This window comes from Streptomyces sp. ICC4 (assembly GCF_003287915.1).
Taxonomy (GTDB): Bacteria; Actinomycetota; Actinomycetes; order Streptomycetales; family Streptomycetaceae; genus Streptomyces; species Streptomyces tritrimontium.
This window is the reverse complement of the sequence record NZ_CP030286.1, coordinates 7,033,382-7,089,374: the sequence shown is the minus strand read 5'-3', so window position 1 is coordinate 7,089,374 and position 55,993 is coordinate 7,033,382. Positions and strand designations below refer to the sequence as shown.

The 55,993-nt window shown below is 71.8% G+C and carries 52 protein-coding genes and 6 pseudogenes (2 of these 58 cut by a window edge); 17 read left to right on the top strand and 41 right to left on the bottom strand.

Annotated elements, in window-relative coordinates:
* Window positions 1–19 carry the 5' end (the start) of an HAD family phosphatase gene (locus tag DRB89_RS33310; RefSeq protein WP_112452373.1) on the bottom strand. It extends 683 nt beyond the left edge of the window, so 19 of the gene's 702 nt are visible here — the first part of the coding sequence; it begins with the start codon at window positions 17–19; the stop codon falls past the left edge of the window.
* A gap of 121 nt (window positions 20–140) precedes the next feature.
* Window positions 141–1,211, bottom strand: a pseudogene (locus DRB89_RS33305) (vitamin B12 dependent-methionine synthase activation domain-containing protein); the annotation flags it as partial.
* A gap of 14 nt (window positions 1,212–1,225) precedes the next feature.
* Between DRB89_RS33305 and DRB89_RS33300 the strand changes: the two are divergent.
* On the top strand, window positions 1,226–1,648 hold the full coding sequence (locus DRB89_RS33300; RefSeq protein ID WP_162688828.1) for an endonuclease/exonuclease/phosphatase family protein: 423 nt from the start codon (window positions 1,226–1,228) through the stop codon (window positions 1,646–1,648).
* A gap of 506 nt (window positions 1,649–2,154) precedes the next feature.
* On the opposite strand, the gene DRB89_RS33295 is transcribed toward DRB89_RS33300, so the two are convergent.
* Window positions 2,155–2,649, bottom strand: a complete 495-nt coding sequence (locus DRB89_RS33295) for a GNAT family N-acetyltransferase (RefSeq protein ID WP_112451895.1) — start codon at window positions 2,647–2,649, stop codon at window positions 2,155–2,157.
* Between the two features lie 155 nt (window positions 2,650–2,804).
* On the opposite strand from DRB89_RS33295, the gene DRB89_RS33290 reads away from it, so the two are divergent.
* Window positions 2,805–3,398 (top strand): hypothetical protein, encoded by a 594-nt coding sequence (locus DRB89_RS33290; RefSeq protein WP_162688827.1) that lies wholly within the window; start codon window positions 2,805–2,807, stop codon window positions 3,396–3,398.
* A 121-nt stretch (window positions 3,399–3,519) separates the two neighbouring features.
* Here the strand turns inward: DRB89_RS33290 and DRB89_RS33285 are convergent.
* The 3 genes and pseudogenes from DRB89_RS33285 to DRB89_RS33275 all read right to left on the bottom strand — a co-directional run bounded on the left by DRB89_RS33285 (window position 3,520) and on the right by DRB89_RS33275 (window position 5,507).
* Window positions 3,520–4,390: pseudogene (locus DRB89_RS33285) on the bottom strand (hypothetical protein).
* Between the two features lie 95 nt (window positions 4,391–4,485).
* Window positions 4,486–4,923: a DUF4267 domain-containing protein gene (locus tag DRB89_RS33280; RefSeq protein WP_112451897.1), complete on the bottom strand. Its 438-nt coding sequence runs from the start codon at window positions 4,921–4,923 to the stop codon at window positions 4,486–4,488.
* Window positions 4,924–5,060: 137 nt separating this feature from the next.
* Entirely contained in the window at window positions 5,061–5,507 is a 447-nt protein-coding gene (locus DRB89_RS33275; protein ID WP_112451898.1) for a DUF1772 domain-containing protein, read from the bottom strand.
* 90 nt (window positions 5,508–5,597) lie between these two features.
* Between DRB89_RS33275 and DRB89_RS33270 the strand changes: the two genes are divergently transcribed.
* Window positions 5,598–6,176 (top strand): TetR/AcrR family transcriptional regulator, encoded by a 579-nt coding sequence (locus DRB89_RS33270; protein WP_112451899.1) that lies wholly within the window; start codon window positions 5,598–5,600, stop codon window positions 6,174–6,176.
* A 222-nt stretch (window positions 6,177–6,398) separates the two neighbouring features.
* Here DRB89_RS33270 and DRB89_RS33265 read toward each other — a convergent pair whose 3' ends face one another.
* Complete coding sequence (locus DRB89_RS33265) at window positions 6,399–7,061, bottom strand: MSMEG_1061 family FMN-dependent PPOX-type flavoprotein (RefSeq protein WP_112451900.1); 663 nt, start codon at window positions 7,059–7,061, stop codon at window positions 6,399–6,401.
* Between the two features lie 246 nt (window positions 7,062–7,307).
* Here DRB89_RS33265 and DRB89_RS45200 point away from each other — a divergent pair.
* Window positions 7,308–7,562: pseudogene (locus DRB89_RS45200) on the top strand (UDP-N-acetylglucosamine--N-acetylmuramyl-(pentapeptide) pyrophosphoryl-undecaprenol N-acetylglucosamine transferase); the annotation flags it as partial.
* 461 nt (window positions 7,563–8,023) lie between these two features.
* Here DRB89_RS45200 and DRB89_RS33255 read toward each other — a convergent pair.
* The 3 genes from DRB89_RS33255 to DRB89_RS33245 form a co-directional block, all read right to left on the bottom strand.
* Complete coding sequence (locus DRB89_RS33255; RefSeq protein WP_162688826.1) at window positions 8,024–9,049, bottom strand: hypothetical protein; 1,026 nt, start codon at window positions 9,047–9,049, stop codon at window positions 8,024–8,026.
* A gap of 703 nt (window positions 9,050–9,752) precedes the next feature.
* Window positions 9,753–10,766 (bottom strand): ATP-binding protein, encoded by a 1,014-nt coding sequence (locus DRB89_RS33250; protein ID WP_112451903.1) that lies wholly within the window; start codon window positions 10,764–10,766, stop codon window positions 9,753–9,755.
* Window positions 10,763–11,209 (bottom strand): hypothetical protein, encoded by a 447-nt coding sequence (locus DRB89_RS33245; protein WP_112451904.1) that lies wholly within the window; start codon window positions 11,207–11,209, stop codon window positions 10,763–10,765. The genes DRB89_RS33250 and DRB89_RS33245 overlap by 4 nt, the downstream gene beginning before the upstream one ends.
* 183 nt (window positions 11,210–11,392) lie before the next feature.
* Between DRB89_RS33245 and DRB89_RS33240 the strand changes: the two genes are divergently transcribed.
* Entirely contained in the window at window positions 11,393–11,842 is a 450-nt protein-coding gene (locus tag DRB89_RS33240; protein ID WP_112452100.1) for a DUF2267 domain-containing protein, read from the top strand.
* Between the two features lie 140 nt (window positions 11,843–11,982).
* On the opposite strand, the gene DRB89_RS43310 is transcribed toward DRB89_RS33240, so the two are convergent.
* Both DRB89_RS43310 and DRB89_RS33230 read right to left on the bottom strand, forming a co-directional pair.
* Window positions 11,983–12,384, bottom strand: coding sequence for an ATP-binding protein (locus DRB89_RS43310; protein ID WP_162688825.1), 402 nt, complete (start codon window positions 12,382–12,384; stop codon window positions 11,983–11,985).
* Between the two features lie 193 nt (window positions 12,385–12,577).
* Window positions 12,578–13,831: a PP2C family protein-serine/threonine phosphatase gene (locus DRB89_RS33230; protein ID WP_112452102.1), complete on the bottom strand. Its 1,254-nt coding sequence runs from the start codon at window positions 13,829–13,831 to the stop codon at window positions 12,578–12,580.
* 1,669 nt (window positions 13,832–15,500) lie between these two features.
* Here DRB89_RS33230 and DRB89_RS33220 point away from each other — a divergent pair.
* Window positions 15,501–16,034, top strand: coding sequence for a hypothetical protein (locus DRB89_RS33220; protein WP_112452104.1), 534 nt, complete (start codon window positions 15,501–15,503; stop codon window positions 16,032–16,034).
* 208 nt (window positions 16,035–16,242) lie between these two features.
* On the opposite strand, the gene DRB89_RS45195 is transcribed toward DRB89_RS33220, so the two are convergent.
* A complete protein-coding gene (locus tag DRB89_RS45195; RefSeq protein ID WP_239516454.1) occupies window positions 16,243–16,407 on the bottom strand; it encodes a hypothetical protein in 165 nt (54 codons plus the stop codon).
* 671 nt (window positions 16,408–17,078) lie between these two features.
* Here DRB89_RS45195 and DRB89_RS33210 point away from each other — a divergent pair.
* From DRB89_RS33210 to DRB89_RS45190, 3 genes and pseudogenes are all read left to right on the top strand, one after another.
* On the top strand, window positions 17,079–17,282 hold the full coding sequence (locus DRB89_RS33210; RefSeq protein ID WP_112452105.1) for a cold-shock protein: 204 nt from the start codon (window positions 17,079–17,081) through the stop codon (window positions 17,280–17,282).
* A gap of 307 nt (window positions 17,283–17,589) precedes the next feature.
* Window positions 17,590–19,038: pseudogene (locus tag DRB89_RS33205) on the top strand (DEAD/DEAH box helicase); the annotation flags it as partial.
* Between the two features lie 66 nt (window positions 19,039–19,104).
* A pseudogene (locus DRB89_RS45190) lies at window positions 19,105–19,477 on the top strand (CBS domain-containing protein); the annotation flags it as partial.
* A gap of 266 nt (window positions 19,478–19,743) precedes the next feature.
* Here the strand turns inward: DRB89_RS45190 and DRB89_RS33195 are convergent.
* From DRB89_RS33195 to DRB89_RS33180, 3 genes are all read right to left on the bottom strand, one after another.
* Window positions 19,744–20,157, bottom strand: coding sequence for an ATP-binding protein (locus tag DRB89_RS33195; RefSeq protein ID WP_112463906.1), 414 nt, complete (start codon window positions 20,155–20,157; stop codon window positions 19,744–19,746).
* A 1,506-nt stretch (window positions 20,158–21,663) separates the two neighbouring features.
* Window positions 21,664–22,314 (bottom strand): response regulator transcription factor, encoded by a 651-nt coding sequence (locus DRB89_RS33185; protein WP_112463533.1) that lies wholly within the window; start codon window positions 22,312–22,314, stop codon window positions 21,664–21,666.
* 256 nt (window positions 22,315–22,570) lie between these two features.
* Window positions 22,571–23,344, bottom strand: coding sequence for a serine protease (locus DRB89_RS33180; protein WP_112451876.1), 774 nt, complete (start codon window positions 23,342–23,344; stop codon window positions 22,571–22,573).
* A gap of 131 nt (window positions 23,345–23,475) precedes the next feature.
* Here DRB89_RS33180 and DRB89_RS33175 point away from each other — a divergent pair, with 131 nt between their 5' ends.
* Window positions 23,476–24,375, top strand: coding sequence for a zinc ribbon domain-containing protein (locus DRB89_RS33175; RefSeq protein WP_112451875.1), 900 nt, complete (start codon window positions 23,476–23,478; stop codon window positions 24,373–24,375).
* A gap of 103 nt (window positions 24,376–24,478) precedes the next feature.
* Here the strand turns inward: DRB89_RS33175 and DRB89_RS33170 are convergent, their stop codons facing one another.
* From DRB89_RS33170 to hsaA, 5 genes are read right to left on the bottom strand one after another with little or no spacing between them, the layout of a single operon-like run.
* On the bottom strand, window positions 24,479–26,137 hold the full coding sequence (locus DRB89_RS33170; RefSeq protein WP_112451874.1) for an FAD-dependent oxidoreductase: 1,659 nt from the start codon (window positions 26,135–26,137) through the stop codon (window positions 24,479–24,481).
* Entirely contained in the window at window positions 26,134–26,637 is a 504-nt protein-coding gene (locus tag DRB89_RS33165; RefSeq protein ID WP_239516453.1) for a flavin reductase family protein, read from the bottom strand. The genes DRB89_RS33170 and DRB89_RS33165 overlap by 4 nt, the downstream gene beginning before the upstream one ends.
* The gene (locus tag DRB89_RS33160) at window positions 26,625–27,557 is read right to left on the bottom strand and encodes a VOC family protein (protein WP_112451873.1); all 933 of its coding nucleotides are present in this window, start codon (window positions 27,555–27,557) and stop codon (window positions 26,625–26,627) included. Before DRB89_RS33160 ends, DRB89_RS33165 begins: the two co-directional genes overlap by 13 nt.
* An 18-nt stretch (window positions 27,558–27,575) precedes the next feature.
* A complete protein-coding gene (gene hsaD / locus DRB89_RS33155) occupies window positions 27,576–28,445 on the bottom strand; it encodes a 4,5:9,10-diseco-3-hydroxy-5,9,17-trioxoandrosta-1(10),2-diene-4-oate hydrolase (protein ID WP_112451872.1) in 870 nt (289 codons plus the stop codon).
* Window positions 28,442–29,611 (bottom strand): 3-hydroxy-9,10-secoandrosta-1,3,5(10)-triene-9,17-dione monooxygenase oxygenase subunit, encoded by a 1,170-nt coding sequence (hsaA, locus tag DRB89_RS33150; RefSeq protein WP_112451871.1) that lies wholly within the window; start codon window positions 29,609–29,611, stop codon window positions 28,442–28,444. The genes hsaD and hsaA overlap by 4 nt, the downstream gene beginning before the upstream one ends.
* A gap of 222 nt (window positions 29,612–29,833) precedes the next feature.
* Between hsaA and DRB89_RS33145 the strand changes: the two genes are divergently transcribed.
* Window positions 29,834–30,706, top strand: coding sequence for an IclR family transcriptional regulator (locus DRB89_RS33145; protein ID WP_239516452.1), 873 nt, complete (start codon window positions 29,834–29,836; stop codon window positions 30,704–30,706).
* A gap of 91 nt (window positions 30,707–30,797) precedes the next feature.
* Here the strand turns inward: DRB89_RS33145 and DRB89_RS33140 are convergent, their stop codons facing one another.
* The 7 genes from DRB89_RS33140 to bldG all read right to left on the bottom strand — a co-directional run bounded on the left by DRB89_RS33140 (window position 30,798) and on the right by bldG (window position 38,910).
* Window positions 30,798–31,763 (bottom strand): ferredoxin--NADP reductase, encoded by a 966-nt coding sequence (locus DRB89_RS33140; RefSeq protein WP_275432090.1) that lies wholly within the window; start codon window positions 31,761–31,763, stop codon window positions 30,798–30,800.
* 190 nt (window positions 31,764–31,953) lie between these two features.
* On the bottom strand, window positions 31,954–32,151 hold the full coding sequence (locus tag DRB89_RS33135) for a hypothetical protein (RefSeq protein ID WP_112451869.1): 198 nt from the start codon (window positions 32,149–32,151) through the stop codon (window positions 31,954–31,956).
* Between the two features lie 124 nt (window positions 32,152–32,275).
* The gene (locus DRB89_RS33130) at window positions 32,276–33,814 is read right to left on the bottom strand and encodes a methyltransferase (RefSeq protein WP_204357877.1); all 1,539 of its coding nucleotides are present in this window, start codon (window positions 33,812–33,814) and stop codon (window positions 32,276–32,278) included.
* 360 nt (window positions 33,815–34,174) lie between these two features.
* On the bottom strand, window positions 34,175–34,741 hold the full coding sequence (locus DRB89_RS33125) for a small secreted protein (RefSeq protein WP_112451868.1): 567 nt from the start codon (window positions 34,739–34,741) through the stop codon (window positions 34,175–34,177).
* A 239-nt stretch (window positions 34,742–34,980) separates the two neighbouring features.
* The gene (locus DRB89_RS33120) at window positions 34,981–37,401 is read right to left on the bottom strand and encodes a sodium-translocating pyrophosphatase (RefSeq protein ID WP_112451867.1); all 2,421 of its coding nucleotides are present in this window, start codon (window positions 37,399–37,401) and stop codon (window positions 34,981–34,983) included.
* Between the two features lie 626 nt (window positions 37,402–38,027).
* Window positions 38,028–38,468 carry an ATP-binding protein gene (locus DRB89_RS33115; protein ID WP_112451866.1) on the bottom strand — a complete coding sequence of 147 codons (441 nt, stop codon included), beginning with the start codon at window positions 38,466–38,468 and terminating at the stop codon, window positions 38,028–38,030.
* Window positions 38,469–38,568: 100 nt separating this feature from the next.
* Window positions 38,569–38,910 (bottom strand): anti-sigma factor antagonist BldG, encoded by a 342-nt coding sequence (gene bldG, locus DRB89_RS33110; protein WP_112451865.1) that lies wholly within the window; start codon window positions 38,908–38,910, stop codon window positions 38,569–38,571.
* 81 nt (window positions 38,911–38,991) lie between these two features.
* Between bldG and DRB89_RS33105 the strand changes: the two genes are divergently transcribed.
* A complete protein-coding gene (locus tag DRB89_RS33105; protein ID WP_239516450.1) occupies window positions 38,992–41,547 on the top strand; it encodes a DEAD/DEAH box helicase in 2,556 nt (851 codons plus the stop codon).
* A 156-nt stretch (window positions 41,548–41,703) separates the two neighbouring features.
* On the opposite strand, the gene DRB89_RS33100 is transcribed toward DRB89_RS33105, so the two are convergent.
* From DRB89_RS33100 to DRB89_RS33065, 8 genes and pseudogenes are all read right to left on the bottom strand, one after another.
* Entirely contained in the window at window positions 41,704–42,093 is a 390-nt protein-coding gene (locus DRB89_RS33100) for an Rv3654c family TadE-like protein (RefSeq protein ID WP_112451863.1), read from the bottom strand.
* A 148-nt stretch (window positions 42,094–42,241) separates the two neighbouring features.
* Window positions 42,242–42,829, bottom strand: a pseudogene (locus tag DRB89_RS33095) (DJ-1/PfpI family protein); the annotation flags it as partial.
* On the bottom strand, window positions 42,822–44,438 hold the full coding sequence (locus DRB89_RS33090; protein ID WP_112448564.1) for a GMC oxidoreductase: 1,617 nt from the start codon (window positions 44,436–44,438) through the stop codon (window positions 42,822–42,824). The pseudogene DRB89_RS33095 and the gene DRB89_RS33090, both read right to left, overlap by 8 nt.
* A gap of 12 nt (window positions 44,439–44,450) precedes the next feature.
* Window positions 44,451–44,831, bottom strand: a complete 381-nt coding sequence (locus DRB89_RS33085) for a nuclear transport factor 2 family protein (RefSeq protein ID WP_343234516.1) — start codon at window positions 44,829–44,831, stop codon at window positions 44,451–44,453.
* A 5-nt stretch (window positions 44,832–44,836) separates the two neighbouring features.
* The gene (locus DRB89_RS33080) at window positions 44,837–45,292 is read right to left on the bottom strand and encodes a nuclear transport factor 2 family protein (RefSeq protein ID WP_112448563.1); all 456 of its coding nucleotides are present in this window, start codon (window positions 45,290–45,292) and stop codon (window positions 44,837–44,839) included.
* 20 nt (window positions 45,293–45,312) lie between these two features.
* Window positions 45,313–45,744, bottom strand: coding sequence for a nuclear transport factor 2 family protein (locus DRB89_RS33075; RefSeq protein ID WP_112448562.1), 432 nt, complete (start codon window positions 45,742–45,744; stop codon window positions 45,313–45,315).
* Between the two features lie 87 nt (window positions 45,745–45,831).
* Window positions 45,832–47,481, bottom strand: a complete 1,650-nt coding sequence (locus tag DRB89_RS33070) for a thiamine pyrophosphate-binding protein (protein WP_112448561.1) — start codon at window positions 47,479–47,481, stop codon at window positions 45,832–45,834.
* Window positions 47,482–47,526: 45 nt separating this feature from the next.
* Window positions 47,527–48,351, bottom strand: a complete 825-nt coding sequence (locus DRB89_RS33065; RefSeq protein WP_112453380.1) for a type 1 glutamine amidotransferase domain-containing protein — start codon at window positions 48,349–48,351, stop codon at window positions 47,527–47,529.
* A gap of 264 nt (window positions 48,352–48,615) precedes the next feature.
* On the opposite strand from DRB89_RS33065, the gene DRB89_RS33060 reads away from it, so the two are divergent.
* The 5 genes from DRB89_RS33060 to DRB89_RS46420 all read left to right on the top strand — a co-directional run bounded on the left by DRB89_RS33060 (window position 48,616) and on the right by DRB89_RS46420 (window position 52,134).
* Complete coding sequence (locus DRB89_RS33060) at window positions 48,616–48,888, top strand: UBP-type zinc finger domain-containing protein (RefSeq protein ID WP_112448560.1); 273 nt, start codon at window positions 48,616–48,618, stop codon at window positions 48,886–48,888.
* A gap of 134 nt (window positions 48,889–49,022) precedes the next feature.
* Window positions 49,023–50,666, top strand: a complete 1,644-nt coding sequence (locus tag DRB89_RS33055; RefSeq protein WP_204358020.1) for an FAD-dependent oxidoreductase — start codon at window positions 49,023–49,025, stop codon at window positions 50,664–50,666.
* Between the two features lie 60 nt (window positions 50,667–50,726).
* The gene (locus DRB89_RS33050) at window positions 50,727–51,224 is read left to right on the top strand and encodes a hypothetical protein (protein ID WP_112448558.1); all 498 of its coding nucleotides are present in this window, start codon (window positions 50,727–50,729) and stop codon (window positions 51,222–51,224) included.
* Between the two features lie 92 nt (window positions 51,225–51,316).
* Window positions 51,317–51,646 carry an antibiotic biosynthesis monooxygenase family protein gene (locus tag DRB89_RS46425; protein WP_112448557.1) on the top strand — a complete coding sequence of 110 codons (330 nt, stop codon included), beginning with the start codon at window positions 51,317–51,319 and terminating at the stop codon, window positions 51,644–51,646.
* Window positions 51,643–52,134, top strand: coding sequence for a group II truncated hemoglobin (locus tag DRB89_RS46420; protein ID WP_112448556.1), 492 nt, complete (start codon window positions 51,643–51,645; stop codon window positions 52,132–52,134). The genes DRB89_RS46425 and DRB89_RS46420 overlap by 4 nt, the downstream gene beginning before the upstream one ends.
* Before the next feature lie 94 nt (window positions 52,135–52,228).
* Here the strand turns inward: DRB89_RS46420 and DRB89_RS33035 are convergent, their stop codons facing one another.
* The 5 genes from DRB89_RS33035 to DRB89_RS46115 form a co-directional block, all read right to left on the bottom strand.
* Window positions 52,229–53,560 (bottom strand): DNA polymerase IV, encoded by a 1,332-nt coding sequence (locus DRB89_RS33035; protein WP_239516449.1) that lies wholly within the window; start codon window positions 53,558–53,560, stop codon window positions 52,229–52,231.
* Window positions 53,561–53,706: 146 nt separating this feature from the next.
* Window positions 53,707–54,378: a MerR family transcriptional regulator gene (locus DRB89_RS33030; RefSeq protein ID WP_239516448.1), complete on the bottom strand. Its 672-nt coding sequence runs from the start codon at window positions 54,376–54,378 to the stop codon at window positions 53,707–53,709.
* A 180-nt stretch (window positions 54,379–54,558) separates the two neighbouring features.
* A complete protein-coding gene (locus DRB89_RS33025; RefSeq protein WP_030009777.1) occupies window positions 54,559–55,032 on the bottom strand; it encodes a bifunctional nuclease family protein in 474 nt (157 codons plus the stop codon).
* Between the two features lie 86 nt (window positions 55,033–55,118).
* Entirely contained in the window at window positions 55,119–55,892 is a 774-nt protein-coding gene (locus tag DRB89_RS33020) for a MerR family transcriptional regulator (RefSeq protein WP_204357854.1), read from the bottom strand.
* 19 nt (window positions 55,893–55,911) lie between these two features.
* Window positions 55,912–55,993, bottom strand: partial view of an FHA domain-containing protein gene (locus DRB89_RS46115; RefSeq protein ID WP_275432032.1) — the 3' end only. 461 nt of this gene lie beyond the right edge of the window; 82 of the gene's 543 nt are visible here — the last part of the coding sequence; its start codon lies off the right edge, out of view — the gene reads right to left on this strand; its stop codon occupies window positions 55,912–55,914.

The following is a 55,993-nucleotide window of genomic DNA, read 5'->3' as shown; positions in this document are numbered from 1 at the left end:
CGGGAACTGTGCTCGTCATGCGCGCACCTCTCTGAAGGTCCTCGGGGGACGACGAGGCCGGTCACCTCAGCCCTCGGGGCGTGCCCGGGGGTGACAGGTGACCGGCCTGTATGGGACCGACTAGTGTACGCCGGTCCGCCTCAGCGTGCGTTGAAATACTTCGCCTGGGGGTGGTGGATGACGATCGCGTCGGTGGACTGCTCCGGGTGGAGCTGGAACTCCTCGGAGAGGTGGACGCCGATCCGCTCGGGCTGGAGGAGGTCGGCGATCTTGGCGCGGTCTTCGAGGTCGGGGCAGGCGCCGTAGCCGAGGGAGAAGCGGGCGCCGCGGTACTTCAGGTCGAACATGTCCTGGACCTGTGCCGGGTCCTCGCCGCCGAAGCCGAGCTCGGCGCGGACGCGGGCGTGCCAGTACTCGGCCATGGCCTCCGCGAGCTGGACGGACAGTCCGTGCAGCTCGAGGTAGTCGCGGTAGGAGTCGGACGCGAAGAGCTTGGCCGTGGCCTCGCCGATCTTCGAGCCGACGGTGACGACCTGGAGGCCGACGACGTCGATCTCGCCGGACTCCTCGGGCCGGAAGAAGTCGGCCAGGCAGAGGCGGCGGCCGCGGCGCTGGCGCGGGAAGGTGAAACGGGTCCGCTCGTTGCCGGCCTCGTCGAGGATGATCAGGTCCTCGCCCTTGGAGACGCAGGGGAAGTACCCGTAGACCACGGCCGCTTCGAGCAGGTTCTCGGTGTGCAGCTTGTCCAGGAGGCCGCGCAGGCGGGGCCGGCCCTCCGACTCGACCAGTTCCTCGTACGTGGCTCCGCCGGCGCGGGCCTGCTTGAGGCCCCACTGGCCCTTGAACAGGGCGCCTTCGTCCAGCCAGGAGGCGTAGTCCTTGAGCGGGATGCCCTTGACGACACGGGTGCCCCAGAACGGCGGGGCGGGGATCGGGTTGTCGGTGGAGGTGTCGGAACGGCCGCCGGGCTCCTCCGCCTCCTCGACGGGGACGGGCGTGTCCCGCTTGGCGACGCGGCGCTGCTTGAGCTCGGGCAGGCTGGCGCCCGGAACTCCGCGCTTCACGGCGATCAGGGCGTCCATGAGGCGCAGGCCTTCGAAGGCGTCGCGGGCGTAGCGGACTTCGCCTTCGTAGATTTCGTGGAGGTCTTGTTCGACGTAGGCGCGGGTCAGGGCGGCGCCGCCGAGGATGACGGGGTACGCTGCGAGGCCGTACCACCCGAGTGGTGACCACCCATCTCGAACCCGCCGCCCCCGCCGTCCAGGAAGCACAGACCGGTGAACTCCTCGCAGGCCCGCTGAACACCACGCTCGCCACCGTGCTGCTCGGCGACCTCAACTCGGCGGCCGGCGGAGTCGGCGCGACACCGGGAACCAACACGCAGAGCCACAACCGCCTCCTGGCCGCCGGATTCACCGACGCCTGGACCGCCACCCGCCACCGCAACCCCGGCTTCACCTGCTGCCAGGCCCCCGACCTGCGCAATCCCACCTCCAACCTCACCCAGCGCATCGACTACGTGCTCTTCCGCGGCAAGGTCACCGCACTGGCGGCCGACCGGGTGGGCGACGCGCAGGGCGACCGCACTCCGTCAGGACTGTGGCCCTCCGACCACGCCGGCGTCAGCGGCGTGCTCCGGCTGCGTTGAGTGAGCCCCACGCAGGAGTAGGGGCCCCCGCGAGCGGAAGTACGGGCCCCGCCCCTTGGCGAGCCGGTCCGCGATTGAGGTCGGGGTGTGCTGCCCTGGCGGGTCGGCTAGGCGCTGATCCGTCTCGGCGTAGTCCTCGCGTCGGCCGGTGTAGCGCTGGAGCGGACGCCACTGCCGCAGTTCGGCGTGAGCGTGCTCGACACAAATCCGAGCCGAGGACTGTCGGCGGCGGTGCTCACGCCAGGCGTACTCCTCGCTGAGCGAGTCACCCCGCTCCGGCTTCTTCGGCGGGGCGCTGACCTGCTCGGGGAAGTCGTCGGCCAGGGTGCGCAGCCGCAGGCCGGGGCTGTCGGGGACGGCGAAGCCGCGGCCGGCCAGGAGCGGGCGGATCTCGCCGATGGCCCGGGAGATGGTGGAACGGGCCGCGCTCTACAGCTCGGCCAGCGCGGCGTGGGGGAGGCCTGGTGCGCAGGTGCACCAGGGTGACCAGCATCCGCCTTTCAAGTTCAGAGGGTGCCCGCACCCGGCCGTCGCACCATGTAGACGTCGATCGGGTCCTGGACCTCCACGGTGAACCCGTGGCGCTCGTACAGCCGCCGGGCGGCGCTGCCCTGCAGGACATTCAGGCGAACGGGCACGCCGCCGGCATCGATCCGTTCCAGCAGTGTTCGCAGCACAGCCGATCCGAGCCCCCGGCCCTGGAGGGCCGGAGTGAGATAGAAATTCTCCAGCCACCGCCCGTCCTCGGCGGGGCGCACAGTGACGCAGCCCGCGAAGGCGCCATCGGCCACGATGACCGACGTGTGCTGGGGGGAGAAGGAATCCCGCAGCCGTTGCCGGACCCGATGCTCGTCGAACCGTCCCAGCCGCTCCAGGTCCGGGCGCATCACCGTTGCCCGCAGCTCTGCGATCGCCTCGACATCCGTCGGCTCTGCGGAACGCAGCGCCCATTCCACGGGACGGCCCGGCCGTATCCCGTCCGCCCCCGCACTCGTATCCATGGGCCGAAGTATCTCAATGGCCCGCTGCGACCACGCGCACAGCAGGACCGGTTACCGGCCGGGCACCCTATCGCGCACCACGTCGTAAGGGCTGCTGGGCGCCGAGCAGTATGTGTGAGACTCCCTCTGAATGATCACTCGGGGGGAGTTTCGCGTTGAACGCAATGTTGAAGAGCGTGTGGATCGGGCTGGCCACGGCCTTGATCGTGAGTCTGGCCGCCTTGGCCCTGCCGGACCACATCCAGATAGTCGACGGGCGCATCCACCTGGGCGCGCCCGCACCCACGCCGTCCCCATCCACGCCGTTCCCATCCACGGCGGCGCCCACACCGGAGTCCACGTCGCCGCCCCTCACACGGGACGCCGTGGACGAGGTGATCCGGACCGCGGTCAGCGCGGCGGGCCTCGACCCGGCGCAGGGCCGCCCGACCGTCGCGGCCGGCGCCGACTCGGACAGGACGGGCTGGATGGCCGTCCGCGAGAAGGCCGCCGCACAGTCGGAGATGAACGCGATCTGCGTCGACCTGGAGCGTCAGGGCTGGACGCTGAACCCGAACGGCGACCGTCCCGACGACTCCCGCAGCTACAAGCGCGGGGGCTGGTACCTGCTGGTGAGCACGCGCGGGAAGACCCAGGCGCCGTCCACCACTTCCACCTTGACCGACTCGCAGACCTACCTGACCCTGACCGGGCTCCAGCTGAACCTTTCCGACATACCGCTCCCCGAGATCACCGTCAGCATCGGCTGACGTCGTGCTCGCGGGCCAGGGCTGCGATGGACCGGCCGTCCGGGTACGCGGCGCGCGCATCGGCGATCGGCTTGCCCGTGAGGGCCGGGCGGCGGCGGCCCTTGTTGGCAATGGCAATGGCCTATTGGATCAGATCGGTATGCGTGTAGCACGTCGGGCAGGAGTAGAGCTGCAGATTGTTCGCGTCGGAAACCTGGATCCCGGGCGGGTTCGCCACGTTGTCGCTGTCAATCACGGCGATGGCCTGGTCCTCGTACGGGACCCAGCCCCTTCTGTAGTCGCGAGATTCGTTCGAGGCGATGGTCAGCAGCGGGTTCATCGCCGCGCCACAGTTGATGCAGAACCGGGCGATGGGATCGGTGAGGCCCCACGGCGGCCAGCCGCCGACCTTCCAGCCGGGGGCAACGGACAGCTCGTCCATGTAGAACTCCTGCGGGGCGGGCTCGTAGGAATCGTCCATCGCGACGCCGGCCGCCTGCCACGCGCTCCAGTCGCTCAGCTGCCGCTGCAACTCCTCGTCCAACTCAAGGAAGTTGGGGTACTCGGTGACTTGCTCCGGTGCGAGCACGCACGGCTCCGGCGCGTAGCCGTACTGCGCCTCGGACGGTGTGGTCGGCGAGGCGAGGACATGGGTGACGTCGGCGGCGGTTCGCCAGAACAGTTCGGTCGGAGGCTTGTGTTCCGGCGGGTGCTCCGAGGGGCACCACAGCACCTGGAGCAGGTCTGTCCGTCCGGGCGGCCGTAGCTGGGGAACGTCGCGCACGTACAGCTGGGCCACCGGCAGGAGGGGGGAGACCGGACCCTCGTGCGTCGCAGTACAGCCATGGCTGCTCACTGGGCCACAGCAGCGGCCCACCGGCCGAGCTGTCGTACGGCGAAGGAGAACCGGGGCGGGGATGCAGCCGGGTCGTCGTGCGTGCCAGCGGGGCCAGCCGGGGGAAGGCCGCGGCCACGTCGAACGGCCGTGGTGGGGTGGTACGGATGACGTTCACGACGCAGATCCTGCCAACAGCCTCTGACAATCGGCGTACGGCGGGATCACCCGTGGCCCCGCCCTTCGCGAGCACCGACGCGGGCCGCGGTGGCGTCAGGCGGGCTGCGTGGCGGGCGTTGCCGGAGCGGCCGCGGCCACGGTCACGGCCTTGCGGGTCTCTCGCATGATGAGCAGGCCGTTGACCACCATCAGCGTCGCGGTCAGGCCGTGGACGCCGAGCGCGGTGGCCGCGGAGCCGTGGTGGGCCAGCACATTGGTCATGTCGCCGTACGCGGCGAGGGCCTCCACCAGCAGCACCCAGCCCAGCGCCCGGCGGTGACCCGTCGCCAGCAGGATGCCCAGGACCAGGGCCAGGACGATGTCGCGGATTCCCTTGACGATCAGGAAGCCGTCGCCGTCGCCGGACGGCCAGCTCGGGAGGCCGTAGCCCGGTGCCATCGTCTCCGGGCTCAGGATGTACTCCGTCCCGAACCAGAGGATGAAGAGGATGAAGGTGGCGGCCAGGACGGTGTTGATCTTCTTCAGCGACACTGTTCTTCTCCTTGCGAGTCTCGTCAGAGTGGTGAGCTTGGTGAGCGTGGAGCTTGCCGAGTCGTGTGGGGCCTGATCAGGCCGCGCGGAGGCGGCCGACATGGCCGGCGCGGCCCGCGCGGTGTCGGCCCGCGAGATCAGGCGAGGGCGGCGACGAGCAGGGTGAAGGCGGCGACGATGACGGCGACGCGGGCGTAGTGGAAGCGTTCCCAGCGGTGTACCTGCTTCTTCCAGTCCGCGGGCCGGTTCTCGGGGGTCCACGTCTTGTTCCGGTTGTTGATCGGGACGAGCAGCAGGAGCGACATGACCACGCTGAGGAGCAGCAGCGCGCCGGCGGTGACGACGAGGCCCGTGCCGTGGTGGTGCCATCCGGCTATGGCCCAGGCCGCGACGAGGGCGAGCGAGCCGATGTACCAGACCGGCATCACGGCGCCGAGCATCCGGCCCCCGTGGGCGTGGCCGAGTTGGCCGCTGTCCTCCGGGAGGGCGTTGAGAATCGGGTTCATGACGAAGGCGACGGAGAACTCCACCCCCACCATCACTCCGACGACCACGGTGGTGACGACCTCGAGTGCGTTGAGCATGATGACCCTCTCGATATCTAGCGTTGCTAGGTGATGGGGCAACGCTAGTACTACTGCCGCTTGATTGTCTAGCGGTGCTAGGATCGAATCATGTCGGTACAGGAACGCAAGCAGCGCGAACGGGCGGAGCGCGAACGCCTCATCGTGGCGACGGCCCGCGAACTCGCCGAGCAGCAGGGCTGGGACGCGGTCACCACCCGTCGGCTCGCCGAGCGCATCGAGTACAGCCAGCCCGTCCTCTACAGCCACTTCCGCGGCAAACGGGAGATCATCGGTGCCGTCGCCCTGGAGGGCGCCGCCGAGCTGGCCGCGGCGGTGCGCGCCGCGACCGCCGCGGCGGACGGCCCGCGCGAGCGGGTGTACGCCCTGGCCCGCGCCTACCTCGACTTCGCCGCACGCAACCCGGCGGTCTACGACGCCATCTTCCAGCTCGACGGCGGTCTCCCGTATGCACGGGAGGACACCCCGGAACCCCTCAAGGACGCGTTCGCCGCGCTGCTGGGGTGCCTCGGCGAGGTCGCCGGGGACGGCGTCGACCCGGGGCTGTTCACCGAGACGTTCTGGGCGGCCCTGCACGGGCTGGCCACTTTGACCAGGTCCGGACGACTGCCGCCGGAGCACACCGGGCAGCGGGTGGAACTGCTGGTGGACCGGCTCTCCATGGTCTGACGCACCGTTCCGGCGGGCACGGGGCCGGGGTTTTCGGGCCCGGCTGCCCCTGCCCGCCCGCGGCATAGCGTCCGGTCGCTCGCGCCCACACGGCACGGCCGGCCCTCGCGGCCTGACATCCGCAGGAGGTCGTACGCGCGGACCTGTCCGGTCACCAGAGACCCGGTGAGCCGGTGAGCCGGTGAGCGGGTGACCCGCAGCATGTCAGGCCCGTGCAGCCCGTTACTCGTACCGGTACTTCAGCGAGTCCGCCTCCGCCTGCTCGATGTCGGCGAGCGTCAGTTCCGGCATCCGCAGCTGGGCCAGCGTCACCTCGGCCGAGGCCGGCTGGGCGTCCGCCGGCAGCCACTGCTCCGGCTTCCAGGCCCCGCTGCGCAGGAGCGACTTGGGGCAGTGCGGGTAGACCTCCTCGACCCCCACCACCAGCGCACTGGCCGGCGGCTTGCCCACGGCGGTCAGCTGCGACAGCAGCTCCGGGCGGGTGGAGACGCAGGCCCGGCCGTTCACCCGGAGCGTCGTGGTGCGTCCCGGGATGACGAAGAGCAGCCCGGCCCGTCCGGTGGCGATGACGTTCTGCAGGGTGTCCAGACGCTTGTTGCCGGTCGCGTCCGGTATCGCCACGGTCCGTGCGTCCAAGACGGCGACGAACCCGGCGGGGCCGCCGCGCGGGGAGACGTCGCAGTTGCCCTCGGCGTCCGCGCTGGCGACCAGGACCAGGGACGAGCAGGCGATCAGCCGCTGGGTCTGCTCGGTGAGTTCGGTCATCTGCTTGCGCACGGCCGCGTCGCCGGGGAGTGCGTAGGCCCGGCGCAGCGCCTCCTGGTCGGATACGGCGTCGAGGCGGAGCGAGTCGAAGGCACTGCCGGCAAGGGGTGGTGGCGTCATGTCTCCGACCCTAGTGCGCCGACTTGCGATTGATCTTCATCGCGCTCGGACCGAGCGGAGTCGGGCGGGGGAGCGGGCGCGATCCGCGCCACCGGCCGCTGCCGAGCGGGACGCTGACGGGTCCTCGGACCGAGCGGCCACGGAGACGGCGGGCGCCCTCGCCTTACACCGGGCAAGTTATGTGCAACAGACTGCAGCCCACCCACTCGCCCGAGGGCGCAAGGCCCACGGGGAAGATCCGTCGCTCGTCGAACGCTGGTCCTGCACGAGCAGACGGTCCGGCTGGGCCTGGCCAACCGCAGGCTCGCGAGTTCCGCGACGCGTATCGCGGTGTCCTCCCAGTCCTCGCTGGCGCTGCTGCCCGCCGAGGTGCGCGGGCGCACGGTCGTCACCGGGAACCCCGGGCGGCCCGAAGTGCTCGCCCGGCACCCCGGCAAGGCCGTCGAAGCGCTGAACCCGTACGGGTTCGACCGGCGGCTGCCGACCGTCTACGTCACTGGCGCCTGCGAGCCGTTGACGGCGACGCCGAGCTCTACATCGAGGTCGAGTCCGGCGACGCGCGGTGGCCGGCACGGTGCCCGGCCATCGCCTCCCATCAGGTCGAGGAAGCCGGCTTCCTGGTGGAACCGGCGCGGGGGTACGACGCGAACGACGTGCTCCGGTCCGCGATCGAGCACGGCCGCGTGCGCCACATGCGGTGGCGCCGCCCCACCGGCAGCCGATTGCCACCCCGGACCCGGGACTCTCAACCGCCTGGTCGAGGCGGCTCCCTGGTACCGGTCCCGGCTCGGGACCGACGGGGTCCCGGCCATGGGGCTCCGTCCGGAGGTCCGTCCCCGGGACGTTCCCTTCCTTCCGGCCGGGGCTGCGGCGCCTCTCGTTCCCGGCCGACGCCGGCGCCTTCGCCCGCGCGCCTTCGTCCCTGGCGCCTTCGCCCTGGCGTCGGCCCGCTGCCGGGCTTCTCAGGGGGCTCCGCGGCGCGTCGGGCGGACGAGCCACCGCCAGGGTGGGCGGTGTCGGCGGATCTCCCGGCGCACCGCGCTCGCCCTCTCCGCCACACCCGTCTCCTCGTGGAACCGCGCCAGGAGCCCGAGGGTGCGGACCACGTCCTCGCGGTACGAGCCGGGGTCGTCATCCGCCGCCATGAGGTCCGCCCGGGGCACGTCGCTCACGTCGCTCACGTCGGGCGGTGGTCGCATGCGGCTGCGCAGCTCGTCGGCCTCGGCGCGGACCGCACGTGCCTCCGCGGCGCGGCCCTTCGCTTCCAGGGCGCCGGCGTGGGTCCGCAGGGACTGTTCCAGCGAGGGGGCCAGCGCGTCCGGGTTCGCCCCGGCACGATGCCGGTTGATCTTGACCGCCCGGGTGCTCGCGTCGAGGGCCCGGCTGCGCCAGTCGGTACCGACGGGGAGGGCGTGGCGCCAGGTGAGCAGGAGGCCGGAGAGGTTGGACAGGGCCAGTGCGTAAGTCCCGGGATGGTCGGGATCGTTGGGATCGTTGGGCGGGTCGCCGACGGCCGTCCGGGGCCCGAGGAGGTGCACCGCTCCCTCCGTCGCCGCGACCGCGGCGCCTCCGCGCCCTGAAGCGGAGAGGTCGGCGCCGATGTTGAGGAGGGTCGCGCCGAGGTCGTTGCGGTGCCGCTCGGTGTCCTGCTCGGCGAGCAGGACGAGCACGTCGAGCGCCGTGGCATGGGCGCGGAACCCGTCCGCCCACCGCCCGGCGGTGGCGAGGGCCTGCCCGTGGTCGCAGAGGGCGAGGGCGTACCGGGCCTGTCGGCCGTCGGGGCCGAGTCCGGCGGACCGGCCCTGCGGGTCGGAATCGGCCAGGAGGCGCTCGAAGTGCACGGCCCGCCCCGCCGCTTCGACGGCCGCCTGCGGCCGGCCCAGACTCGTGTGGCTGGTGAACAGGTTGGCGTACGCCACGCCCAGGTGCGCGGTCTGCGAGCCGGGCCGCTCGGCCTCCAATCGCTCCAGGAGCGCGACGACCCGCACCGTCGAGTGGTGAGCTCCTCGTACCGCCCGGCGCCGCGCAGGGCGTTCGCCAGCTGGACGTGGACGAAGGCGTGCCGGTCCGGGTCGTCCGTGGCCGCCAGCCAGTGCCGGGCGAGCCGTTCCACCAGGACCGCGCGGGCCGGGTCGAGGTCGGGGTGCTCGCGTTCGGGCAGACGGGCCTCGATCGCCTCGAGGAGCCCCATGTCGATGTCGTCGAGCGCGGCGACCGCGCCGAGTGCCCGTCCGCCGGCGGCGACGGCGAGCCACGGTGCCCGCCGCAGCAGCGGGTACAGGTGGTCGTGGCGCATGTGCCGCCAGCGTTCGGCGGACGCGGCCAGGAAGATCAGCGCGCGGGGCGTCCACGACGCCGGCCGCCCGTCGCCGCCGGGCAGCAGGAGGCGGCCGAGCGCCTCCGGGGCCCAGGAGGACGGCGGGTAGACGCTCTGCGCGCGGTGGCCGGGAAGGGTGAGGGCGAGGAAGTCCTCGGCGAGCCGGTCGGGCAGCAAGGGTTCGAGGACGGCAGCGGGCCCGGATCCGGAGGGCCCGGATCCGGAGGGCGGGTAGCAGACGCCGTGGTCGGCGAGGACGCGCTCGGCGGGGTGCGGTGCGGCGGGCGGGCTTCCGGTCACCCGGTCGACGACGCTGCGGCCGGTCGCCCGGTGCACGGTCCCCGTCAGAGCGGCCGCGAACACGGCGCGGTTCATCACCTGCGGCGGGGTCGTGTACGTGCGCCCCGCGGCGGCCGCCGCGCGGCCCGCGTCCTGGGTGTGGATCCGGGCCCAGTGGGCCTGTTCGCGGTTGAGGAGGTACGTGACCAGGCCGACGGCGTCGGTGGGCGCGGGCGGCCGTGGAGGTGGGCGTCCACGGCGACCAGGGCGGCCATGTGGACGGCCAGCGTCAGCCCGAACTCCGGCCCGTCCAGGGAAACCGGCGGGGCAACCCGTAACGGCGCGGGCACCCGTAACGGCGGGGGAACCCGTGAACCGTCCGGCGCGCCCGGGGCGGCTCCGAGGCAGGCCGCGAAGGTGTCAAGGGCGGCCTCGAACATCCCGGCCCGTTCGCCGCCGCGCTCCGGCAGGGGCTCCAGGGCCTGGACGGAGGTGGCCGCCTGGGAGTCGTGCAGGGCGGCCTGCACGGCCGGCCACTGGTCCGTGCCCCGGGCCACCAGCAGCACCCGGGTCGGCCGGTCGAGGCGGTGGAGCAGCCGGTTGCTCAGCAGCCAGGTGAGGTGGGGGAGCGGCCAGTGGTCGGCGTAGTCGACGACCAGCAGCACCCCGGCGGCGCCCACGGCCCGCAGGTCGCCGCCGGCGCCGCCCGGGAGCACGTTGCCGGGGGCGTGCACGGTCCTGACGACCTTCCACCCTTCGGCGACGCTGTCCCGGGCGAACGCCGCCGCGAGGCGGCTCTTGCCCTGGCCGCCGGGCCCGTGCAGCCAGCGGACGGCGAGCCGTCGGCCGGTGGCGCCGCGCCACGCGCGGAGCTCGGCGAGCTCGTCGGCGCGGCCGGTGAAGGGGACGATCTCGTGCCGGGCGCTGAGCAGGCGGCTGGGCAGCTCCCGCAGCCATTCCGGGTCCGACTCGGGCGGGGGGAGCCACTCCTCCAGGACGTAGGAGGGCAGCCCGTCCGCGTACACGTGGAGGTCGGCCCCGACCACGCCGTACGCGAAGCCCCCTTCCGCGGTGACGTGCTGACGCGCCGACGGGTCGGGCTCGCTCATGCGGGGGCGGGGTATTCGCCGGCGGCCGGCCGGTGATGGTGCACGTGCACGCTGCTGCCGGGTCCCTGGGCGCCGAAGGCGGCGCCGCCGGCGTGCGCGGTGATGTGCTGCGACCACTGTTGGGCGGCCGGGGGCACGGAGACCTCCTCGATCAGGGCGCGCAGCTCGTCCGCGGCCTCCGGGTGTTCGCGGAGCAGGGCGCCGATCCGGCGCGCCCAGGGGCGTACGAGGTCTTCGCGTACGCCGTCGGTGTCCTCGCCCTCGCCCGCGATCAGTTCCGCATCGCCGTCCAACTGGGCCGCCAGCGCGGTGGACCGCTCGTCGCCACGGCGGCGGAAGAGCTCGACGACGCGCTCCCGGGTGCCGTCCCAGGCGCTGGTGGCCATGGCCGCCACGACGGTCGTCGCCCCCGTCATGGCCAGCACGGTCATCGGATCCGACACGGAACCCCTTTCCGGGCGTCGTCGGGTGACGTCATGCCGGGGAGGGTACCGACGCCGTCGCGTTCCCGTCTGATGTGACCGGGGGACGCAGCCCGAACGGGTGGCGCGGACCGCTCGGCCTCATCGGCCTCGCCGGTCTTCTACGTGGCGGGGGGCCGGGGCCAGAAAGGACAGCGCCCCGTCATGTACGACCAGACCCGACCGGAACGCTCCATCGCGGCGGCCATGACGTACGACCAGCTGCTCGAACGCGTCCGCTACGAGGGCGCCTACCCCACCCGCGAACGCGCCGAGGAAGCCGTCCGAACCGTTATCGCCGCTCTCGGACGGCAGATCACAGGCGACGAACGCGTCGACCTCGCCCGCCGCCTGCCCGTCGAAGCCGCGCTCACCCTGACCGCGCAGATCCCCGACACCGAGCAGCTCACCGGATGGGGGTTCATCAAGGACCTGGCCGCCCGTACCGGCGCCACACCGGCCACCACCCGCTGGGACACCGGCGCCGTCCTCGCCCCCGTCTCCGCCCTCGCCGGCCCCGACCTCCTCGCCCGCATCCTGCGCCGGCTCCCCGACGGCTACGCCCTCCTCTTCGGCCAGCCACAACTGCTCCAGCCCCAGCCGGCAACCGCCTGACCAACCTGCTCGCTGTCCCCAGCGCCGACCAGTAAGGCCATCGCCAGGTACCCGATACCCGATACCCGATACCCGCGCCGCGGAGCTGCGCTCGGCCGGCCATGGCGAAGTGGCGACGCCGTGCTTGTAGGCCGGGGCTGCTACCAGGGGGCGTGGGCGCAGATGGTCTTTCCGCCGTCGGGGGTGGGTTCGGTGTGGGTGTGGGTGGTGAGGCGTTCGATGAGGTGACATCCGTAGCCGCCGCTGCCGTCGGTCTGGGGCCGGCGGGGCTCAGCCGGGTGAGGGCTGGTGTCGGTGACGCGGATCTCGATGTGGTCGTCGTGGAGTTCGAGGTGGAGGGCGGCGGGTCCCTCGGTGTGACGGATCGCGTTGGTGACGAGTTCGGTGATGACCAGGAGGACCGCGTCGGGGTATTCGGGCTGGGCGGGGGCCCGGACCTGTGCGGCGCGGTGGAGGAAGTCGCGAGCGGCGCCCCGTACTGTCGTCGTCGGCTGGCCGGCACGTGGCACGGGCTGATCGAGGACGAGCAGGGGCAAAACCACGGGTCTCCCTCCACACGGTGGGCTTCCACGGCGTCTGCCCCCTCTGCGGGTGCCCACCCTATGGCGCCCCTCCCCAATCGGCCTTGCCTGCCCGGGTGAGCGACGGGGATTCCGGTGCGCCGGGGATCTGCCGGTCCGACCTCGCCGACCTGCCCGGCGTTGCGGGCCGCATGCGGGCGGATCTGCTGCCGCTTTACTGCCGCTGAGGAGCGGGCCATCGTGTCGTTGACGGTGGTGAGGCGTCGGTGAGGTCGGCACCGTTGGCGGCATCACGTTCGGAGTTGTGGACGCCGCGCCAGTCCAGGCACATGACGGTGGCGTCGTCGTCGAGGTGGCCGTCGCCGGCGTCGACGATCGCTTTGATGAGGGTGCGGGCGGCTTCGCGGGGGTGCAGTTCGCGGGTGCGAATGATCAGGTCCGACAGGTCGAGGCTCTCGGCGTCGCGCTCCAGCATGCCGTCGGTCAGCATGATCAGCCGGTCGCCGGGCCGAAGGTCCAAGGTCTGCACCCGGTAGGTGTTGGGCTGTGAGGGTTCGATATTGAGGCCGAACGCCCGGTCGACTTTCGGAACGATCTCCTCGACCTTGCCGTCTCGCATCCGCAGTGGCCAGGGGTGCCCGGCGTTGACGAACTCGGTCCGGCCGTCGAGGAGGCTGATGCGCAGCAGCTGGCCGGTGACGAAGCCGCTGCGGCCGTGGTCACGCATGGCCTGGTCGGCTTGGCGGGCCTGCTCAGCGAGGTCGGCACCTTCCCGTCGGGCCCGTCGCAGGGCGCCCACGACCAGGGTGGCGAGCAGCGCGGCGTCAACGTCGTGGCCCATGGCGTCGGTCACCGACAGCTGGACGGTGTCCCGGTCGATGACGTAGTCGAAGGTGTCGCCCCCGACATGCTCGGCGGGTTCCAGGGCCCCGGCGACCGCGAACTGCGCCGCCTCGCACGCCAGTGACGCGGGGAGCAGCCGGTGCTGGATCTCGGCTGCCAGGCTCAGCGGCTTGGTGCGCCGGCCCCACTGGTACACGTCGGTGTGGGACCGGTTCGCGATGACGATGTACGCAAGCGCGTGCGCGGTTTCGCCGATCTCCCGCATCACCTCCGCGTCCGGTACCGCGGGCAGGAACAGTTCCAGGAGTCCGATGGCGTCCCCGCGGTTGGTCACTGGAGCGACGACCCGCACCAGCCGGCTCTCGCCTCTGTGTTCCACCTTCGGCTGCTGGCTGCGGATCACGTCGTCGTACAGGGTGCCGCGCAGCGGGATCCGCTGGGCCGGCTCATCGGTCTCGACGCGGTCCGCCGCTCCCAGCCGTACGACCGAATTGCCGGTGAAGTCAGTGATCAGGAACGACACCGACGCCGCCCCGATGTGCTCCCTGAGCATCCGTGCCACCACGTCGAGCGACTCCACCGGCGCCGCGGCCTCCGACGCCTCCAGTATCCCCGCCAGAGTCATCGCCCTGCCGTGGCGGCCTCCGCCGGCGTCGGACCGAGACGCCCGCCCGCTGTCCGGCTCTCCTGCGGTCACAGCGGACCCCTTGCTGCTCGATGCCACCCGGGAACTGCGCCCCGTACGCGAACGATCCGCGCCGGAGCGGCATCGGACAGGCCCCATTGCACCACGAGAGCCCTCGGACCCGGCTGCCTGGCTGGCTGGCCCGCCCCTCTGGAACCACGTACGGCCAAGGACTGAACGGGTCGTACGAACCCCGTGTCGCGGGGCGCCCGCGTGGAATGGGGCGGGCCGTTGATTCGGGGAGCGGTGATCGTCGCCGTCGCGGTGCGCTGCGTAGCGCCTGCGTGCGCTTGTGCCCCGGCCTGCGCGGCGTGACCCGGCGACGACCGTCTTGCGCCCGCGCCCCACTGCCTCTCCGCCCGTGGTCGATTACCTCTCCGACATGCGAACGAAAATCTGTGATGGCCGGAGTAGACATTGCGAGGTGGTGTGGTTATGGTTTCTCTCGTAGCCCAGAGAGACAGCAGGGCCTGGCAGAGACGAACTGCCGGGCAGCAGTACATGCAGAACCCGTAGTTGCAGTGCGCAGGACGGTGCGGTGGTGGAGTTTCGAAGCCAGAGCGGTTGCAGGACGGCGACGGGACTGGCGACCGGACCGGGTGGCCCGCAGTGATCAGGGGTCGCCGAGAGCAGTACCGCAGTTGACGCAGTGGCAGTACCCGCAGTTCGCAGTACCCGGCAGTGAAGTCAGTGAGTGGTACCTCGGTGAGCGTGTCGAAGTGCGGGCGCGTACACCGGGAGGTTCGGCAGTGGGGTTCTAAGCCAGAGCAGACGCAAGACAGGCGACGGGGCTGGCTGCCGAAACGTGGCGCTCGGTCAGGTCACGAGCAGTACAAAGCGGTTCGCGGTACAGCGGTAAGAGCAGTACCCAGCAGTGAAGTGAGTGGAGCAGTACCTCGGTGAAGGCGTCGGCTGCTGGCGCGCGCATCGGGAAGTTCGGTAGTGGGGTTCCAAGCCAGAGCAGTTGCAGGAACGGCGACGGGGCTGGCTGCCGGAGAGTGGCGCTCAGCCAGGCCACGGAGCAGTTCGCAATATCAGCAGTACCCGCAGTAGAGCAGTACCCGCAGTACGCAGTCCCCCGCAGGTAGGTAGTTGATCACCGAGGGAAGAACGGAGGAGCCGAGCGCCATCAGGATCGCCCGGGCGTCAGTGTGAGTCCGGGTACCGCAGGACATCGTGAGTGAGGTGGTCTCCGGTCAAGCAACCGCGATCCCCGCGCCTCCGGCAGCAGTCAGGCCGCGCACGCGGAAACAAAAGGCCGGCGCAGTACTAGGGCCGGCAGATGGTGTAGCAGTTCCTTCGGGGCCCTGGTGCCATAGGCACCAGGGCCCCTCCGTGCGCTCGGTGAGAGAGGTGCAGCGACCGCAGACGACTCGATTGGCCGTCTCGGCGCTGACGACTACCCCGCCTTAACGATGGGCCACCGCGACTGCGGCCCGGCCACGGCGACGAGGGCGATGCTCCGTCGTCGAAGACCTTGCCGGTCAGCGTGATTACCGCGGCCCCTCCCGCTCATGGCACGGCCCAACGGCCGAATTCCTTCTGCTGAGTGCGAGATTCCACTGCGAGGCTACGGGCGTCCATCCGGATCGCACCAGACGGAGTTCCCATGAACCGAATACGCTTTCGCCCCTTCTTATTGACCGCCGCCGCGGTGCTTGCCCTGGTCCCAGCCGGGCTTGGCGCCACGGCGGCGCAGGCTTCGCCCGCCACTTCGGCTGTTGCCCCGGCCGCCCTGGGCAGCAGTGACACCGAGACCGTCATCACGGGCACGACCGGCCTGAACCGGGGCGAGGCCTGGTATTCGCCCGACCGCCGGACCATGCTGATCCAGCAGTACGACGGCCACGTGGTGCTCTACCGCGACAACGTTGCCATCTGGACGGCCGTGGGCAGCTACGGCTACGGGAATACCTTCTACATGCAGGCCGACGGGAACCTCGTCTCCTACGACGCGGCGATGCGCCCGCTGTGGAACAGTGCCACCGACCATCACTGGGGTGCGCATCTGGCGATCCAGAACGGCGGGAACCTCGTGGTCTATTACGGGTCCACCCCGCTGTGGTGGTCCAATTTCCGGCCGGGCGGCCCTGTGGATCCGGGCGACGACTGCACCCCGAGGCCTGGCAGGCTCTGCCCGTAGGGCGAGCACACTGAGTGGCCCCCTTGCTGCTGACTGAGGGGGCCGTTGTCGGCGAACACGGCCGCCCGCTCGGCGCCGCGTCCAGGACCGGGCCGGGCGGGGGTCGGGGCCTGGCCGACAGCGGGGTGTCACCCACGCAGCCGCGGCTGACACCCCGCACGGGCATGTGATCCCGGCGCCCGGTCCGCTCCGCCCCCCCGGGAGGACGTCAGGTGACGTGGACCCGCAGAACGTACGTCTCACCGCTGCTGATCGCCGGAGCCTGCTCCCACAGATCCGCGGACCAGAACCCAAGCGGCGCCCGGTCCGCGGCACGGGCCAGCGGCGGCAGGATCTCGCCGGCGGGACGGCCTTGGTGCGTACGTACGGGCAAGCTCCGCGAAAGCGTGCCGGCAGGGGGCACGGTAGGCGCCGGAGCTGTCGGCGAGCAGCCAGCCGGTCCAGGTGCTCCGTGCTCACGCTGATCTCGCCCATCGCCTCGCCCCTTCCCGCTCGGGCCGGCCGCTCCAGCCCGTTCGTCTTCGACGCTACGGACCAGGTCTGACAGGCAGACCCCGGCGGGCTACTGCTGCGCAGACCTGCCCGGCAGCCGGCCCGGCAGCGCAGTGCGTGCACACCAGGGTCTCGAACCTCACCTCAGCCATCACCCTCACCATCCTGCCCCGCCCACTACGCTCGGGGAGGAGTAGGACGCTCCGATGGGCCTGCTACGTCGTAGCCGGCGAATACCCCAACTTTGGAAACGCTGCACTGGGCATGAATCAATACCTGTCCCCGCGGCCAGAGAGTTTGGCGGGCAACGCGAGGAGAGTTTTTGCTGCAGCACAAGGGGTATATACATTCGACCCATGCAATCCGCTGCGGCATGCTACTGTCCATCTCCGTTGCAGTTTTGGTACCCAAAAACTTAGAGCACCTCCAGTCGGCCTCCGCGCCGCCTGGTGGTGCTTCATATTTCCGGTCAATTTCCGGGCGGGGCATCATCGCGGCGACACGGTCTCCGCACAGTGCGGACTCCGGTGTACTGCCCCAAGGAGATATGACATGGCTGCTGGCACCGTGAAGTGGTTCAACGCGGCAAAGGGCTTCGGCTTCATCGAGCAGGACGGTGGCGGCCCTGACGTGTTCGCCCACTTCTCGAACATCGCCGCCCAGGACTTCCGCGAGCTGCTCGAAGGCCAGAAGGTCACCTTCGACATCGCGCCGGGCCAGAAGGGCCCGACGGCGGAGAACATCGTTCCCGCCTGACGCTGACGCGCATTCTGCAGCTGGGGCCCGCACCCCTCGGGGTGCGGGCCCCAGCTGCACACATCTCCCGCGGTGGTTCCACCTGCGGGTTCAGGCATGGGCTGCCGCCTCCTCGGAGACGCACCGGAGCTCATTTCTCCGGTTTTCGCGTCCGTATGACGCCACCCCATGGCAAGCGCCCGTACCCGCACACATTTCTCGCGGAACGGATCCGCTCCACATTCCATTCGGCCGTTCTCGCAATTACCCGCGCCGCTCTTCCGCTGCGCGAACTCCTTGATGAGTTCCGCATCAAGGAAGGTTTCGCATGAACTCCACACGCAAGAACGAGCGCTCTTCCCGCAGTCGCACCGGCGTCCCGCTTTCGGCACTGGTTCCGAGCGGGGCAGCCGATTCGGTTCCTCGACTCGCCGGAGCCGTTCCGCAGGTCCGAGCTGCTCGGGCGGTTCCGGCGTCGGGCCCGCCTCGACTCAGGGCGAGTTCCGCCACCGAAGGCGATCACGCCCGCGCTGGCTCCCGTCGAAGCCTTCGCCGATCTCGACATGCCGGGCGCCCTCGGCGCGCAAACGTGAGCGTGCCCTTCCCGATCCAGGGCGCCACCCTGCCCAACGCCCCCGCGGGCCGGGACGTCCTGGGCCGCGGCCGCACGGGCTCCGGAAAGACCCTGGCATTCGGCCTCGCGCTGCTGGCCCGTACGGCCGGCCAGAGCGCCGAGTCGGGGCAGCCGCTCGCGCTGATCCTCGTACCCACCCGTGAACTGGCCCAGCAGGTGACCGATGCCCTCACCCCGTACGCCCGCTCGGTGAAGCTCCGCCTGACCAACGTCGTCGGCGGCATGCCCATCGGCCGCCAGGCTGGCGCCCTGCGCGGCGGCGCCGAAGTCGTGGTTGCCACCCCCGGCCCGGCTGAAGGACCTCATCGACCGTGGTGATTGCCGGCTGAACCAGGTCGGGATCACCGTCCTGGACGAGGCCGACCAGATGGCTGACATGGGCTTCATGCCTCCGGGTCACCGAGCTCCTCGACCAGGTGCGTCCCGAAGGTCAGCGGATGCTGTTCTCCGCCACCCTGGACCGCAACGTCGACCTGCTGGTGCGCCGCTATCTGACCGACCCCGTCGTGCACTCCGTCGACCCCTCGCAGGGCGCGGTCACCACGATGGAGCACCACGTCCTGCACGTCCACGGCGCCGACAAGCAGCGGACGACGACGGAGATCGCCGCCCGCGAAGGCCGCGTGATCATGTTTCTCGACACCAAGCACGCCGTGGACCGCCTCACCCAGGAGCTCCTCAACAGCGGGGTCCGTGCCGCCGCCGGCCCAGTTCAAGACCGGACACGTCAGCGTCCTGGTCGCCACGAACGTCGCCGCTCGCGGGATCCACGTCGACAACCTCGACCTGGTCGTCAACGTGGACCCGCCGACCGACCTGAAGGACTACCTGCACCGCGGCGGCCGTACCGCGCGCGCCGGCGAGTCCGGCAGCGTCGTCACCCTGGTCACCCCCAACCAGTGCCGCGACATGCCCCGTCTCATGCAGGCCGCCGGGATCGTCGCGCAGACCACCCAGGTCCGCTCCGGCGACGAGGCCCTCAACCGGATCACGGGCGCCCCCGCAACCTCCGGAATCCCCGTCACCATCACCGCGCCGGTCGTCGAACGCGTCAAGCGCGGTGCGGCCTCCCGCGTCAGGCGGGGGCCCGTTTCGGCCGCCCAGCGCGCGAGTGTGCGTCAGTCCGCCTTCGATGCGGCGGCCTCAGAACCACGTGATCAGACGACTGACCCCCGTTTCTGCAGGAGGCACGTTGTGAGGCTGGTCCGGATGCAGCCCCGCTCAGCCAGCGCCGACCCGGCGCCCCCTACGTTGGACGACACCATGGATGCGGCGGGCCCGCAGGTCGGTGACGACATGACGTTCGAGGTGGCCCTGTCCGTCATGGCGAGTGCCCGCGCGGTTCGTCTGCTGGTCTGTGACGAGGACGGCCTGTGCCCCGGGCTGGTCACACGAACCCGGGCCCAACTCGCCGCGATCCGCAACGGCAGCGCGTGTACGCGATGTTCTCGGCGATCGCGGGCCGTTCACCTCGCCCATGACCACCATGGCCAGGGCGGAACACGCGATGAGCTACCGCCGCCTCGACGCCCTGCCCGTCGTCGGCGAACAAGGCAGCGCTCTGGGCGTCCTCGCCCTTGCCCCGGCGCATGCCGCCACCCGAACACCGAAGAGGGCCCGACCGGCACGGGCCGCTCGGGCCCTTCCGCGTACCCACAGGGAAGCGCGGATGGGTGGGCCGCCCCTCCCGGGGTGTCGTGGCTACGGTGCGTCCCGGTTCGGCGGCTGTCCGTCTCGGGGGAGGGCGGCGTGCGCTGTGTCCAAGGCCTCGCCCGGATGGTCCGCGCCTTGTACGCACGACTGGACCGGCTGGTCGGGCCCGTGGCCGGCAGGCCGTAGGGCCCGGGTTCAGCGGGGGAGGGTGGCGGTGATCGCTTTGCCCGTGCCGGTCCGGGCCTGGGCGATGGTGACGTCGTGGGCAAGGCGTTGGATCATGGGCCAGCCGAATCCGCCGGTCCGGCCCGTGGGGTCGGGGGTGCGGTCCTGGGGGGGGGCCGGGCTGGGGTCTTCGACGATCACCTGGATGTGGTGGCGGTTCGCGCGGAGCTCCATGCAGGTGACCGTGCCGACGTGCCGGAGCGCGTTGGTCACCAGTTCCGATACCAGCAGCACCACGTTCTGGACAGTCGGTTCGGGCGGTGGCGGGTTGAGGCGGGCCAGGAAGTCGGATGCGGCCTCGCGGGCCTGCGCCGTCCGCACGGGCTGGCAGGCGGACTCCAGCGGGTGGGCAGCATGGCTGTCGGTCGTGCTCGGGTGGCGCATGTCCTTCACACCGTCCTGCGGCGTCCTCGTGTGGGATCAGTGCCGCCTTGTCCCGCTTACCCCGGGTAGGCAGGGGCACGCAGGGCTTTGACGGTGAGCCCGGGATCGCGTCACGCCGGTGCCGTCAGGACGTGATCGGCGTGGGGAAGCTCGGAGATATGGGCGGCCGCCCCTTCCAGGGGCAGGAGAGGCCGCAAGGGGCAGGAGACCGGGGTGCGGTCGTGATCGACTTCCCAGGTCGGCAAGGGAGCCGAATGGACGCAGGTGGTGGAAACGGCGTAGAGGGTGCCGGAACAGCCCCGGCACACCAGCGAGCCGTGGATCACGCGAGTACCTCCCCTCGAACCGACGCGGCTGCGCCGTCATCAGGATGGGCGTCCCCTGCCAGATACAGCTGCCGCAGCGTCCTTTCCGTTTCGCGCCGGAAGTGCTCGGCAGAGACCAGACGCTGCCACAGCGGGTCAAGGCGGCAGGGGACGGTGGCGCCGCGGGCCGTCCACTCCTCGGCCAGCCGCGCGTACAGGGGGTGCGCTCTCGTCCGGGACCTCTCCACCGGCCTGCCCACCGGCGTGCGCCGGACTACGGGAAGGCCGCCGGCGCAGTTGTTCCGGAAGACGGGCAGCGGCTCAGCGCTTGCCGCTGCCGGCCTGAGCACTGCGGTCGAGGCATGCCCCATGATCATCCGTCACGTGCGTCAAAACGATTCTTCCACCCCGTTGGACACCGTTTCCGGTTGGCCGCAACAGCCCCTGCCCCTCCTCCGCTCCCCTGGAGCGGCCGGGATCGGCAACCGCTCGCCGCAGTGGCGTCGCGAACTCGGCGGCGCGTCCGGTGTCCAGGTCCAGCTCGGCAGCCTCAGGGAGCAGTCGTGTTCGAGCCCGATTACCTCCTGACCAGCCAGGAGCAAATCTATCTCGGCTGGAGTAGACATTGGGCAGTGACGTGGCTATGGTTTCTCTCGTAGCCCAGCGAGACAGCAGGGCCTGGCAGAGACGAACTGCCGGCAGTAGTACACGCAGTACCCGTAGTACCCGTAGATGCAGTGCGCAGGACGGTGCGGTGGTGGAGTGTCGAAGCCAGGGCTGGTGCAGGACGGCGACGGGACTGACGACCGGACCGGGTGGCCCGCAGGCATCAGGGGCCACCACGAGCAGAACCCAGCAGTGAAGTGAGTGAGAGCGGTACCTCGGTGAAGGCGTCGACTGCGGGCGCGCGCATCGGGAGGTTCGGCAGTGGGGTTCTAAGCCAGAGCAGACGCAGGACAGGCGACGGGGCTGGCTGCCGAAACGTGGCGCTAGATCAGGCCACGAGCAGTACAAGCGGTTCGCAGTACAGCAGTACGTATCACCACCCGTAGTACCCGTAGATGCAGTGCGCAGGACGGTGCGGTGGTGGAGTTCCGAAGCCAGGGCTGGTGCAGGACGGCGACGGGACTGACGACCGGACCGGGTGGCCAGCAGTGATCAGGGGCCACCATTCGTCGGCAGCGTCAGAGGTGTGTAAGAGTCAGGTGCCTGCCAGGCCGCTCTCCCAGGCCCAGGCGGCGATTTCGACGCGGTTGCGGGCGTCCAGTTTTGCCTGGACGTTGGCGAGGTGGGTCTTGACGGTGGAGAGGGAGACGAAGAGTTCGCCGGCGATCTCGGCGTTGGTCAGGCCGCGCGCGAGGCAGCGTACGACTTCGCGTTCCCGGTCGGTCAGCGGCTCGGCCGGGCGGCGGGCGGCCTGGGCCGCCGGGATGCGGGGGGCCATTTCGCGCAGCAGCCGTACGGTGATCGCGGGTGAGACGAGGGAATCGCCGACGGCGGCGGCCCGGACGGCTTCAACCAGCATGGCCGGACTCGCGTCTTTGAGGAGGAAGCCGGACGCTCCGCCGTGGAGTGCGGCGTGGACGTACTCGTCGAGGTCGAAGGTGGTGACGATGACGATGCGGGGGCTGTCGGTGCCGGAGAGGCGGCGGGTGACTTCGAGCCCGTCGAGTTTGGGCATGCGGATGTCGAGGAGGAGGACGTCGGGCCGGTGTGCGGCGACGGCCTCGAGGGCGGCTTCGCCGTCGACGACGTCCGCGACGACCTCGATGTCCGGCTGGCTCTCGAGGATCATCCGGAATCCGGTCCTGACCATTTCCTGGTCGTCCGCGATGACCACTCTGATCGCCATGCGTTGCCTGCCCCACTGTCGCCCGCTGCCTGTGCCGTCCCACCCGGTGGGTTCTTCCCATGGGACCTGCGGGCGGCCGGGCCCGCAACCGCGCGTCGGGCCGCCGGGAGCATGCCGCGGGGCCGGAACGGCACTGTTCCGGCCCTGCGGTACTGCGGTCGACTTTACGTACATTCGGGGCATTGCGCCTCGTTCTTCCGGCCCGTGCGAGCCGGGCCGGAAGGACGAAGGAGGGCGCGGGGGTGTGTGCCGGGCCTCAGAGGGCCGCGGCCGCGCTCTTGATCGCCGCCGCGAAGGTGGAGACCTCGGTGTAGACGCCGGGGTAGTCGGGGCGGGCGCAGCCCTCGCCCCAGCTGACTATGCCGACCTGGATCCAGGCGTTCGCGTTGTCGCGGCGGAACATGGGGCCGCCGGAGTCGCCCTGACAGGTGTCGACGCCGCCCTGTGCGAATCCGGCGCAGATCTCCTCGGCGGGCACGATCGAGCCGCCGTAGGAGGCCTGGCAGGAGGTGTCGGAGACGAAGGGGACGGTGGCCTTCATGAGGTAGCGCTGCTGGCCGCCGCCTTCGCGGGTGGCGCCCCAGCCGGCGACGGTGAAGGTGCCGTTGTCGTAGGCCTTGGTGTCGGCGATCTTGAGGGTGGGCAGGTTGATGGGCTTGGCGAGCTTGATGAGGGCCCAGTCCTTGCCGGTGCCGTTGTAGCCGGGGGCCTGCTTGACCTTGGTGGACTTGACCTTGATGGCGCTGGAGCTGTTGAGGTCGACGACTCCGGCGGTGGCGGTGATGGAGGTGTTGTTGCCGGATCCGCTCACGCAGTGGGCGGCGGTGAGGACGATCTGCTGGGTGTAGAGGGCACCGCCGCAGCCCATGGAGAGGCGGACCATGAAGGGGAACTCGCCCTGGGCGGCGCGGGTGCCGCCGACGACGGGGGCCGTGCCGGCGGTGGCGGAGCCGGGCTGGAGGCTGACGGCCGCGAGGGCCACCGCGGCGACGGCGAGGGTGCGCTTGAGGGCGTTGGCAAGGGTGGACACAGTCGACACACTGCCTTTCGTGGGGGGTTGGGCTGTGCGCGTCATCGGGTGAATGACGAGGACATGACACACCGCACCTGTGGGCGCCATCAAGAACGCGTTTTCGGACAACTTCCGGCAGGAGGGGCCCCATGACGCACAACGGCCGCCGCGGCAGTCCGATCGAGCACGGATTTCCTCATCTGGAGACGGTCCGCACGGCCCTCACCGCACTGGTGCGGAGGCTCTCCGCCGACGGGGTCCGCGCCTACGACACGTCCTTCGCCCCCGCCGACGCGGCCTTCGGTGCCGCCGACGACCTCCACCTCGGCGCGCACCGGGTGGCGTCCGCGATGGTCCGCGCGCTGCGTCTGCCCGACGCGCGCATCGTGGTGGGCTTCCGCGCGATGGAGGAGGCGGCCACCGTGGAACTGACGGCCGGTCCCGAGTACTTCGTCGAGGTCAACGACCGCTTCCGCACGCACCGCCGCGATCTGGCGGCGGCCCTCGCCCACGAGGTCACCCACGTCCTGCTGCACCGCCTGGACCTGCGTTTTCCCGCCACCGCGGACAACGAGATCCTCACCGACACCGCCGCCGCCTGCCTCGGCGCGGGCTGGCTGCTGCTCGACGCCTACCGGGAGGACGAGCTCACCCACCAGAAGCTCGGCTACCTCACCCCGGAGGAGTTCGGCTTCGTCCTCGCCAAGCGCGGGCTGCTCCTCGGCGGCGAGGACCTCTCCGCCTGGTTCACCAGCCCGCAGGCGTACGAGGCGTACGTGCGCGGCCGCGCCCTGGCCCGGCGGGACCTGACCCGGGCCCCCCTGGCGGCCGCCGGCCGACCGGAGCGGCGCCGCTACCTCCGGGACCGCAGGGCGGGCGCGACGGCTCCGCGGCACGGGGCGGCGTACCGTTTCGAGGAGCACGCCGACGGGCTGCGCGTGGCCTTCCCCTGCCCGGTGTGCGGGCAGCGGCTGCGCCTGCCGGCCGGCCGCGGTCCGCTCCGGGCCCGCTGCGGGCTGTGCCGCACGGTGCTGGAGTGCGAAACCTGAGCGGTCAGTCGCCGCCGCTGCCGCAGCCGCAGCCGTCTGCGCAGCCGCCGTCCCCGTCGCCGCGGACGGACCGGGCGGGCGGGGCCCGGGCCGGGCGGGGCTCTCAGTCCTCCAGGGAGCGCGCGATCGCGTTGGCGGCGGCCCATCCGAAGGCCATCGCGGGTCCGATCGTCGCGCCCGGCCCGGGGTAGGTCTCCCCCATCACCGCCGCCGAGCAGTTGCCCGCGGCGTAGAGCCCCGCGATCGGCGAGCAGTCCTCGCGCAGCACCCGGCCTTCGGTGTCGGTGACCAGTCCGCCCTTGGTGCCGATGTCCCCCGGGTGCACGGGGACCGCGTAGAAGGGGCCCTTCTCGATCGGCGCCAGGTTGGGGTTGGGCAGCGTCGGGTCACCGTAGTAGCGGTCGTAGACGCTCTCGCCGCGCCCGAAGTCCCGGTCGACGCCCGCCTGCGCGAAGGTGTTGAAGCGGTGGACCGTCGCGGGCAGGCCCGGTGCGCCGATGGCGCGGGCCAGCTCCTCCACGGTGTCGGCCTTCTTCACGAAGCCGCTCTCCAGCCAGTTCTTGGGGAAGGGCTGTCCGGGGAAGAGGCCCGTGAAGAGGTAGCGGGACTTGGAGCGGGCGTCGAGGACCAGCCAGGACGGCACGGTCGTCGCCCCGGGCCGGTCGGCGGCGTACATCCGGTCGACGAACGCGTGGTAGGGCAGGGCCTCGTTGGCGTACCGCTCCCCCGCCCCGTTGACGATGACCATGCCCGGGATGCCCCGGTCGGCGACGAGGAAGAAGGGCTTCTCCCCCGGCGGGCACACCGACGGCGCGCCCCACACCTTGTCCAGCAGGTCGGTGGCGGCTCCCAGTTCCCCTCCCAGCCGCAGGGCGTCGCCGTTCTGGCCCTCCGCGGCGTGCGTCCACGCGGTGGACGTGGGCGCGGGCAGGTGCTTCTCGCGCAGCTCCTGGTCGTGCGAGAAGCCGCCCGCGGCCAGGACCACTCCGCCCCGTGCCGCCACGGTCACCTCCCGCCCGGCGCGCAGGACCCGTACGCCGCTCACCCGCCCGGCCGGGTCGGTGGTCAGGCCGGTCAGGGGCGCCGACAGCCACAGGTCGCCGCCCAGCCGGTCCAGGGAGAGCCGCATGCGGGCGATGAGCGCCTCGCCGAGGGAGAGGAGCCTGCGGCCGGTGGCCAGGGCTCCGAGCGCGCGCAGGCCGACCCGGACGGAGCGCCGCTTGCCGGCCCAGGTGCGGCCGACCATGTTCAGGAAGCGGAAGTCGTAGGAGGTCATGGTCAGCCCGTAGGTGGGCAGTCCGGCCCGGCGCATGGAGCCGGCCAAGTCGCCGAGGCTTCTGAAGTCGGCGATGCACGGCTCGACGGAGCGGCCCTGTGCCATGCCGCCCTGGGCCTCGGGGAAGTAGTCCGGGTAGCCGGGGGTGTACATGAAGCGGATCTCGGTGCGGTCGTGGAACTCCCGGACCATGCGCGGCCCGTGGTCGAGGTAGGCGTCCTTGCGGGCGTCCGGGACCCGGTCGCCGACGGTGGCGTCGAGGTAGGCGCGGGCCTTGTCGCGGGTGTCGGCGAGGCCGGCGCGGTCGAGGTGGAAGTTGCCGGGGACCCAGACGGCGCCGCCGGACAGGGCGGTGGAGCCGCCGTACTTGTCGGTCTTCTCGACGACGAGGACGCTCAGGCCCCGCAGCCGGGCGGTGACGGCGGCGGCGAACCCGGCGGCGCCGGATCCGACGACGACCACGTCGTAGGCGTACTCGCTTGTCATCCGAAGGCTCCCGTGGCGTAGTCGCTGCGGTAGTACAGCAGGGGTGATCCGCCGTCGCGGGCGCTCAGTTCGAGGACCCGGGCGGTGACGAGGTGGTGGTCGCCCGCCTCGTGGACCTCTTCGAGGGCGCAGTCGACGGTGGCGAGGGCGCCCTTGACGCGGACGGCTCCGTGGGCGGAGAGCTCCCAGTCGACTCCGGCGAACTTGTCCTCGCCGCGCCGGCCGAGGGCTTCGCACACCGCGCGCTGCTCCTCGGCGAGGATGCTGACGCCGAACCGGCCGGCGGCGCGGACCTTGGGCCAGCTGGAGGAGCCCTTGCCGACGCAGAGCAGGACCAGCGGCGGGTCCAGGGACAGGGAGGCGAAGGACTGGCAGGCCAGGCCCGCGGGGCGGCCGTCTTCCGCGAGGGCGGCGACGACGGTGATGCCGGAGGCGAAGGCTCCGAGGACCTCGCGGAAGGCGGCGGGGTCCACCGCGGCGGGCCCGGTCAGCCGTTCCACTGGTGGCCCCAGAAGCTGTCGGCGGTGATCTCCTTCGCGGTCCAGGTGGCGGGGTCGACGAGCAGGCCGTCCCAGCCGTATTCGACCTGGAAGCCGCCGGGGGCCTGGGCGTAGAAGGAGACCATGTGGTCGTTGGAGTGCCGGCCGAGGGTGGAGGCGATGGGGATGCCCGCCTTGTTCATGCGGTCGAGGCAGTAGCCGACGTCGTCGAGGGTCTCCAGCTCGACCATGAAGTGGACGATGCCGGGCGGCAGGGCTCCCGGGTAGAGGCCGAGACTGTGGTGGCGGCGGTTGGGGCTGAGGAAGTGCATCCAGTGGAAGTCGCGGCCGGGCGCGCCGGTGGGGACGGCGACCGGGGGCAGGCGCATCGAGTCGCGCAGCTGGAAGCCGAGGAGGTTCTCGTAGAAGTCGAGGGTGGCCTCGGTCTCGGCGGCGGGCAGGACGACGTGGCCCAGGCCCAGATTCTCGTGCGGGTTGTGGGGGCCGTGGGATCCGTGGGGTCCGCCGGTGACGAACCGGTTGCCGTACGGGGTCCCGAGCGGGCTGTGGTCCTGGGCCTGGCCCCAGTAGATCTCCAGGGGGTTGCCGCTCGGGTCCTCGCAGTGGATGAGGCCCTGGACGCGGCGGTCGGCGAGGGTGGCGTCGTCGGCCTGCTTGACGGGGTGTCCGGCGCTCTCGAGTTCGGCGGCGGCCTCCCGCAGGGCGCGGGCGTTCGCGACTTCGAAGCCGGCGGCGAGCAGCCGGTCCCGGTCGCCGGCGACGAACTGGAAGCGGTGCGTGCGGTCGTCGATGCGGACGTTGAGGCGGGTGTCGGTGGTGCCTTCGGCTTCGGCCATGCCGAGGATGTCGAGGACGTAGGTGCGCCAGGCGGCGAGGTCGGCGGTCTCGATGCGGAGGTAGCCGAGTGCGCGGATGTCCATGGGGTCTCCTGGGGGAGGTCAGTGGAGGAAGAAGTCGGTGGCGAGGCGGTTGAACGCGTCGGCGGCCTCGGTCTGTGCCCAGTGCCCGCAGTGCGGGAAGACGTGCAGGCGGGCGTCGGGGATGGTCTTGAGGGCCAGGAAGGCGCCGTCGACCGGGTTGACGCGGTCCTCGCGGCCCCAGGTCAGCAGCACGGGGCGGCTGATGCGGTGGGCTTCGCGCCAGAGCATGGCGGCCTCGGGCCACTTGGCGAAGGAGGCGCCCATACGGGCGTTGCCGAGCCGGGCTTCGGGGTCGGTGGCCTGGGCGTAGCGCTCCTCGACGAGGGCGTCGGTGACGATCGCCGGGTCGTGGGCGAGGGTGGTGAGGAAGGTCCGCATCTGCGCCCGGGTGGGTTCGGGGGCGAGGCTGAATTCGAAGAGCCGCTTGATGCCTTCGGTGGGGTCGGCGGAGAAGAGGTTGAGGGAGATCCCGCCGGGGCCCATGAGGAGGAGTTTGTCCACGCGTTCGGGGTGGTCCAGGACGAGGCGGGTGGCGGTGCCGCCGCCGAGGGAGTTCCCGATGAGGTGCGCCCGCTCGATGGAGAGTTCGTCCATGAGGGCGAGGACGGCGTTCGCGCTGAAGCTGAAGTAGTCGCGGTCGGGTTCGGGCTTGTCGGAGCGGCCGTAGCAGGGCTGGTCGACGAGCAGGGTGCGGAAGCGCGGCGCGAAGTGGGGCAGGTTGCCGCCGAAGTTGGACCAGCCGGAGGCGCCGGGGCCGCCGCCGTGCAGCATGATCACGACGGGTGCGTCGGGTGCGTGGAGGGGACGGGCCTCGTGGTAGTGCAGGGTCAGGTCGCCGGCCCGGGCGGTGCGGGAGGTGTTCTCGTACGTCAGTGCCCGCGCGCTCACAGCATCGTGTCCTGGATGTCGAGGCCGAGGGCGCCCTGCCCGAAGAGGACGAGGGCGCGCTCCGGGTCGTTGGCGGCGTGGCCGCGGCCGGTGTGGACGTCGCGCCAGGCGCGCTGGACCGGGTTCGGGCCGGTGCGCAGGGCGCCGCCGCCGGCGTTCTCCATGAGGAGGTCTACGGCGGCGACGCAGCGCTCGGTGGCGAGGACCTGGTCGCGGCGGACCCGGGTGCGCAGCGGCATCGGGAGTTCCTCGCCGCGCTCGGCCAGGGCGTAGAGCTCGGTGATGTTGCGCTGGAGCTGGAGCCAGGAGGCGTCGATGTCTCCGGCGGCGCGGGCGATGCGGACCTGGGCGAAGGGGTCTTCGGCGACCTGCTGGCCGTAGGAGATGCGGAAGCGTTCGCGGGTCGCGGCGACGTAGGCGTCGTAGGCGCCTTCGGCGATGCCGACGATGGGGGTGGAGATGGTGGTGGTGAAGACGGAGGCGTAGGGGAGGCGGTAGAGCGGTTCGGGGTTGGTCCGGTGGCCGGGGACCCGCAGGGCGGTGACGGGGCCGAAGCTGAGGGCGCGGTGTTCGGGGACGAAGACGTCCTCGACGACGATGTCGTTGGATCCGGAGCCGCGCAGGCCGACGGTGTCCCAGACGTCGTCGACGCGGTACTGGGAGCGCGGGACGAGGAAGGTCCGCATGTCGACGGGGCGGCCTTCGGTGTCGGTGACGAGTCCGCCGAGCAGGGCCCAGTCGGCGTGGTCGCTGCCGGAGGAGAAGTGCCAGCGGCCGCTGATGGTGAAGCCCCCCTCGACGGGGGTGACCTTGCCGGTGGGGGCGTAGGAGGAGCAGATCCGCGTGTCCTGGTCCTGGCCCCAGACCTCTTCCTGGGCGCGGGGGTCGTAGAGGGCGACGTGCCAGGGGTGGACGCCGACGACGGAGGCGACCCAGCCGGTGGAGCCGCAGGCCTTGGCGATCTCCTTGACGGCGGCGTAGAAGAGGGCGGGGTGGGCCGCGCGGCCGCCGTGCGCCGTGGGCTGGAGGAGGCGGAAGAAGCCGGTGGCGGCCAGTTCCTTGATGTTCGCCTCGGGGACCTTGCGCTGCGCTTCGGCCTCCGCGCCGCGCTCGCGGAGGGCAGGGGCGAGGGCGCGGACCGCTGCGAGGACCTCTTCGTCACTCATGGTGTCCCCTTCTCAGATCAAGGATCTTCGGGTGTTCGGGATCGATGGCGAGGAACGTACGCCGGGGTGGTCCGGGCGCGGAACGAGCTGTTCCCGCTGAGTGGGAAGCCCTCGCACTCCTACTTGAAGTATTACTGAATGAAATACCCCGGTCCGGATGCTTCCCTCCGGCCGGGGGTGCGTGGCAGGGTCGCCCCAACGCCTCACGCAGGGGGTTTTCTCGTGCTGGACCAGGTCATGGAGACCGAGCTCGCACCGCTGTCGCTGCTGGAGAAGGCCGCGAAAGTGCTGGGCGCCTTCGAGGGGCCGCAGCCGCGGCTGTCGCTCACCGAAGTCGTGCGCCGCTCCGGAATCCCGCGCTCCTCCGCCCATCGGATCCTCGACCAGCTGGTGCAGTTGCGCTGGCTGGACCGCGAGGGCCGGGACTACCGCATGGGCATGCGCATGCTGGAGCTCGGCGCGCTCGCCTCCCACCACAACCGGCTGCGCCGGGCCGCCCTGCCGCTGCTGCACGCACTGCACGAGCAGACGGGCCGGGTGGTGCACCTGTCGGTGCTCGACGGGGCCGAGGTGGTGTTCCTGGAGCGGATCGGCGGCTCGGAGGCCACCGCGGTGCCCTCGCGGGTCGGCGGCCGGATGCCCGCGTACTGCACGGCCACCGGCAAGGCGATCCTGGCGTTCAGCGATCCGGCCGTCGTGGAGCACGTCCTCGCGCAGGGGCTGCGGCCGCGCACCGCCCGCACGCTGGTGCGGCCGCTCGCGCTGCGTTCGGAGCTGGCGGCGGTCCGCGAGCGCGGGGTCGCCTTCGACCGGGAGGAGAGCTTCCGGGGCATCTCCTGCGTGGCCGCGCCGCTGCGGGGCGCCGGGCGGGCCGTGGCGGCGGTCTCGGTGTCCTCGGGCCGGGGCGACCGGGAGCCGGCCCGGCTGGCACCGGCGGTACTGGCCTGCGCGCGGGCGGTGTGGCGGGAGCTGTACGGGCCGGGCCGGCCGGGGCGGGCCGCCGCCTCCGCGCCGGCCCGGGATCCGGAGCCGGCCGTCTCCTCGCAGGCGATGGACAACATGATGGGGTGGCTGCGGTTCAGCGAGTGGATGTAGTGGGTAGTGGTACTCCATCGCACGAAAGAAGGTTCGGGCCCGACCCCTCGCCAGGGGGCCGGGCCCGCGCCCGTTGCGCGGCGCGCGCCGGTCAGTCCGCGTCGTAGCTGACGCGGACCCGGTCGCCGAGGGCCAGTGCCTGGCAGGCCAGGACGTAGCCGTCGGCCAGGTCCTCGGGGGCCAGGACCTCGTTGCGGACCATGGTGACCCCGCCCTCTAGCACCCGGCAGCAGCAGGCGCTGCAGGCGCCTTCGCGGCAGGAGTACGGAGCGGGGACGCCCGCGGCGAGCAGGGAGTCCAGGAGCGGGGTCCCGGCCGGCCAGGCCACGGTGTGCACGGTCCCGTCGAGCTCCACCTCGGCGGTGGCGCCGCCCCGGCCGGCGGGGGCCGAGGGGGGCGCCGCGGCGGCGGGGGCCTGGGCGAAGACGTCCCCGCCCAGGGAGAAGTACCGCTCGCGGTGGACGGAGCCGGCCGGGGCGCCGGCCGCGCGCAGGGCCGTCGCGGCCGCGTCCATCAGCGGGGCCGGGCCGCAGAGGTAGGCCTCGCGGTGTGCGTACGGGGCCACGAGCGGGCCCAGGCGCGCGGCGGTCGGCAGCCCCCGGAGGGACTCCAGCCAGTGCAGGACCGTGAGCCGGCCGGGATGCTCCCCGGCCAGCGCCCGCAGCTCGTCGCGGAAGATCACCGAGTCGGGGTCGCGGTTGGCGTACACCAGCGCGACCCGGCCCCGGCCGGCGGCGAGGGCGGACTTGGCGATGGAGAGCACCGGGGTGATCCCGCTGCCGCCGGCCACGAGCAGCAGGTCCCGGTCCAGGTCGGGCGGGGTGAAGGTACCGGCGGGCGGCAGGATGTCGAGCGCGTCGCCGACGGCCACGCTCCCGCAGAGCCAGCCGGAGCCCGCGCCTCCGGGGACCCGTTTGACGGTGATCCGCAGCGGGTCGCCGGTGTGCGGGGAGCCGGCCAGGGAGTAGCAGCGGGCCGCGCCGCCCGCCCCGCTCGATGAGGGAAGCCGCACGGTGAGGAACTGGCCGGGGCGGTACGGGAGATGCGCGTCGAGGATGAGGGAGACCGCGTCGGGGGTCTCCTGGATCCGGTGCGTGACGCGGACCGCCAGCGCGCCCGGGGCCCCGGACGGGAGCCCGGACGGGAGCCCAGGGCGCGCTGGCGGTCCGCGTCACGCACCGGATCCAGGACTGCCGGCCCGCCCGACCCCCGCGGTCAGTCCGACCGCGGCACCTCGGCCACCGCCGTCACAGCCGTCCGAGGCACCAGATCCCGAGGGCCAGCGACACCCCGCCGGCGAGCACCGCCAGCGGTACGGCCACGACGGGGCGCACGCCCTCGGCCACCTGCGCGCCGCGGCGGGCGCGCGCGCCCGTCCAAGCCAGCAGAGCGGCCCCGAACAGCAGGAACACGATCGCCGCGAAGACCGCCGGACCGTTTTCCACGCCGTTCCCCTTTTGCCCCCGGGCCGCTCTCGGGATCCCCCCGGATCCCGCTGTCCCGGAGACTTTCAGCCGAGGGGATACACCGGGCGAACCCCGGGTTACATCCTGGTTCCGACTGCCCGGCCTACTCCTCCGCGTCCGCCACGGGCTCCAGGAATCCCTGCTCCACGAGCACCCGGATCGACTCCGGAGTCCGGTCCCGCAGGACCACCGGGTCCTCTTCCACCAGCTGGGCGATGGCGTCCAGGATCCGCCCCGCGCTCAGTGATCCGTCACACACCCCGGCGAAGCCGGCGCCGACCGTGTCGACCTTGGTGGCGCGCCGCATCCCGCGGTTCTGCCGGAGCACGACGTGTTCCGGATCCTCCGCGCCGGGGGCTCCGACCTGCTCCTGGACGACCTCCGCGGTCAGCCGGAAGTAGCCCGCCAGCAGGGCGGCGTCGTCGTGGTCGCGGAGGTAGTCCTGCCGGGCGAAGTGCGCCAGGACGGTCTCCCCGAGCGGCTGTTCCACCGAATGCGGCCACTCCTCGACCACGACCGAGGGCTCGGCCGCGTCGCTGCGGCGCAGCGTGATCCAGCCGAAGCCGACCGCCTTGGTCTTGCGGGCCTCGAACTCGTCCAGCCAGTCCTCGTACCGCCGCTCGTACTCGGCGGGTTCGGTGCGGTGGTCGCCGGCGTCGCGCAGCCACAGCTCCGCGTACTGCGTGACGTCCTGCACGTCGCGCTGCACGATCCAGGCGTCGCAACCGCGCGGCACCCATCCCCGTACCCGCTCGTGCCAGTCCTCGCCGTCCACGTGCTGCCAGTTGCCGAGGAACTGCGCGTAGCCGCCGGGGTTGAGCCGGGCGCCGGCTTCCTGGACCAGGGTCCGGCACAGGTCGTCGCCGCCCATCCCGCCGTCCCGGTACGTCAGCCTGGCCCCGGGGGAGATCACGAACGGCGGATTCGAGACGATCAGGTCGTACGTGGCCCCGCCGACGGGCTCGAACAGTGATCCGGCGAGCAGTTCCGCTTCCGGTGCCCCGGAGAGCGCCAGCGTCAACCGGGTGAATTCCAGGGCCCGGGGGTTGACGTCGGTCGCCGTGACCCGGGTGGCGTGCTGTGCGGCGTGCAGCGCCTGGATCCCGGAGCCGGCGCCGACGTCGAGGGCCGAGCCGACCGGGATGCGGACGGTGATCCCGGCCAGGGTCGTAGAGGCCCCGCCGACGCCGAGGACCACGCCCTCCTCGCGGCTGCCGATGCCCCCGGCCCCGCCGACGGCGCAGCCGAGGTCGGAGACGACGAACCAGTCCTCGCCCTCCGGACCGCCGTACGGGCGTACGTCCACGGTGGCGTGGACCTCGTCGCCCTCCCGGCGCAGCCAGCCGTCGGCCAGCGCCGCGTCGACGGGAAGCGCCGCCGCGGCGTGCACGTACGGAACGGGCTGCCGCAGCAGGAACAGCCGGACCAGGCTCGCGAGCGGCTCGTCGCCGCGGCTGCGCGTGGCGCGCAGGGCGGGGACCGTCTCGCTGCGGGCGAGCGCCGCGTACGCCGGGGCGCCGAGCATGTCGAGCAGCCCGTCGGCGGTGAACCCCGCGGCGAGCAGCGCGGAACGGAGCTCGGCGGCGCGGTCGGACGAGGGGAGGCGGGCGGGCAGACCGGAGGGAAGGCTGGTGGTACTCACCCGCCCATTGTGGCCGCTGCCGCCGGCATTCCCCTGCGCCCCACGGCCTTCGGCGTGGGCGCCCGTCCGCACCGAAGGCCACCACCGGGGCGTACGGGCCCGGGCCGCTCCCCGACCGCGCGCAGCTCCGTACGGCACATCGCGGCGCAATCACGGGTCCGTGCGGGGTCCGTACGGGACCGGCGGGGATTCGTACGGGACCGGCGGGGTCCGTACGGGACCGGCGGGGATTCGTACGGGACCGGCGGGGCTGAGTGGGGCTTCGTGGCGCCCCCGAACACGCAGGAGCGGCCGGAGTCCCGAAGGACCCCGGCCGCTCCTGCTCTTCGCGCGGTGCCGCCGCCAACCCGGCGGGCCGGCTCAGGACTTCGCGGGCGCCGGCGTGGTCACCTGGCAGCCCTTCTGGCTGTTCATCGCCTTGTCCAGACCGCCCGACTTGAGCTGGTCGAGCGCTTCCTTGCCGCCCTTGGTGGCTTCATCCAGACCGCTGGCCACGTCCTTGAGGCCCTCGGCGAACTTGCCCTGGTCCTTCGCGTCGAGGGCGTCCATCTTCGTCTTCAGCGCGGTGTAGCCCTGCGCCGTCGACTCGAACCCCATGACCGCGGCGGCCTGGGTCTTCTCGCCGTCCTTGACCGGCGGAACACCCGCGCCCGTGAGGGCCGTACCCATCGCCTTGTACGACTCCGACATGGTCCCGAAGGCCGCCGAGTCGGTCGACTGGACCTCCTCGGGCTTGCTGCTCTCGGTCGCCACCCGCTTGATGTCGGCGTTGGCCTGCTCGATCTTCTTGAGCTCGGGCTGCCAGCTGTCGCAGACCTTCTTGGCCCAGGCGTCGGTCTTCTTGTCGCCGTCGTCCCCGCCGCAGCCCGACAGGACGAGCATCAGCACGGCACCGCCCGACACCGCGGCCGCAAGCTTCTTGTTCACCGGATTGGTCCCTTCGAAGGCTCTCGGCCCGGAAGATACACGCCCGCCATCCGGTAAACGCAAAGGCGGACGGACGGCGCGTCAGTCCGCGCCGCCTGTCCGCCATTCGGGCGTACGATCGAGTCGTCGCGCCCCGAGTCTCCGTCAGAAGACCGGGAGCCCTGGACCCGACCGGATCCCGGGACTCAGGAGGAGTCCGGGACTCGCGAGGAGTCCGGGACTCAGCCGGAGACCGGAACTCAGCCGGAGACCGCCGCCGCCGGGTCCGACGGCTGGGCCACCCGCTCCGCGGGCACGCTCCCGCCCTCGCCCTCTCCCTCGTCGCCGACCGCGATGCCGCGGCGCTTGGAGACGTACACGGCGCCGACGATGACGCCGATCGCGAGGATCGCGACGATCGCCCGCACGGTGGGGTTGGCGTCCGCGCCGTAGCTGAACTGCACGACGGCCGGGGCGATCAGCAGTGCCACCAGGTTCATGACCTTGAGCAGCGGGTTGATGGCCGGGCCGGCGGTGTCCTTGAAGGGGTCGCCGACCGTGTCGCCGATGACGACCGCCTCGTGGGCGGCACTGCCCTTGCCGCCGTGGTGCCCGTCCTCGACGAGCTTCTTCGCGTTGTCCCACGCGCCACCGGAGTTGGCGAGGAAGACCGCCATCAGGGTGCCGGTGCCGATGGCTCCGGCCAGGAAGGACCCGAGCGCGCCGACGCCGAGCGAGAACCCGACGGCGATCGGCGTGAGGACGGCGAGCAGGCCGGGCGTGGCCAGTTCGCGCAGCGCGTCCTTGGTGCAGATGTCCACGACGCGCCCGTACTCGGGCTTCTCGGTGTAGTCCATGATCCCGGGGTGCTCCCGGAACTGGCGGCGCACCTCGTAGACGACGGCGCCGGCCGAACGGGCCACGGCGTTGATGGCGAGGCCGGAGAACAGGAACACGACGGCCGCGCCCAGGATCAGCCCGACCAGGTTGTTGGGCTGGGCGATGTCCAGGCTGAGGTTCATCTCGTTCGCCTTGGCGCCGACTTCCTTGACCGCGTTGGCGATGGCGTCGTTGTACGAGCCGAAGAGCGCGGCCGCGGCGAGCACGGCGGTGGCGATGGCGATGCCCTTGGTGATGGCCTTGGTGGTGTTGCCCACCGCGTCCAGGTCCGTCAGCACCTGCGCGCCGGCGCCCTCGACGTCGCCGGACATCTCCGCGATGCCCTGGGCGTTGTCGGAGACCGGCCCGAAGGTGTCCATGGCGACGATGACGCCGACCGTGGTGAGCAGGCCGGTGCCGGCCAGGGCCACCGCGAAGAGCGCCAGCATGATCGAGGTGCCGCCGAGCAGGAACGCCCCGTAGACGCCGAGGCCGATGAGCAGCGCCGTGTAGACGGCGGACTCCAGGCCGACGGAGATGCCGGCGAGGATGACGGTCGCCGCGCCGGTCATGGAGGACTTGCCGATGTCCCGGACGGGACGGCGGTTGGTCTCCGTGAAGTAGCCGGTGAGCTGCTGGATCAGGGCCGCGAGCACGATGCCGATGGCGACGGCGACGAGCGCGAGGATCCGCGGGTCGCCGGCGTGGGCGAGGATCGCGGCGTCGTCGACGCCGACGAGCTCCTTGTAGGTGCCCGGCAGGTAGGCGTAGACGGCGATCCCGACGAGCACCAGCGAGATGACGGCGGAGATGAAGAAGCCGCGGTTGATGGCGGTCATTCCGCTGCGGTCGGTACGGCGCGGGGAGACCGCGAAGATGCCGATCATCGCGGTGACGACCCCGATGGCGGGGACGATCAGCGGGAAGGCCAGGCCCAGGTCGCCGAAGGCGGCCTTGCCGAGGATGAGGGCCGCCACGAGGGTGACGGCGTAGGACTCGAAGAGGTCGGCGGCCATTCCCGCGCAGTCTCCGACGTTGTCGCCCACGTTGTCGGCGATGGTCGCGGCATTGCGCGGGTCGTCCTCCGGAATGCCCTGCTCGACCTTGCCGACCAGGTCGGCGCCGACGTCGGCGGCCTTGGTGAAGATGCCGCCGCCCACGCGCATGAACATCGCGATCAGGGCGGCTCCGAGTCCGAAGCCCTCCAGGACCTTGGGCGCGTCGGCGGCGTAGACCAGGACGACGCACGAGGCGCCGAGCAGGCCGAGGCCGACGGTGAACATGCCCACCACGCCGCCGGTGCGGAACGCGATCCGCATGGCCTTGTGGGAGACCTCGGTCAGGTCCTTGGCGGGCTCCCCCTCGGCGGGGGTGGCCTCGCGCGCCGCGGCGGCGACACGGACGTTGGCCCGGACCGCGAGTCGCATGCCGATGTAGCCGGTGGCGGCGGAGAAGAGCGCGCCGACGAGGAAGAAGGCGGAACGTCCCGCCCGCTGCGACCAGTCGTCGGCGGGGAGCAGGAAGAGCAGGAGGAACACGACGACGGCGAAGACGCCGAGCGTGCGCAACTGCCGGCCGAGGTAGGCGTTGGCGCCTTCCTGGATGGCGGCCGCGATCTCCTTCATGGCATCGGTTCCCTCGTCGGCGGCGAGGACCTGGCGGACCAGGATCTGCGCGACGACGAGTGCGGCGATGGCGACGGCCGCGATGACGATCACGATGAGCCGGTTGTCATCGGTGAGTACTGCGGATGCCAGGTCAGTGGTGCGACCGGGCGCGATAGGGGTGAAGAGCCCCGTCATTCGTCCTCCTTGACGCGATGAGCTCAAGATGTGGACGGATTGTAGGGAGCGCGACCCGATCAAAACAGTACGCAGGAAACGGAATTGGCCTGCACTTGCTCCTCACCAATAGATCCGGTCACTCCATTACCCTCGAAAGTAGTAATGGGGCAAAGGCATTGACGCGCCGTCGTCGATCTAGGAAATCTCCGGCGCGGGGTCGGGATATCGATCTACGAACACACAAAAGGCCCTGCTCGGCAGGGCCTCGAATAAGATCAAAAAAGGGGCTGAAGGGGATCGAAAAAGGATCAGCAGAAGATCAGAAGAAGATCGGAAGATACGCCGGCACGCGCGGGAAACACTCCCGGGACCCACCGGACCCGGACCTCACCGGCTTGGCGGCACCCATCCGCTCTCCCGTCGGCAGACGGCCCCGCCGGCGGACTCGGTCCGGGGGCTGCGGAGCGCTGTGGAGCACCGCTCCGGTCGCTCCCGGCCACGCGGTGGCTCCGGGGTACCCGGACAGGGCCGACGGGGCCGCCAAGGGCACCCGGCGGGGCCGGAAGGGCCACTCGGCGGGGCTGGCAGAGCTACTCGGCGGACCTGAGAGGCCCCTCGGCGGGACCTGCGGGGCCCGCGGGCCGCTACGGCAGCTCCGAGGTCCCCAGGACGGGCCAGCGCATCCGGATGGTCCCGCCCGATTCCCCGCTGATCACCTCGACGTCATCGACCAGGCCGCTGATCACGGCGAGGCCCATCTCGTCCTCGCCCTCGATGTCGGGGTCCAGGACGGCCTCGATTCCGGACACGCCGGTGGACGGACCGCCGGCCGGTCCGGGCACTTCGTCGCCGACCTCGATGGAGAACACCTTCTCCTCCTCGGTCAGCACCACCCGGACGGGCGCGGTCAGCCCGTTGCTGCGGTGCAGTCCGACGGCACGCGAACAGGCCTCGCCCACGGCGAGGCGGACCTCGTCGAGGACGGCTTCCTCCACGCCGGCCCGGCGCGCCACGGCGGCCGCGACCAAGCGGGCCGTCCGGACGTGTTCGGGCTGGGCGCTGAAGCGCAGTTCAACGGTGGCCATGCGCGTCCCCCTCGGACTACGGGCGTGCCTTACAGGGGCCCGGGCCGCCTGTGGCCCGGTACCCCCCGCTGCTCATCGGCCGTTTCGCCGCCGAGAGTCGTCAGTCGGTGGCGTTGACAGCCTCTTCCACCGAGTTGTGGATCGGAAACACCTTGGTCAGACCGGTGATTCGGAAGATCTTCAGGATGCGCTCCTGGTTGCAGACCAGACGCAGCGAGCCCTCGTGCGCGCGGACGCGCTTGAGGCCTCCCACGAGCACACCAAGCCCGGTGGAGTCGAGGAAGTCCACTCGCTCCATGTCGACAACCAAGTGGTAGCTGCCGTCGTTCACCAACTCGACCAACTGCTCGCGCAGCTTGGGCGCGGTATACACATCAATCTCGCCACCGACCTCCACGACCGTACGGTCGCCGACAGTGCGAGTCGACAGGGACAGGTCCACGGATCCTCCAGCACCTTGCTATCGAGCGGCGCCCCCCAGGGGCCTCCCCACCCGGAGGTGGACGAGGGATTGGCTGCCGCGATGGCATTCAATCACTTACCGGCAGGCGCGCACGACGCCTTGGGACCATTGTCCCGCACGCCGGTGACACACTCGCTTCCAATGGCCAACACTCACCGTCCCGGTCCGCCCACGGCACCCGAGGACGTACGACCCACCCCCGGCACGGTCCTGGACCGGCTGTCACGGGGGCCTTCCCGGGCTGCGCGCATCACCCATACGGAGCACTTGCCCCCTCGGGAGGGTCGTCATGCGGTCTGGCCGGACCGCATCCGAACGGATGTCGTAGCCGCCATCCAGGCCGCCGGCATCGAGCACCCGTGGGAACACCAGGCCGCGGCGGCCGAACACGCGCTCGACGGGGAGTCCGTGGTCGTCGCCACGGGCACCGCGTCGGGCAAGTCCCTGGCCTACCTCGCGCCCGTGCTCTCCGCCCTCGTGGACGGCTCGGAAGCCCCCAACGGGCGGGGTGCGACCGCCCTGTACCTGGCCCCGACGAAGGCGCTGGCCGCCGACCAGCGGCGCGCCGTACGGGAGCTGGCCGGACCGCTCGGCAACGCCGTGCGCCCGGCCGTGTACGACGGCGACACCCCCTTCGAGGAACGCGAGTGGGTCCGCCAGTACGCCAACTACGTGCTCACCAACCCCGACATGCTCCACCGGGGTATCCTCCCGGCCCACCCGCGCTGGGCCTCCTTCCTGCGGTCCCTGCGCTACGTCGTGATCGACGAGTGCCACACCTACCGGGGCGTATTCGGCTCCCACGTGGCCCAGGTCCTGCGCCGGCTGCGGCGGCTGTGCGCCCGCTACGGCTCCGATCCCGTCTTCCTGCTGGCCTCCGCCACCGCCAGCGACCCGGCGGCCGCGGCGTCCCGGCTGACGGGTCTGCCGGTGGTGGAGGTGGCCGACGACGCCTCCCCGCGCGGCGAGGTCGTCTTCGCCCTGTGGGAGCCGCCCCTGACCGACCTGAAGGGCGAGAGGGGCGCACCCGTACGCCGTACGGCGACCGCGGAGACCGCCGAACTCCTGACCGACCTGGTCGTGCAGGGCGTCCGCACGGTCGCCTTCGTCCGCTCCCGGCGCGGCGCCGAGCTGATCGCGGTGATCGCCCAGGAGCGGCTCGCCTCCGTGGACCGCTCGCTGCCCGGGCGGGTCGCGGCCTACCGGGGCGGCTACCTGCCCGAGGAGCGCCGGGCCCTGGAGCGGGCCCTGCACTCCGGTGAGCTGCTGGGCCTGGCCGCCACGACCGCCCTGGAACTGGGCGTGGACGTCTCCGGCCTCGACGCCGTGCTGATCACCGGCTACCCGGGCACCCGTGCCTCCCTCTGGCAGCAGGCCGGCCGCGCCGGACGCTCCGGCCAGGGCGCCCTGGCCGTGCTGATCGCCCGCGACGACCCGCTGGACACCTACCTCGTCCACCACCCGGAGGCCTTGTTCCGCCAGCCGGTGGAGGCCACGGTCCTGGATCCCGACAACCCGTACGTCCTGGCCCCGCACCTGTGCGCCGCCGCGGCCGAGCTGCCCCTGACGGAGGCCGACCTCGCCCTCTTCGGCCCGGCGGCGGCCGAGCTCCTCCCCCAGCTGGAGGCGGCCAAGCTGCTGCGCCGGCGGGCCACGGCCTGGCACTGGACCCGCCGGGAGCGGGCCTGCGACCTCACCGACATCCGGGGCGGCGGCGGCCGTCCCGTCCAGATCGTCGAAGCCGCCACGGGCCGGCTGCTCGGCACGGTCGACGAGCCCGCCTCGCACGCAGCCGTCCACGACGGGGCCGTCCACCTGCACCAGGGCCGCACGTACCTCGTGAAGCACCTGGACCTGGAGGACTCGGTCGCCCTCGTCGAGGAAGCGAATCCGCCCTTCTCCACCACCGCCCGCGACACCACCGCCATCTCCGTCCTGGAGACCGAGAGGGAGATCGCCTGGGGCAGCGGACGGCTCTGCTTCGGCTCCGTCGAGGTCACCAACCAGGTCGTCTCCTACCTGCGCCGCAAACTGATCACCGGCGAGGTGCTCGGCGAGGCCAAGCTGGACCTGCCGCCCCGCACCCTGCGCACCCGGGCCGTGTGGTGGACGGTCACCGAGGACCAGCTCGACGAGGCCCGGATCAACCCGGAGATCCTCGGCGGCGCCCTGCACGCCGCCGAGCACGCCTCCATCGGCCTGCTCCCGCTCTTCGCCACCTGCGACCGCTGGGACATCGGCGGGGTCTCCGTCCCGCTGCATCCCGACACCCTCCTCCCGACGGTCTTCGTCTACGACGGCCACCCCGGCGGCGCCGGCTTCGCGGAGCGCGCCTTCCACACGGCCCGCGCCTGGCTGACGGCGACCCGCGACGCGATCGCCGCCTGCGAGTGCGAGGCGGGCTGCCCGTCCTGCATCCAGTCCCCCAAGTGCGGCAACGGCAACGACCCCCTCCACAAGCGCGGCGCCCTCCGCCTCCTCACCCGCCTCCTCGCCGAGGCCCCGGAGGCGGCCCCTGAGGCCCCGGAGGCGGCGGAGGCCGGGCCGCAGGGACCCGAGGCACCGGAGGCCGGCCCGGAGGCTCCCGAGGAGGCCCCTGAGGCCCCCGAAACCTGAGTGCACCGCGGGTTCGCGCACCGGCCCCGCGAATGGCTGGTTCTCGACCCTGCCGACGGCCTGCTCCCGGCGGGGCGGCCCGGCACCCGCTCGGGCCCGGCCTCCGGGAGCCGGGCCGCTGCCCCTCCGCGGGCCCCCGCCCGGCCGGCCGCCGGCTCACCGGGGCTCCTCCGCCAGCGGCGGACCGGCGCGGGAGCGCAGCGCCGGGGCGAAGGGCCCCGTCGGGGCTCGGGCCGTGACCTCCACGACCTCGCCCGTCACCACGCATCCGGTGACCCCCGCGGCCTGCGCCTCCGCCACCCGTACCGCTGTGGCGCAGGCCGCCTCCGGACCGTGGGCCCAGGTCGCCGCCGCGGCGAGGGCGGCCAGGTCGGCGGCCGCGGCGGCACGGTGCCGGGCCACCACCGCCTGCCCCAGCAGGAGCACCCCGCCGAACACCGCCACCAGCACGGTCGCCACGACGACGCCCCACACCGTGGCCGCCCCCCGGTCCCGGTCCCGGTCCCGCACCCGGTCCCGGTCCCGCACCCGGTCCCGGTCCCGCACCCGGGCCGGGGCCCGTGCGGGGGTCGGGTCCCGGGTCGGGTCCCGGGTCGGGTCCCGGGTCGGGTCCCGGGCTGGCCGCGTCGAGTGTGTATAACAGACCGCCCACCACCCCCTCTTCGCCCGTGGGCTCCTCGGGCTGGTCGGGGCCGGCCGCGATCAGCTCGATGATCCGCCGGGCGAAGAGGTGGTGGTGGGCGCCGGTGCGGCCGGTGACCAGGTCGCCGTCGACCACCACGTCCTCGTCCACGTACTCGGCGCCCATGTTGCGGACGTCGCCGATGAGGTTGTTGTGGCAGACGACCTTGCGGCCGCGCACCTTGTCCGGGATCGAAGCGGCCAGCCACATGCCGTGGCAGATGATCCCCTTGAGGACGGCCGGCTCCTCGAAGGCCCGGCGCAGCAGCTCCGTCGCCGGGGCCAGCACGTCCACGTCCTCGGTGTAGCGCAGCCGGTCGGCCACCATGCCCGAGGGCACGATGAGCGCCGCGTACCGGCGCAGGTCCTCGTCGCCCAGTCCCTCCAGGGATTTGGTCGCGGTGAAGGGCGCCCGGTACTCGTGTCCGGTGAAGGTGATGGAGTCGTTGCCCCACAGCCGGGTCAGGAAGTCGACCTCGGCGCCCTCCTCCGCGAACCGGTGCAGGTAGTAGAAGATCTCCGGCTCGTAGAAGTCGCTCTCGACCAGGACCGCGATCCGCGTCCCGGAGAGCGCGCCCTCGCGCAGTACGGCGTCAGGCACCGGAAGCCCCCCTGTCCAGGCCGCGGAGGAAGTCCGCGGCGCGTTCGGCGATCATGGCGATGGCGGTGTGGCAGTTGCCCGACGGGACGGCGGGCATCACGCTCGCGTCGACGACGCGCAGGTTCCGCACGCCGTGCACCCGCAGCTCGGGGTCGACGACGGACAGGTCGTCGACGCCCATGCGACAGGAGCCCGCCTGGTGGTGGTAGCTCTCCGACTTCTGCTTCACGAAGGCGCGCAGGTCGGCGTCGGACTCGTGGCCCGGGCCGGGCTGGAGCTCCTGCTTGTACCAGGGCGAGAAGGCGGAGGTCGCGAAGATCTCCCGGGCCGTCTTGACGCCCTGCACCATCCGCTCCAGGTCCCAGCGGTCGCCCAGGTAGTTCGGGTGGATCAGCGGGTGGGCCAGCGGATCGGCGCTCGCCAGCTTGATCCAGCCGCGCGAGACGGGGCGTACGACGCCGGGCAGGATGGACACCGTGTTGGGGTGGTCCTGGCCGACGATCACGTCGAACGGCACGTGGACGAAGGCGATCTGCAGGTCCGGGGCGGGCAGTCCGGGGCGGGAGGAGAGGAACAGCGCGCTCTCCGACAGGTTCTGCGCCGGCGGCGGGAGTTCCTGGGTGACCTCGGCCATCAGCCCGGTCAGCACGTGGTTGTGGAAGTTCTCGCCGACTCCGGGCAGGGCCGCCACCGTCCGGATGCCGTGCTCGGCGAGCTGCTCGGGGTGCCCGATCCCGGAGAGCAGCAGCAGCTTGGGCGATTCGATCGCCCCGGCGGCCACGATCACCTCCCGGCGGGCCCGCGCGGTCTGCGGACCGGGCTCGGGCGGGGTGCTGTGCCCGTCCCGCACGGTCCGGCCCGGGATGTCGGCGGGCGGGGCGAGCTGGACGTACTCCACGCCCGTGCAGGTGTCGCCGTCGAAGAGCAGCCGGGTGCTCTGCGCACTGGTGCGCAGGGTCAGGTTCGGGCGGTCGAGGGCCGGTTCGAGATAGGCGGCGAGCACGCCCTGGCGGCGGCCCTCCGCCACGTCGATGTGATGCCAGCCGGTGCCGAAGAGCCCGCGCCGGGGGCCGTCGGTGTTGAAGTCGGCGATCTCCTCGTGGCCGAGCTCGACGGCGGCGTCGATGAAGGCGCGGGAGACCGGATTGGGGTGGTGCCGCCCGGCGTTGGTGATCCGCTGCGGGCCGCGGGTGCCGGTGGTCGCGGCGGTGGCGTCCTCCTGGCCCTCCAGCAGGGCGAAGTAGGGCAGCACGTCCTCGTGGGCCCAGCCCGCCGCGCCCTGGTAGGCCCAGTTGTCGAAGTCCGAGGCGTGGCCCCGGATGTGCATCATGATGTAGAGGTTGCTGCTGCCCCCGGGGGCCTTGCCGCGCGGTTCGTAGGTGCGCCGGCCGTCGAGGCCGGGCTGCGGGACGCTGGTGTAGCCCCAGTCGACGGGCCCGCCGAGCAGCTTGTACCAGGAGGACGGGTCGTCCACCTCGGGCGGGATGCGGCCCGCGCCGGCTTCCAGGACGAGGACGGTGGTGTCCGGGTCCTCGGAGAGCCGGTTCGCGAGGACGCTGCCCGCGGTGCCGGATCCCACGATGATGTAGTCGTACTCGTCTGCGGCCATCGCGTGTCCCCCTCAGCCCTGGCCGAGCACCTGGAAGGGGACGGTGTCGTGGTGGTTCGCCATGTAGGCGATCTTTCCGTCCACGATCCGGAAGAAGTTCATGACCTCGGCCTCGATGTTCTCGCCCGCCGGGGTGACCGCCGTCAGGTGGGAGACGGCCGCCGCCTTCTCCCCGTCGACGAGGAAGTGCACGGGCTCGTTGCGGAACACCCGGTACATCGTCCCCATGCCCTTCATCATCGACCGCAGCGTCTCCAGGCCCTCGATGTGGCCGGCGAGCTGCTCGTCCATGACCTGGTCCTCGGAGAACAGGTCGCACCAGGCGTCCCAGTCACCGGCGTTGGCGTACTCGTAGTACTTCTGCAAGATCTGCCGCGCGTCCATGGCGTTCATTCCCCCTATCGGTCCCTGCGGGTTCCGTCCGGCGCGAAGGGCGCCCAGAACTGGCTGAAGGCCGTCGCCGAGTCGCCGAACAGGCCGTCGTGGCCCTCGACGATCCGGCCGTCCCGCCAGCGCATGAAGTGGAAGACCGGGTAGTCCATCCGCTCGTACGGGGAACTGCTCGACTCGTCCGCGCCGCCGCGCAGGGCGATGTTGCGGCAGACGTCCGCGCTGCAGTCCTCGCCGACGAGGACCGCTTCCAGGTCCATGCGGAAGGTGCCGCCCGTGAGCTTGTGGGTCTGGCCCATCAGCTCCAGGAAGGCGTCCAGGCTCTCGTACCAGCCGGCGAGCGGGTGGTTGCCGGGGACCTGCCAGCGCAGGTCCTCGGAGTAGTACTCCAGGATCCGGGCCCGGTCGCCGGAGCCGAGGGCCCGGTAGGCCGCCTCGACCCGCTCGCGCGTCACTTCGGTCATCGTCGCTGCTCCTTCGGCGCTCAGAGGGAGGCGGAACCGGGCATGGGCGCCAGTTCGTTCACGGTGTACTGCTTGATCAGCGGCCCGTCGGGGCCCGCGACCACGGTCCAGGTCTGGTCCGCGTCGAAGCCCAGCCAGACGCTGCGGGCGGCCGGCGGGTCCCAGATCCTGGCCTGCCAGTTGACGAGGACCCGGACGACCGCCCGGTCGCCCTCGATGACGGGCTCCACCTTCGTGACCGTGTGCACCTCGTCGAAGAAGCGGTGGGTGACCGCCTCGTACCAGCGGCCGAAGCCCTGGTGGCCGAGGAAGGTGTCTTCGGGGACCTTGAACTCCAGGTCCTCGGTGATCAGCGCCAGCACCTGGTCCGGCGCGAGGTGCTGGTCCAGGGCCACGTACCAGTTCTCGGCGAAGGCGCGGATCGCGTCCTCGGTCAGCCGCTCGGCGGGCATGCGGTCTCCTCCTGTCGGTGCGGGATGGCTGCGCTGTGCGGGGTGCCTGTGCGGGGCGGCCGTGCGGGGCGGCCGCCCGTCCGTCCGTCAGATCTGTACGTCGACCAGGAAGGGCCCGGGGTGGTCCAGCATCCGGCCCACGGCCTGGACCGCCTCGTCCGGCTTCTCCACCCGCACGCCGCCGGCGCCGAGCGACCGGGCCAGGGCCGCGAAGTCGATCTCGGGGCGGGAGAGGTCGAAGGAGCCCGGGAAGCGGTGCTCGGGAATCTCCCGCTCCCGCCAGTACTGGGCGATGTTGTCGTCCAGCAGCCGGTACTTGCGGTTGTTGCAGACCACGAACTTCGCGTCGATGCCGTGCCGGACCGCGGTCCACAGCGCCTGGTAGGTGTACATCGAGCCGCCGTCGCCCGCGAAGCCGACGACGAGCCGGTCCGGGCGGGCGAGCTTGACGCCGACCGCGCCCGGGAAGCCCACCCCGAGCGAGCCGCCCCGGGTGAGGTGGTAGTCGCCCGGCCGCTCCGGCGGCAAGTACTTCGTGACCAGCGGGGAGGTGGTCAGCGCCTCGTCGAAGACGATCAGGTCCCCGCCGGTGCGCTCGGCCAGCGTCCGCAGGAAGACCGCCATCGTCGATCCGTCCGCGTCGGCCCCGTCGAGCAGGTTTGCGCGCGCCCGCTCCCGGGTCCGCGCCTCCAGCCGCCCGGCCGCCGCCGCCCGCCGGGCGGGGGTCAGCAGGTTCTCCAGTACGCCGGCCAGCGCGCGCAGCGCCTGGCGCGGATCGGCGGCGAGCCCGAGGTCCACCGGGTGGTTCTTGGCGATCTCGTAGGCGTTCAGGTCGATGTGCACGACCTTCGCGCCCGCCCGGAAGGGGCTCTCCAGCTCCGGGAACACCTCGGGGAAGACGTAGGTGCCCACGATCAGCACCCCGTCGGCGTCCCCGATCAGCTCCTTGCTGTGCGGGCCGAACATGTGGCCCGTCTGGCCGCGGCGCAGCGGGTGCGAGGCCGCGATGTTCACCTCCGAGGAGTCGACCTCGTACACGTCCGCGCCGAGCAGCTCGGCGACGGCGGCGAGTTCGCGCTGCGCCCCGGAGAGCGCGACCCCGTCTCCGACGAGGACGACCGGCCGCTCGGCGGAGGCGAGCAGCTCGGCCGCCCGCCCCACCGAGGCTGGCGAGGGCGCCACGTCCGTGAGCGGCACCGTGGTCGGCAGGACGGGCTCGGAGTTGAGCTCGTCCAGCACGTCCATCGGCAGCGCCACGAACACCGGGCCGCGCGGCGGGGTCAGGGCGATCTTCACCGCCCGCCGGATGGTGCGCAGTACGGAGTGCCGGTCGGTGACCCGGGTCGCGTACTTGGTCACCGGCTTGGCCATCGCCACCAGGTCGCACGCCATCTGCGCGTCCATGGCGTCGTAGCGGACCCCGGCGTCGCCGGCGACGACGACGAGCGGGGTGTGCCCGCGCAGCGACTGGTAGAGCATGCCGATGCCGTTGCCCAGCCCGACCCCGGAGTGGAGCTGGAGCAGGGCCGCGCCGCCGGTGGCCCGGGCGTAGCCGTCGGCGATGCCGGCGGCCACGGTCTCCTGGAGGGCCAGGACGTAGGAGAAGTCCTCCGCGGCGTCCACCGCGTCGAGGAATCCCTGTTCCACCGTCCCCGGATTTCCGAACATGATGTTCAGGCCGTCGGCCTTGAACTGGTCGATCAGCCTTTCCCGTCCGGGAGTGGCTCCGGAACTCATCGAACTCCCCCTCTTTTTCCACCGGGTTGCCGGGACGCTCCGGAATTACCAGCCGTACCGGGTGAGGCCGTTCTCCAGGACTTCCACGATCTTCTGCCCCGTGAGATAGGAGTCGGGGGTGGAACGGCCCGTCACGAACGGGAAGTCGACGATCACCGAAAGCGGGTGGCCGAAGTTTCCGTGATAGGCGCCGCCCGGTCCGGTCGCGTCGCGCAGGATGTACTCCAGCGGATACGGCGGCGGCCCCATGTTGAAGTCGGTACCGAGGAATCCGGTGCCGTCCTTGTAGTCGTATTCCTTGCAGTGGCCGGTCACGTGCTTGCCCCAGATGATGCTGCGGCGGTCGCCCCAGTCCCGGGCGAAGGCCAGGCAGGCCACGCCGTAGCACTCGGCGGCGACGACCTTGCCGGCGTTCTTGAACGCCAGGATCAGGGCGTGCACGCGCTCGTTGTTGGCGAGGTCCACGATCGGGCCGCTGCCGCCGACGATGAGGAGCGCGTCGAAACCGGCGATGTCGGCCTGGAGCTTGTCCAGATCGCGGTGGTACTGCTCCAGCTTGGGCAGATAGCCCTCGTCGCTGGTGTACGGGCGCTCGGGCGCCCACGCTTCGATGTCGAGCGGGGAGTCGAGCCGGCTCGACTGCTCGAACTCCCGGCCCAGCCGGGCGTTCTCCTCGGTGGTGACCGAGCGTCCCAGCGGAGGATCGATGTAGTTCGCGTCGAGGCTCGGCGGGAGAGCGTGCGCACGCTTTCCGGTCGGCGTGGCGAATACGACTTCATAGCCCTGCTCGTCGAACTTCGATACGGGGCCGATCAGTTCCTCGGCCCAGTAACCGTGTTCGGAGACAATGACCAGAATCTTTCTGCTCACGGATTCCTCCAGGCGCCGCCTGTTGTCGTTGGCGTCCCCCACACTGGCCGTGCCGGGGGTTCCCGTCAAAGCGCCCGTGTGCGACTTCGTGAGGTAGTCGCCCAGGTCAAGCAGGTACCTCAGGAAGTCGTCCGCGAGGTCATGAAGTAGCTTCCGTACTACCTGACTTCGGCCGAATCGGTGAACCCTCGCCGAACCTCCCCCTTATGGTCTGGACGCGCCGTGAATCACGGGTGCGATACGCGTGAGAGAGGGACGGGGACGATGACGATGGACCTGTTGTGCACCCACATCGATCAGATACGTCCGGTGAAACCCGGCACGGAGGGCTGCGAGGAATGCCTCGCCTCCGGGGACACCTGGGTGCACCTGCGGATGTGCCTGAGCTGCGGGCACGTCGGGTGCTGCGATTCCTCGAAGAACCGTCATGCCACCCGGCACTACGGAGCCTCCGGGCACCCCCTGGCGGCCTCCCACGAGCCCGGCGAGGACTGGGCCTGGTGCTACGCCGACAAGCTGATGCTGGACGCGGCGTGAGCGCGGCCCCGGAGAGCGCGGCCGCTCCCGCCGGTGCGGCCTCCCCGGCCTCCCCGACCGACCCGGCCTCCCCGACCGGTGCGGCGGCGACCAGGGCTGCCGCCGAGCGTGCGGAGAACCGCAAGCCCGTCATCCTGGCCGTGGACGACGACCCGCAGGTGCTCCGCGCCGTGCGCCGGGACCTGCGCAGCGCGTACGGCGACCGGTACCGGGTCCTCGGCGCGTCCTCCGCCGCCGATGCCCTCAAGATCCTGGACTCCCTCGACGAGCGCGGCCACGACCCCGCGCTCTTCCTCGTGGACCAGCGCATGCCCGACGTCACCGGCGTCGAGTTCCTGCTGGAGGCGGTCAGCCGCTTCCCCGACGCCCGCCGCGTGCTCCTCACCGCGTACGCCGAGACGGACGCGGCGATCACCGCCATCAACCGGGTGCGCCTGGACTACTACCTGCTCAAGCCGTGGGACCCGCCGCACGAGCGGCTCTTCCCGGTCCTGGACGACCTGCTCTCGGACTGGCTCGCCACCTACCGCCCGGCGTACGACGGGATCATCGTCGCGGGCCACCTGGTCTCCCCCGGCACCCACGCCGTCCGGGACTTCTTCACGCGCAACGGACAGCCGTTCCGCTTCCTCAACGTCGAGCGGGACCCGGAGGCGCTGACCGTGATCGCCGCCGCCCAGGCCGGCGCGGCGCTCCCGCTGGTCCGCTTCCCGGACGGCTCGGTGCTCGCCGCGCCGACCGACACCCAGCTCGCCCAGAGCCTGGGCCTGGCCACCACCGCCTCCCGGCCGCACTACGAGTGCGTCATCGTCGGGGCGGGTCCGGCGGGGCTCGCGGCCGGCGTCTACTCGGCGTCCGAGGGCCTGTCCACGCTCATGCTGGACTCGCGGGCCCCGGGCGGCCAGGCCGGCACCTCCAGCCTGATCGAGAACTACCTCGGCTTCCCCTCCGGCCTCTCCGGCGCCGACCTGACCCGCCGCGCCACCATCCAGGCCGCCCGGTTCGGCGCCGAGATCCTGCACCCGGTGGAGGTCGTGTCGCTGACCCGGGACGACCCGGCGAAGATCCTGACCCTGGCGGACGGTACGGAGATCAGCGCCGAGACGGTGCTCCTGGCGACCGGGGTCTCGTACAACCGCCTGGACGCCCCCGGCGCGGACCGCTTCGAGGGCGCCGGGCTCTACTACGGCGCGGCGACGACCGAGAGCTCGGCGTGCATCTCGCAGCACGTGTTCATCGTGGGCGGCGCCAACTCGGCCGGCCAGGCCGCCGTCCACTTCGCCAAGTACGCGGCCCGGGTCACGATCCTGGTCCGCGCGGCCTCGCTCGACGACAGCATGTCCCGCTACCTGATCGACGAGATCGCGCGCACCCCGAACATCGAGGTGAAGGTCCGCACGACGGTCGTCCGCCTCCACGGCGAGGAACACCTGGAGCGCCTGACCCTCCACCACTCGGACACCGGCGAGGACGAGGAGGTCCCGGCCCGGTTCATGTTCACCTTCATCGGCGCCCGCCCGCACACGCAGTGGCTGGCCGGGGTGGTCGAACGGGACGAGTACGGCTTCGTCCTGACCGGCTCCGACCTGATCGCCAACGGCGGCGAACTCCCCGCGGAGTGGAGCCTGGAGCGCGCCCCGTACCCGCTGGAGACCAGCGTTCCCGGGGTCTTCGCGGCCGGCGACGTACGGGCCCACTCGGTCAAGCGGGTCGCCTCCGGCGTGGGCGAGGGCGCCATGGCGGTCTCCCTGGTCCACCGCTACCGGTCGATGGGCTGACAGCGAACACGGCCCCGGCGCCCTTGCGATCAAGGCCGCGCCGGACGCACCGTTGATTACATGATTACAGCTGAGCAGAACGACCAGCTCCGCACGTGGTTCGCCGAGCGCCTGCCGGTGGACGTCTACGAGTCGCTCCTCTCGGTCACGGTGGACCGGGAGGAGATCACCGTCGTCGGGACCCTCCCCGCGGCCGAATCGGCCGCGGCCTTCCGCGAGCGCACCCGCGAACAGCGCGTCGAGGTCGCCCGGGAGGCGGAGGAGCTCTACCGCCGCAAGGTGTCCTGGGCCGTCCAGTCGGGCGAGGACCGGACCCTGTTCACCCACCTCTCTGTCCCGGTCATGACCCGCCTGCGCCAGCCCGAGCGCCAGGTCCTCGACACCCTGGTCGCGGGCGGCGTCGCCCGCAGCCGCGCCGACGCGCTGGCCTGGTGCGTACGCCTGGTCGGACGCAACACCGACACCTGGCTGACGGAGCTGCGCGAGTCCCTGGACCGGGTCCAGCGGGTCCGCGCCGAGGGCCCGGACGTCACCGACTCCCAGAAGTCTGGGTCATAACGCCGAAAGGGCTCCGCATCCGCGCATGATCACGCAACGCTGACCCAGACCCAGCGGCGATCAACGCCCGACCCCAGGGAGAGGCCCGCACCATGACCACCACCGTCGAATACATCCGCTACCGGATCGCATTGGACGACCAGCCGGCCTTCGAGGACTCGTACGCCAGGGCCGCCGACGCCCTGGCCGCCTCGCCGGAGTGCATCGACTACGAGCTGGCCCGCTGCGAGGAGGAGCCCGAGCGCTACATCCTGCGCATCCGGTGGACCTCGGTCGACGCCCACCTCAACGGATTCCGCAAGGGTGAGCACTTCCCGGCGTTCTTCGCCGCGATCCGCCCGTACGTGACGGCCATCGAGGAGATGCAGCACTACCTCGTCACCGAGGTGGCCGGCCCGGGAAAGGCGTCCACCCCGTCATGAGCACCGCACCCGACACCGCACCCGACACCACACCCACGATCTACGAGTGGATGGGCGGCGAGGAGGCGATGAACCGCCTCACCGACGTCTTCTACGCGCACGCCCTGCGGGACGAGGTCCTGGAACCGGTCTTCGCCGGCATGGACTCCGGGCACCCGCGGCACGTGGCGGTCTGGCTGGCGGAGGTCTTCGGCGGCCCGGCCAAGTACACCGCCTCGCACGGCGGCCACCAGCACATGGCCTCCAAGCACCTGGGCCGCGCGATCACCGAACAGCAGCGCCGCCGCTGGGTGGACCTGCTGATGGACACCGCCGACGAGGTCGGCCTGCCCAGCGACCCGGAGTTCCGCGCGGTCTTCGCCTACTACATCGAGTGGGGCACCCGCATGGCCCTGATCTACTCGGGCCCCAACCCGCCCCCGGTCGACGCGGCGGCGATCCCGGTCTGGTCCTGGGGCCAGACCCCGCCCTGGATCCCGAAGTCCTGAAGCCAAGGAGCCCCGGCCCCGCCGGGGCTGCGCCAGGTCCGCGTCCCAGACCTCCCCCCCGAGGGCCCGGTCCAGCAGGCGGTGCCGCCGGATCTCACCCTCCCCCTCCCGCCGGGCGTTCGTGACGACCTCTCCCCCCCGCAGTCCCGCGGTGTCGAGCAGGATCTCCAGGCCCCACCCCGGCCACTCCGCCCGGCCCACAGCGCGGGCCCGGCGCACCGCTCGCGCCTCGCGGGCGACGAGCCGACCAGGCACGGCCGCGCCCGGCGGCCCCGGCGCACGGCTCAGCGTGAGCCTGTGGTAGCCCTGTCTCGTGGGCTCGGAGATATGAATACGGAACAGCCCCCTCGGCGGCCAGCGCGAAGGCGAAGAGGTCCTCCTGCGTGTAGTCCGCCAGCCCCGTCACGCCCACTCCCAGCAGCCGGACCCCGCCCGTGGTGTCCACCGCCTCCAGCAGCCGCGCGGCCGCCTCCCGGACCACCCTCGGGTCGTCCGTCGGCCCCCGCAGGGTCTCGGAGCGGGTGAGCGTGGAGAAGTCGTAGCGCCGCACCTTGAGCACGATGGTCCGCCCCGAGTGCCCGGAGGCCCGCAGCCGCTCCACGCACCGGTCCGCGAGCCGCTGCACCTCGCCCCTGATCCGCACCCGGTCGTGCAGGTCCACATCGAAGGTGTCCTCGACCGACACGGATTTCGCGTCGCGCTCGGCGACCACCGGCCGGTCGTCCAGCCCCAGGGCCATCCGGTACAGCCCGACGCCGTGCGAGCGCCCCACCATCCGGACCAGCTCGTCCTCGCCGGCCTCCGCCAGCTCCCCCACCGTGGTGATCCCGGCCCGCCGCAGGTGCTCCCCGGTGGCCGGCCCCACGCCGGGCAGGGTCCGCACCGACATCGGCGCGAGGTGCTCGCGCTCCGTGCCGACCCCGATCAGCAGCAGCCCGGCCGGCTTGGCCTCCTCGGAGGCCACCTTGGCCAGCATCTTGGATCCGGCCAGCCCCACCGATCCGCTGAGCCCGGTCGCGGCCGTGATGTCCGCCCGCAGCCGCTGCCCGACGGCCCGCGCGCCCGGCGCGTCGAAGGCGACGCCGCCGGCCTCCAGGTCCACGAAGGCCTCGTCCAGGCTGAGCGGCTCCACGAGCGGGGACAGCTCGCGCAGGAGGGCCATGACCGTGTCGCTGACCGCCCGGTACAGGCTGAAGCGCGGGATCAGGCACGCGCCGTTCGGGCAGAGGCGGCGCGCCTGGGCCATCGGCATCGCCGAGTGCACCCCGAACCGCCTGGCCTCGTACGAGGCGGTGGCGACGACCCCGCGCGGTCCGAGCCCGCCGACGATGACCGCCTTGCCCCGCAGGCTCGGCTTCGACGCCTGCTCCACGGAGGCGTAGAAGGCGTCCATGTCCAGGTGCAGGATGGTCGGCGCGGCTCTCACAGCCCCGATGCTGCCCTACGCCACTGACAAACGACCCGAGGCCGCCCGGCGCCACCCGCCGCCGAGGCGGGCGGTTTGCGAACCCCGGGGCGACGGCCGGAAGGGCCCGGGACGGCCCCGAAGGGGGTCCAAGGGCCCTTCCCGCCTCAGACGGCCCGGTTCCTCCGAGCGGCCAGCTCATCGGCCGGGTTGTGCCCGACCACCGTCTCGCCCGTGTCCACGCGCTCCCCGTGCAGCTGCGACAGCGCCTTCTCGACGTCGCGCCACACGACGCCCACGGCGATCCCGAAGACTCCCTGACCGCCCTGGAGCAGGCTCACGACCTGGTCCGGGGAGGTGCACTCGTACACGGTCGCGCCGTCGCTCATCAGCGTCATGCGCTCAAGGTCCGAGAAGCCCCGGTCGCGCAGGTGCTGCACGGCGGTGCGGATGTTCTGCAGCGCCACCCCGGTGTCCAGGAAGCGCTTGACGATCTTGAGGACCACCACGTCCCGGAAGCTGTACAGGCGCTGCGTGCCGGACCCGTAGGCGGGCCGCACGCTCGGCTCCACCAGCCCGGTCCGCGCCCAGTAGTCGAGCTGCCGGTAGGTGATCCCCGCCGCGGCGCACGCCGTCGGCCCCCGGTAGCCCACCTGCTCGGGTGCGGACTCGCCGCCCGCGCCGTCCTGGGACCCCACCGGTCCCATCGGACCGACCGGTCCGGGCTCCTGCTGACGGCGCGCGGAGCTCACCGCACCCGCACCACCGTGCAGCGGGTACGGCCCACCGTCACTCCGTGCGGGGATGCCCCCGGTCGTACCGTCGCCCGTGACTCTCACGCCGACCCTCCGTCCTTGACCTGCCATCTCGAAGGTAGGCAGTCACCAGGGGTGCGTCAACGATCGCCACACTCGGCACGCCGAGTGATAATCACCCTGAGAGTGGTTTCCCGTACCCCATTGTGGGGAAAGGCTACTCGAATGGGCTGAAATATCCCGGAGGCGGAGGCGCTCCGCGCCTCACTGCGGGCCCGTACCGAAGTCCTCTGGCGAGATCTGGTCGAGGAACTCGCGGAACTTCTCCACCTCGTCCTCCTGCTCGTCCGGGATCGCGATTCCGGCGTCGTCCAGCACGCCGTCGCTGCCGTAGATCGGCGTCCCGGTGCGCAGGGCGAGCGCTATGGCGTCGGACGGCCGCGCGCTCACCTCGACCCCGCTGGCGAAGACCAGCTCCGCGTAGAAGACGCCCTCCCGCAGATCCGTGATCCGGACTTCGGTGAGCTCCTCGCCGATCGCCTCCAGCACGTCCTTGAAAAGGTCGTGCGTCAGCGGTCGGGCAGGGGCCATGCCCTGCTGCGCGAAGGCGATGGCAGTCGCCTCCCCTGGTCCGATCCAGATGGGGAGGTACCGATCGCCTCCCACTTCACGCAGGAGCACGATCGGTTGGTTCGAGGGCATTTCCACCCGGACACCCACAACGTCGAGCTCGTTCACACAGCAACCCTAGGACCTGCCCGGCCGGTTTGGGTAGTCGGGCTCCCCCCGGGCTCCGCGAGGACTCCCCCCTGGGACCCCCCTGGTCAGTCCAGCCGCACCCCGAGAGCCGTCTGTACGAGGGCCTCGTGCAGCCGTACGGAGAGCCCCGCGAGCTCTTTCAAAGTGGCTTCCGCATGCGCCCTGGTCTGGGGATTGCGGTGCCGGCGCAGCGGGGCGACGACCTGCTCGACCAGCCCGGCCTCCCGGTCGGCGGCGGCCTTCATCGCCCGCAGGTGGCGCGGCTCCAGACCGAATCGCCCGAGATCGGCCACCAGACGGGCCACGGTGACCGCCTCGGCGTCGAATCCGCCGCCCGGCACCTCCGCGAGGAGCCCGTACGACTCCCACTCGACGAGTTGCACCTCGTCCACGTCGGCGGCGGCGATCAGCTCGGCCCGGTCCACCCTGGCCACGGTCGGCCGCTCGCGGCCCACCTCGCCGTAGAGGGCGACGGGGCTCGCGGGATCGACGGACTCCCCGTGCGCCGCGGGCGCCGGGATGCGGATCTGCTCGCCGCGGGCCAGCGCGTCGAGCTGATCGCGGATGACCTTCAACGGGAGGTAGTGGTCCCTCTGGAGCCGCAGGATGTGGGCCAGGCGCTCGACGTCGCCGGTGGCGAACTTGCGGTATCCGGAAGGTGTGCGCCGGGGCTCGACGAGCCCCTCCGCCTCCAGGAAGCGGATCTTCGAGATCGTGACTTCGGGGAACTCGTCACGCAGCATCGTGAGCACCGTTCCGATGCTCACCAGCCGCCCGGCCTGGGAGGCGGTGCCGGCGGTGCCGCTCTTGGCGGCACCGCCTGCCGGGATACGCAGCATGGGACCTTCCCTTGAAGGGTCAGTGCCCCCGCAGGCTCGCGTAGAAGACCAGCCGGTACTTGCCGATCTGCACTTCGTCGCCGTTGTGGAGGGAGACGGAG

Excerpts from the sequence above, each read along its gene's own strand:
- DRB89_RS33295 (WP_112451895.1), bottom strand. The coding sequence starts at position 2,649 with ATGGATACGAGTGCGGGGGCGGACGGGATACGGCCGGGCCGTCCCGTG.
- DRB89_RS33275 (WP_112451898.1), bottom strand. The coding sequence starts at position 5,507 with ATGCTCAACGCACTCGAGGTCGTCACCACCGTGGTCGTCGGAGTGATG.
- DRB89_RS33270 (WP_112451899.1), top strand. The coding sequence starts at position 5,598 with ATGTCGGTACAGGAACGCAAGCAGCGCGAACGGGCGGAGCGCGAACGC.
- DRB89_RS33265 (WP_112451900.1), bottom strand. The coding sequence starts at position 7,061 with ATGACGCCACCACCCCTTGCCGGCAGTGCCTTCGACTCGCTCCGCCTC.
- DRB89_RS33250 (WP_112451903.1), bottom strand. The coding sequence starts at position 10,766 with ATGAGCGAGCCCGACCCGTCGGCGCGTCAGCACGTCACCGCGGAAGGG.
- DRB89_RS33240 (WP_112452100.1), top strand. The coding sequence starts at position 11,393 with ATGTACGACCAGACCCGACCGGAACGCTCCATCGCGGCGGCCATGACG.
- DRB89_RS33230 (WP_112452102.1), bottom strand. The coding sequence starts at position 13,831 with ATGACTCTGGCGGGGATACTGGAGGCGTCGGAGGCCGCGGCGCCGGTG.
- DRB89_RS33220 (WP_112452104.1), top strand. The coding sequence starts at position 15,501 with ATGAACCGAATACGCTTTCGCCCCTTCTTATTGACCGCCGCCGCGGTG.
- DRB89_RS33210 (WP_112452105.1), top strand. The coding sequence starts at position 17,079 with ATGGCTGCTGGCACCGTGAAGTGGTTCAACGCGGCAAAGGGCTTCGGC.
- DRB89_RS33195 (WP_112463906.1), bottom strand. The coding sequence starts at position 20,157 with ATGCGCCACCCGAGCACGACCGACAGCCATGCTGCCCACCCGCTGGAG.
- DRB89_RS33185 (WP_112463533.1), bottom strand. The coding sequence starts at position 22,314 with ATGGCGATCAGAGTGGTCATCGCGGACGACCAGGAAATGGTCAGGACC.
- DRB89_RS33175 (WP_112451875.1), top strand. The coding sequence starts at position 23,476 with ATGACGCACAACGGCCGCCGCGGCAGTCCGATCGAGCACGGATTTCCT.
- DRB89_RS33170 (WP_112451874.1), bottom strand. The coding sequence starts at position 26,137 with ATGACAAGCGAGTACGCCTACGACGTGGTCGTCGTCGGATCCGGCGCC.
- DRB89_RS33160 (WP_112451873.1), bottom strand. The coding sequence starts at position 27,557 with ATGGACATCCGCGCACTCGGCTACCTCCGCATCGAGACCGCCGACCTC.
- hsaA (WP_112451871.1), bottom strand. The coding sequence starts at position 29,611 with ATGAGTGACGAAGAGGTCCTCGCAGCGGTCCGCGCCCTCGCCCCTGCC.
- DRB89_RS33120 (WP_112451867.1), bottom strand. The coding sequence starts at position 37,401 with ATGACGGGGCTCTTCACCCCTATCGCGCCCGGTCGCACCACTGACCTG.
- DRB89_RS33115 (WP_112451866.1), bottom strand. The coding sequence starts at position 38,468 with ATGGCCACCGTTGAACTGCGCTTCAGCGCCCAGCCCGAACACGTCCGG.
- DRB89_RS33105 (WP_239516450.1), top strand. The coding sequence starts at position 38,992 with ATGGCATTCAATCACTTACCGGCAGGCGCGCACGACGCCTTGGGACCA.
- DRB89_RS33090 (WP_112448564.1), bottom strand. The coding sequence starts at position 44,438 with ATGGCCGCAGACGAGTACGACTACATCATCGTGGGATCCGGCACCGCG.
- DRB89_RS33085 (WP_343234516.1), bottom strand. The coding sequence starts at position 44,831 with ATGAACGCCATGGACGCGCGGCAGATCTTGCAGAAGTACTACGAGTAC.
- DRB89_RS33080 (WP_112448563.1), bottom strand. The coding sequence starts at position 45,292 with ATGACCGAAGTGACGCGCGAGCGGGTCGAGGCGGCCTACCGGGCCCTC.
- DRB89_RS33075 (WP_112448562.1), bottom strand. The coding sequence starts at position 45,744 with ATGCCCGCCGAGCGGCTGACCGAGGACGCGATCCGCGCCTTCGCCGAG.
- DRB89_RS33070 (WP_112448561.1), bottom strand. The coding sequence starts at position 47,481 with ATGAGTTCCGGAGCCACTCCCGGACGGGAAAGGCTGATCGACCAGTTC.
- DRB89_RS33060 (WP_112448560.1), top strand. The coding sequence starts at position 48,616 with ATGACGATGGACCTGTTGTGCACCCACATCGATCAGATACGTCCGGTG.
- DRB89_RS33050 (WP_112448558.1), top strand. The coding sequence starts at position 50,727 with ATGATTACAGCTGAGCAGAACGACCAGCTCCGCACGTGGTTCGCCGAG.
- DRB89_RS46425 (WP_112448557.1), top strand. The coding sequence starts at position 51,317 with ATGACCACCACCGTCGAATACATCCGCTACCGGATCGCATTGGACGAC.
- DRB89_RS46420 (WP_112448556.1), top strand. The coding sequence starts at position 51,643 with ATGAGCACCGCACCCGACACCGCACCCGACACCACACCCACGATCTAC.
- DRB89_RS33020 (WP_204357854.1), bottom strand. The coding sequence starts at position 55,892 with ATGCTGCGTATCCCGGCAGGCGGTGCCGCCAAGAGCGGCACCGCCGGC.